This window comes from Streptomyces sp. URMC 127, from assembly GCF_051386535.1.
GTDB lineage: Bacteria > Actinomycetota > Actinomycetes > Streptomycetales > Streptomycetaceae > Streptomyces.
Genome location: NZ_JBPQTW010000021.1, coordinates 1 through 56,850, shown reverse-complemented (window position 1 = coordinate 56,850; position 56,850 = coordinate 1). Strand labels below are relative to the sequence as shown.

Annotated in this window: 49 protein-coding genes (1 of these 49 only partly in view); 24 read left to right on the top strand and 25 right to left on the bottom strand. The window is 75.0% G+C overall.

Annotation, left to right across the window (positions count from 1 at the left end):
* On the bottom strand, window positions 1–632 hold the 5' portion of the coding sequence (locus ACSNOH_RS07925) for a LysR family transcriptional regulator (protein WP_436720497.1). The gene continues 250 nt to the left of window position 1, outside the view; 632 of the gene's 882 nt are visible here — the first part of the coding sequence; the start codon lies at window positions 630–632; the stop codon falls past the left edge of the window.
* Between the two features lie 313 nt (window positions 633–945).
* Here ACSNOH_RS07925 and ACSNOH_RS07920 point away from each other — a divergent pair, with 313 nt between their 5' ends.
* Complete coding sequence (locus ACSNOH_RS07920) at window positions 946–1,497, top strand: hypothetical protein (protein WP_436720496.1); 552 nt, start codon at window positions 946–948, stop codon at window positions 1,495–1,497.
* A 76-nt stretch (window positions 1,498–1,573) separates the two neighbouring features.
* Here ACSNOH_RS07920 and ACSNOH_RS07915 read toward each other — a convergent pair whose 3' ends face one another.
* From ACSNOH_RS07915 to ACSNOH_RS07905, 3 genes are read right to left on the bottom strand one after another with little or no spacing between them, the layout of a single operon-like run.
* Window positions 1,574–2,317 carry a dienelactone hydrolase family protein gene (locus tag ACSNOH_RS07915; protein WP_436720495.1) on the bottom strand — a complete coding sequence of 248 codons (744 nt, stop codon included), beginning with the start codon at window positions 2,315–2,317 and terminating at the stop codon, window positions 1,574–1,576.
* A gap of 40 nt (window positions 2,318–2,357) precedes the next feature.
* The gene (locus ACSNOH_RS07910; RefSeq protein ID WP_436720494.1) at window positions 2,358–2,597 is read right to left on the bottom strand and encodes a DUF6372 family protein; all 240 of its coding nucleotides are present in this window, start codon (window positions 2,595–2,597) and stop codon (window positions 2,358–2,360) included.
* 14 nt (window positions 2,598–2,611) lie between these two features.
* The gene (locus tag ACSNOH_RS07905; protein WP_436720493.1) at window positions 2,612–3,730 is read right to left on the bottom strand and encodes a GNAT family N-acetyltransferase; all 1,119 of its coding nucleotides are present in this window, start codon (window positions 3,728–3,730) and stop codon (window positions 2,612–2,614) included.
* A 250-nt stretch (window positions 3,731–3,980) separates the two neighbouring features.
* On the opposite strand from ACSNOH_RS07905, the gene ACSNOH_RS07900 reads away from it, so the two are divergent.
* On the top strand, window positions 3,981–4,187 hold the full coding sequence (locus ACSNOH_RS07900; protein WP_436720492.1) for a cold-shock protein: 207 nt from the start codon (window positions 3,981–3,983) through the stop codon (window positions 4,185–4,187).
* 21 nt (window positions 4,188–4,208) lie between these two features.
* Here ACSNOH_RS07900 and ACSNOH_RS07895 read toward each other — a convergent pair whose 3' ends face one another.
* Genes ACSNOH_RS07895 through ACSNOH_RS07885 form a run of 3 tightly spaced genes read right to left on the bottom strand, consistent with a single transcriptional unit; the run spans window position 4,209 to window position 8,612 of the window.
* Window positions 4,209–5,420, bottom strand: a complete 1,212-nt coding sequence (locus tag ACSNOH_RS07895; protein WP_436720491.1) for a MalY/PatB family protein — start codon at window positions 5,418–5,420, stop codon at window positions 4,209–4,211.
* Window positions 5,421–5,478: 58 nt separating this feature from the next.
* Window positions 5,479–7,863: a glycoside hydrolase family 65 protein gene (locus ACSNOH_RS07890; RefSeq protein ID WP_436720490.1), complete on the bottom strand. Its 2,385-nt coding sequence runs from the start codon at window positions 7,861–7,863 to the stop codon at window positions 5,479–5,481.
* On the bottom strand, window positions 7,860–8,612 hold the full coding sequence (locus tag ACSNOH_RS07885; protein WP_436720488.1) for an HAD family hydrolase: 753 nt from the start codon (window positions 8,610–8,612) through the stop codon (window positions 7,860–7,862). Before ACSNOH_RS07885 ends, ACSNOH_RS07890 begins: the two co-directional genes overlap by 4 nt.
* 149 nt (window positions 8,613–8,761) lie before the next feature.
* Here ACSNOH_RS07885 and ACSNOH_RS07880 point away from each other — a divergent pair, with 149 nt between their 5' ends.
* Complete coding sequence (locus ACSNOH_RS07880; protein ID WP_436720487.1) at window positions 8,762–9,292, top strand: hypothetical protein; 531 nt, start codon at window positions 8,762–8,764, stop codon at window positions 9,290–9,292.
* 59 nt (window positions 9,293–9,351) lie between these two features.
* On the opposite strand, the gene ACSNOH_RS07875 is transcribed toward ACSNOH_RS07880, so the two are convergent.
* Together ACSNOH_RS07875 and ACSNOH_RS07870 are read right to left on the bottom strand one after the other, a co-directional pair.
* Window positions 9,352–9,858: a DUF6624 domain-containing protein gene (locus ACSNOH_RS07875; RefSeq protein ID WP_436720486.1), complete on the bottom strand. Its 507-nt coding sequence runs from the start codon at window positions 9,856–9,858 to the stop codon at window positions 9,352–9,354.
* A gap of 647 nt (window positions 9,859–10,505) precedes the next feature.
* The gene (locus ACSNOH_RS07870; protein ID WP_436720485.1) at window positions 10,506–10,976 is read right to left on the bottom strand and encodes an ArsI/CadI family heavy metal resistance metalloenzyme; all 471 of its coding nucleotides are present in this window, start codon (window positions 10,974–10,976) and stop codon (window positions 10,506–10,508) included.
* A gap of 79 nt (window positions 10,977–11,055) precedes the next feature.
* On the opposite strand from ACSNOH_RS07870, the gene ACSNOH_RS07865 reads away from it, so the two are divergent.
* From ACSNOH_RS07865 to ACSNOH_RS07840, 6 genes are all read left to right on the top strand, one after another.
* Window positions 11,056–11,451: an ArsR/SmtB family transcription factor gene (locus tag ACSNOH_RS07865; RefSeq protein WP_436720484.1), complete on the top strand. Its 396-nt coding sequence runs from the start codon at window positions 11,056–11,058 to the stop codon at window positions 11,449–11,451.
* On the top strand, window positions 11,448–12,551 hold the full coding sequence (gene arsB, locus ACSNOH_RS07860; RefSeq protein WP_436720483.1) for an ACR3 family arsenite efflux transporter: 1,104 nt from the start codon (window positions 11,448–11,450) through the stop codon (window positions 12,549–12,551). Before ACSNOH_RS07865 ends, arsB begins: the two co-directional genes overlap by 4 nt.
* Window positions 12,544–12,963, top strand: a complete 420-nt coding sequence (locus ACSNOH_RS07855) for an arsenate reductase ArsC (RefSeq protein WP_436720482.1) — start codon at window positions 12,544–12,546, stop codon at window positions 12,961–12,963. Before arsB ends, ACSNOH_RS07855 begins: the two co-directional genes overlap by 8 nt.
* Before the next feature lie 131 nt (window positions 12,964–13,094).
* A complete protein-coding gene (locus ACSNOH_RS07850; protein ID WP_436720481.1) occupies window positions 13,095–13,625 on the top strand; it encodes a 2Fe-2S iron-sulfur cluster-binding protein in 531 nt (176 codons plus the stop codon).
* A complete protein-coding gene (locus tag ACSNOH_RS07845; RefSeq protein ID WP_436720480.1) occupies window positions 13,622–14,614 on the top strand; it encodes an FAD binding domain-containing protein in 993 nt (330 codons plus the stop codon). Before ACSNOH_RS07850 ends, ACSNOH_RS07845 begins: the two co-directional genes overlap by 4 nt.
* Window positions 14,608–16,680 carry a xanthine dehydrogenase family protein molybdopterin-binding subunit gene (locus tag ACSNOH_RS07840; RefSeq protein ID WP_436720502.1) on the top strand — a complete coding sequence of 691 codons (2,073 nt, stop codon included), beginning with the start codon at window positions 14,608–14,610 and terminating at the stop codon, window positions 16,678–16,680. Before ACSNOH_RS07845 ends, ACSNOH_RS07840 begins: the two co-directional genes overlap by 7 nt.
* Window positions 16,681–16,760: 80 nt before the next feature.
* On the opposite strand, the gene ACSNOH_RS07835 is transcribed toward ACSNOH_RS07840, so the two are convergent.
* Window positions 16,761–17,687 (bottom strand): LysR family transcriptional regulator, encoded by a 927-nt coding sequence (locus ACSNOH_RS07835; protein WP_436720479.1) that lies wholly within the window; start codon window positions 17,685–17,687, stop codon window positions 16,761–16,763.
* A gap of 109 nt (window positions 17,688–17,796) precedes the next feature.
* Here ACSNOH_RS07835 and ACSNOH_RS07830 point away from each other — a divergent pair, with 109 nt between their 5' ends.
* Window positions 17,797–18,651: a PhzF family phenazine biosynthesis isomerase gene (locus tag ACSNOH_RS07830; RefSeq protein ID WP_436720478.1), complete on the top strand. Its 855-nt coding sequence runs from the start codon at window positions 17,797–17,799 to the stop codon at window positions 18,649–18,651.
* Between the two features lie 42 nt (window positions 18,652–18,693).
* Here the strand turns inward: ACSNOH_RS07830 and ACSNOH_RS07825 are convergent, their stop codons facing one another.
* The 4 genes from ACSNOH_RS07825 to ACSNOH_RS07810 form a co-directional block, all read right to left on the bottom strand.
* Entirely contained in the window at window positions 18,694–18,816 is a 123-nt protein-coding gene (locus ACSNOH_RS07825; protein ID WP_436720477.1) for a DUF6126 family protein, read from the bottom strand.
* Window positions 18,817–19,020: 204 nt separating this feature from the next.
* Complete coding sequence (locus tag ACSNOH_RS07820; RefSeq protein WP_436720476.1) at window positions 19,021–19,821, bottom strand: alpha/beta fold hydrolase; 801 nt, start codon at window positions 19,819–19,821, stop codon at window positions 19,021–19,023.
* A gap of 103 nt (window positions 19,822–19,924) precedes the next feature.
* A complete protein-coding gene (locus ACSNOH_RS07815) occupies window positions 19,925–20,758 on the bottom strand; it encodes an ABC transporter permease subunit (RefSeq protein ID WP_436720475.1) in 834 nt (277 codons plus the stop codon).
* Complete coding sequence (locus ACSNOH_RS07810) at window positions 20,755–21,747, bottom strand: ABC transporter ATP-binding protein (protein WP_436720474.1); 993 nt, start codon at window positions 21,745–21,747, stop codon at window positions 20,755–20,757. The genes ACSNOH_RS07815 and ACSNOH_RS07810 overlap by 4 nt, the downstream gene beginning before the upstream one ends.
* 163 nt (window positions 21,748–21,910) lie before the next feature.
* Between ACSNOH_RS07810 and ACSNOH_RS07805 the strand changes: the two genes are divergently transcribed.
* A complete protein-coding gene (locus tag ACSNOH_RS07805) occupies window positions 21,911–22,198 on the top strand; it encodes a DUF1876 domain-containing protein (RefSeq protein WP_436720473.1) in 288 nt (95 codons plus the stop codon).
* A 154-nt stretch (window positions 22,199–22,352) separates the two neighbouring features.
* Here ACSNOH_RS07805 and ACSNOH_RS07800 read toward each other — a convergent pair whose 3' ends face one another.
* Entirely contained in the window at window positions 22,353–23,399 is a 1,047-nt protein-coding gene (locus ACSNOH_RS07800) for a hypothetical protein (protein ID WP_436720472.1), read from the bottom strand.
* Window positions 23,400–23,505: 106 nt separating this feature from the next.
* Here ACSNOH_RS07800 and ACSNOH_RS07795 point away from each other — a divergent pair, with 106 nt between their 5' ends.
* The 6 genes from ACSNOH_RS07795 to ACSNOH_RS07770 all read left to right on the top strand — a co-directional run bounded on the left by ACSNOH_RS07795 (window position 23,506) and on the right by ACSNOH_RS07770 (window position 31,699).
* The gene (locus tag ACSNOH_RS07795; protein ID WP_436720471.1) at window positions 23,506–23,958 is read left to right on the top strand and encodes a MarR family winged helix-turn-helix transcriptional regulator; all 453 of its coding nucleotides are present in this window, start codon (window positions 23,506–23,508) and stop codon (window positions 23,956–23,958) included.
* Between the two features lie 165 nt (window positions 23,959–24,123).
* Entirely contained in the window at window positions 24,124–28,035 is a 3,912-nt protein-coding gene (locus tag ACSNOH_RS07790) for an nSTAND1 domain-containing NTPase (protein ID WP_436720470.1), read from the top strand.
* A 200-nt stretch (window positions 28,036–28,235) separates the two neighbouring features.
* Window positions 28,236–28,457 (top strand): hypothetical protein, encoded by a 222-nt coding sequence (locus tag ACSNOH_RS07785; protein ID WP_436720469.1) that lies wholly within the window; start codon window positions 28,236–28,238, stop codon window positions 28,455–28,457.
* Window positions 28,458–28,468: 11 nt separating this feature from the next.
* The gene (locus ACSNOH_RS07780) at window positions 28,469–29,146 is read left to right on the top strand and encodes an AIM24 family protein (protein ID WP_436720468.1); all 678 of its coding nucleotides are present in this window, start codon (window positions 28,469–28,471) and stop codon (window positions 29,144–29,146) included.
* A gap of 5 nt (window positions 29,147–29,151) precedes the next feature.
* A complete protein-coding gene (locus tag ACSNOH_RS07775; protein ID WP_436720467.1) occupies window positions 29,152–29,814 on the top strand; it encodes a lysophospholipid acyltransferase family protein in 663 nt (220 codons plus the stop codon).
* Window positions 29,815–30,391: 577 nt separating this feature from the next.
* The gene (locus ACSNOH_RS07770; protein WP_436720466.1) at window positions 30,392–31,699 is read left to right on the top strand and encodes a benzoate/H(+) symporter BenE family transporter; all 1,308 of its coding nucleotides are present in this window, start codon (window positions 30,392–30,394) and stop codon (window positions 31,697–31,699) included.
* A 2-nt stretch (window positions 31,700–31,701) separates the two neighbouring features.
* Here ACSNOH_RS07770 and ACSNOH_RS07765 read toward each other — a convergent pair whose 3' ends face one another.
* The 6 genes from ACSNOH_RS07765 to ACSNOH_RS07740 form a co-directional block, all read right to left on the bottom strand.
* Complete coding sequence (locus ACSNOH_RS07765) at window positions 31,702–32,199, bottom strand: nucleoside deaminase (protein WP_436720465.1); 498 nt, start codon at window positions 32,197–32,199, stop codon at window positions 31,702–31,704.
* A gap of 67 nt (window positions 32,200–32,266) precedes the next feature.
* Complete coding sequence (cynS, locus tag ACSNOH_RS07760; protein ID WP_436720464.1) at window positions 32,267–32,737, bottom strand: cyanase; 471 nt, start codon at window positions 32,735–32,737, stop codon at window positions 32,267–32,269.
* Between the two features lie 76 nt (window positions 32,738–32,813).
* Window positions 32,814–33,401 (bottom strand): carbonic anhydrase, encoded by a 588-nt coding sequence (locus ACSNOH_RS07755; RefSeq protein WP_436720463.1) that lies wholly within the window; start codon window positions 33,399–33,401, stop codon window positions 32,814–32,816.
* 145 nt (window positions 33,402–33,546) lie between these two features.
* Complete coding sequence (locus ACSNOH_RS07750; protein ID WP_436720462.1) at window positions 33,547–35,976, bottom strand: SpoIIE family protein phosphatase; 2,430 nt, start codon at window positions 35,974–35,976, stop codon at window positions 33,547–33,549.
* A 167-nt stretch (window positions 35,977–36,143) separates the two neighbouring features.
* Window positions 36,144–36,557: a thiol-disulfide oxidoreductase DCC family protein gene (locus tag ACSNOH_RS07745; RefSeq protein WP_436720461.1), complete on the bottom strand. Its 414-nt coding sequence runs from the start codon at window positions 36,555–36,557 to the stop codon at window positions 36,144–36,146.
* Between the two features lie 46 nt (window positions 36,558–36,603).
* Window positions 36,604–37,734: an FAD-dependent monooxygenase gene (locus ACSNOH_RS07740; RefSeq protein ID WP_436720460.1), complete on the bottom strand. Its 1,131-nt coding sequence runs from the start codon at window positions 37,732–37,734 to the stop codon at window positions 36,604–36,606.
* 187 nt (window positions 37,735–37,921) lie between these two features.
* On the opposite strand from ACSNOH_RS07740, the gene ACSNOH_RS07735 reads away from it, so the two are divergent.
* Window positions 37,922–38,944, top strand: a complete 1,023-nt coding sequence (locus tag ACSNOH_RS07735) for a TetR/AcrR family transcriptional regulator C-terminal domain-containing protein (RefSeq protein WP_436720459.1) — start codon at window positions 37,922–37,924, stop codon at window positions 38,942–38,944.
* A 117-nt stretch (window positions 38,945–39,061) separates the two neighbouring features.
* On the opposite strand, the gene ACSNOH_RS07730 is transcribed toward ACSNOH_RS07735, so the two are convergent.
* From ACSNOH_RS07730 to ACSNOH_RS07715, 4 genes are all read right to left on the bottom strand, one after another.
* Complete coding sequence (locus tag ACSNOH_RS07730; protein WP_436720458.1) at window positions 39,062–39,712, bottom strand: DUF4360 domain-containing protein; 651 nt, start codon at window positions 39,710–39,712, stop codon at window positions 39,062–39,064.
* A gap of 64 nt (window positions 39,713–39,776) precedes the next feature.
* On the bottom strand, window positions 39,777–40,424 hold the full coding sequence (locus ACSNOH_RS07725) for a DUF4360 domain-containing protein (protein WP_436720457.1): 648 nt from the start codon (window positions 40,422–40,424) through the stop codon (window positions 39,777–39,779).
* Window positions 40,425–40,608: 184 nt separating this feature from the next.
* A complete protein-coding gene (locus tag ACSNOH_RS07720) occupies window positions 40,609–41,397 on the bottom strand; it encodes a GNAT family N-acetyltransferase (RefSeq protein WP_436720456.1) in 789 nt (262 codons plus the stop codon).
* A gap of 66 nt (window positions 41,398–41,463) precedes the next feature.
* The gene (locus ACSNOH_RS07715) at window positions 41,464–42,159 is read right to left on the bottom strand and encodes a ribonuclease H family protein (protein WP_436720455.1); all 696 of its coding nucleotides are present in this window, start codon (window positions 42,157–42,159) and stop codon (window positions 41,464–41,466) included.
* A gap of 338 nt (window positions 42,160–42,497) precedes the next feature.
* Here ACSNOH_RS07715 and ACSNOH_RS07710 point away from each other — a divergent pair, with 338 nt between their 5' ends.
* The 6 genes from ACSNOH_RS07710 (at window position 42,498) to ACSNOH_RS07685 (ending at window position 56,476) form a co-directional block, all read left to right on the top strand.
* Entirely contained in the window at window positions 42,498–43,682 is a 1,185-nt protein-coding gene (locus ACSNOH_RS07710) for an MFS transporter (RefSeq protein WP_436720454.1), read from the top strand.
* A 269-nt stretch (window positions 43,683–43,951) separates the two neighbouring features.
* The gene (locus ACSNOH_RS07705) at window positions 43,952–45,256 is read left to right on the top strand and encodes a non-ribosomal peptide synthetase (protein ID WP_436720453.1); all 1,305 of its coding nucleotides are present in this window, start codon (window positions 43,952–43,954) and stop codon (window positions 45,254–45,256) included.
* 131 nt (window positions 45,257–45,387) lie between these two features.
* Complete coding sequence (locus ACSNOH_RS07700; protein WP_436720452.1) at window positions 45,388–48,567, top strand: non-ribosomal peptide synthetase; 3,180 nt, start codon at window positions 45,388–45,390, stop codon at window positions 48,565–48,567.
* Window positions 48,564–49,742, top strand: a complete 1,179-nt coding sequence (locus ACSNOH_RS07695; protein ID WP_436720451.1) for an acyl-CoA dehydrogenase family protein — start codon at window positions 48,564–48,566, stop codon at window positions 49,740–49,742. The genes ACSNOH_RS07700 and ACSNOH_RS07695 overlap by 4 nt, the downstream gene beginning before the upstream one ends.
* Before the next feature lie 57 nt (window positions 49,743–49,799).
* A complete protein-coding gene (locus tag ACSNOH_RS07690; RefSeq protein WP_436720450.1) occupies window positions 49,800–53,828 on the top strand; it encodes an amino acid adenylation domain-containing protein in 4,029 nt (1,342 codons plus the stop codon).
* Window positions 53,825–56,476 carry a condensation domain-containing protein gene (locus ACSNOH_RS07685; RefSeq protein WP_436720449.1) on the top strand — a complete coding sequence of 884 codons (2,652 nt, stop codon included), beginning with the start codon at window positions 53,825–53,827 and terminating at the stop codon, window positions 56,474–56,476. The genes ACSNOH_RS07690 and ACSNOH_RS07685 overlap by 4 nt, the downstream gene beginning before the upstream one ends.
* Window positions 56,477–56,850: the final 374 nt, after the last annotated feature.

Here is a 56,850-nt window from a genome sequence, read left to right as displayed (position 1 = left end):
TCGGCGAACGCGAGGTCCGCGGCCCGGCGGGCGCCCCAGTCCGGGTGGAGGTCCACGAACACCTCGCCGGCCAGCCGCGCCGCCGGCACCGGCCCGCCGATCCCCGCCAGCGGGTGGTCCGCCCGGCACAGCAGCATCAGCGGCTCCTCCGCGACCCGCCGCAGCCGCACCCCCTCGTGCAGCCCGTCGTGCACCACGAAGGCCACGTCCAGCTCGCCGCGCCGCACCTGCTCCAGCAGCCGGCCCGAACCCGCCTGCTCCATGTGCACCTCCACCTGCGGGTGGCGCGCGTGGAAGGAGGCCAGCAGCGCGGCGGCGTCGACCGTGCCCATGCACTGCTCGGTGCCCACCGACAGCGTGCCGCCCATCAGCCCCTGCACCGCCGCGACGGCCTCCCGGGCCGCCGCCGCGCACGCCAGCGTCCGCCGCGCCTCCACCAGCAGCGCCCGCCCCGCGTCCGTGAGCCCCACGCGCCGCGTGGTGCGCAGGAACAGCTCGGCGCCCAGCTCCCGCTCCAGCGCCCGCACCGAGGCCGACACCCCGGACTGGGCGACGCGCAGCCGCTCCGCCGCGTGCGTGAAGTGCTGCTCCTCGGCGACCGCCACGAAGTGCTCGAGGTGTCTGAGTTCCATGATTCAGCATCGTAGGTGCTGGATGGGACGTCCCTTCCGCCCCCGGGAACCGTCCGGCACCGCCGCCGCGTCTCTGCTGCCGTAAAGGGCCGTACCTCTGGCCGATACGGGGCCTTCCGGCACCGCGAGTCGGCCATCCGCGGCTCCTGTCACACCCGCCCCGAGGGCACTTCCCGGCCAACTACGTCACTGCCGGAACCTCTGCCTCCCGGCTCGCACCTGGCCCGGAGGGCGCGGCGGGGCGTCCGGCCGTGGCCAATCCTCTACCTGTGGTGCAGTCAGGACGCGAGGTGTCTGTCTACTCTCCCTCGCCATGCGCAGACACACGTTCGGACGCCTCGGGCTGTCCGCCACTCTCGCCTCTGTCGTCGCCCTCATGGGCATGGCTCCGTCGGCCTCCGCCGCGGACACCCCTCCGATGACGGTCACCGCCGACAAGGCGTCCGCCTCGCCGGGCGACACGGTCACCATCACGCTGAAGTTCACCAACGACCAGACCACGAACACCCAGTTCGTGTACCAGTCCATCCAGCCGACGTGGAACACCTCGCAGGACCCCGCGCTGAAGTACGCGTTCACCTCCTGCACGGGCGAGGTGACCCGCTGCGACGTCGCGGGCAAGCAGAGCGGCTCGATGAACTACAACGTGCCGGTGCTCCCGGGCGCCAGCCGCACCGTGACCCTGAAGTACAACATCGCCGCCGACTCGGCCTGCGGCCCGAGCCGGCGCATCGAGTTCTACACCTACCTGTACTACGAGTACCAGGGCGGCCAGGCCAAGAAGGACGGCGTCAACTCGGTGGGCACGGACATCGCCTGCAAGACGGCGGCGGCCCCCGGGGCGGCAGCCCGCGCCGGGCGCTAGCCACGCCGGACCACCGCAGCACCACACCGCAGGTCCGGCCCGGCCAGGAGCGCGCCCTGGCCGGGCCCGGTCCGCGTCAGTCCGCGGCCAGGTGCTTCCCGAAGAACGCCTCGATCCGCCGCCAGGCGTCCGCCGCGGCAGCCGGCTCCGGCCCGATGCCCATCACGGCGCGCATGACCGGTCGCATCACCGGCGGCACGTTGTCGGTCTCGTTGAAGAACGAGTGCCCGGCATCCGGGTACAGCTTGACGTCGTGCTCGACGCCGGCGCGCTCCAGGGCGGTCCTGATCGTGGCCGCGTAGCCGCGGAAGGCCCGGTCCCTGGCACCGTAGCTGGCGATCACGGGGCACGCGCCCTTCATCGCCGCCTCCGCGTCCGAAGGCGATGGCGCCCGGCCGTAGTTGACGGCCGCCGCGTCGTAGCGCCCTTGCCCGGCCAGCACGAGCGCGAAGCCGCCGCCCATGCAGAAGCCGATGACACCGACCTTGCCCGTGCAGCCCGGATCGGCCAGTAGCCACTGCCGGGCCGCCTCGATGTCGCCGTAGACCCGGCCGTAGCCGGAGTAGACCGCCCGCATGGTCGGCACGAGGCAGCGGTAGGGGGAGCGGCCGTGGTAGAGGTCGGGCATGAGGGAGAGGTAACCCGCCTCGGCCATCCGCTCGTTGAGCCTCCGGTTGACGGCATCCGCGCCCGACGCCTCGAAGAGGACGACCACCCCCGGCCGCGGCGCATCCCCCGCGGGCCGTGCGAGAAAGCCCCGGAGCCCCGGGAGGCCGCCGGTGCGGGCACTGAACTCCGAGAGATCCACTTGTTCGGTCATCCCTGAACGGTACGTCAACGAAGGCCCGGACGAAGGCGGTTCAGGGACGGTGGTGCCAGCGCCGCGACGCCGCGTCGTAACACGCCTCGCATACGGGGAAGGACACGCTGCCCAGCGCGGGCACCCGGAGGGTCAGGGCCAGCTCCGGATAGGCCTCGTCGGAGCAGATGTGCGGCATGCCGTGGTGCGCCAGAGCGCATACGCAGTGACACGGCTCGACCTGCTCCACCGAGCCCACGGGGGATGCGGGCGCCCGTTTCAGACTCCGGAGGAGCGGCATATACGCATTTTATCTCAGGCGGTCCATGACGGGCTTCTCCACGCAGACGGCGACTCCGGCACCGGCCCGCCCGGCTCCGGCGCCGCGTCCGGCAGGTCCCGCGCGCGGGCCGCGAGGCCCTCGCGCGCCAGGTCGCGCACGCGGCCCCCCGCGGTGACCGCCACCGTCCACAGCGGCTCCAGCCGCGCCCCCCGGCGGGACTTGGCCCGGGACGTGCCGATGCCCAGGTGCACGGCCCGGGCCCCCAGCTCGTGGGCCAGCCGCAGCGGCTCGTAGAACATCAGGCCGAAGTAGCAGCCGCGTGTGCCCGGCCGGCTCTCGTCCACGCCGATCAGCCGCACCCACAGCACGTCGCGGTAGTGGAAGACCAGGTGGCAGCCGACCGTGCGGCCCGCGAGCCGGGCCCGTACGACATACGCGCCGGGCAGCTCCGCGCAGCGGGCCAGATAGCGGGAGAAGCGACCGCCGGGCCGGTCGTAGACGGTGCCGTACATGCGCTCGTGCAGCACCAGCAGGTCGCTGATCTCGTCGTCGGGGCCGGTCAGCGGCCGGGTGGAGAAGGCGACGCCCGCCATGGTGTAGCGCCGCAGGTCGTCCTTGACCTGGTTGCGGTGGGTCTTCTCCAGGCCGGCGAGATAGCCGTCGAAGCCGGTGCCGGGCACGTCCAGCCAGGCGTCCCAGGCGATCAGGCCCGCCGGGTGGCCCGCGGTCTCGAAGGCGGCCGCGGGCCCGCTCGGCAGATACGGCAGGAGGGCGGCGTCGGGCGGCCGCTCCCGCTGCCCGGCGGCGAGCAGGCCCTCGGCGACCTCGGCGGCCGGCAGCCGCTCGGGGCCGTAGCGGAGTTCGTTGAGATAGCCCGTGCGGGGCCCGGCGACGACGCAGCGCTCGGCGGGCAGCCGCTCGTCGAGCAGGAACCCCGGGCGGTAGCGCCCGGCGTGCACGGCCGGCCCGTCGGTGACCGGGGCGAGGGCCGCCGCGCGCTCGCGCGCGCACATCAGCAGCCAGCGGTACCGGTGGCCGTGCTCCCGCAGCAGCTCCAGCCAGGAGTCGCTGCTGTACAGGCCGCGCGCCGGGGCCAGGGGATGGCGCGCCGTCGCCTCCGGCAGTGATGCGTACGCGTACGAGCCGATCACTTGGTCCTTTCCGCCGCCTCGCGGTCACGGACACCGTCGAATATAGCGGCGCCGCGCCGCCAAATGGGGGCAAACGAGGACGGGGGCCGGGAAGCGGCGGCTTTCCCTCCGAAGGGGTGAAGTGGGGAGGACGGAGGGCATCTCCGCCCGCACGGCGGGGAAAGGTGAAGGACCGGGCCGGCCCCAGCCGGCCACGGCCGGCGCGCCGAGCCCGTCGCGCCGCGCGAGCAGGACGAAGGACTGGAAGCACATGGCAACAGGCACGGTGAAGTGGTTCAACCCGGACAAGGGCTTCGGCTTCATCACGCAGGACGACGGCGGGCCGGACGTGTTCGTCCACTTCTCCGCGATCCAGGCGACGGGGTTCAAGGAACTGCACGAGGGGGACAAGGTCAGCTACGACGTCACGCAGGGGCCCAAGGGCCCCCAGGCGGAGAACGTCACCCCCAACCCGTGACCCGGCCCGCCCGCCACCGCCCTACGGCAGGGCCGCCGCCATCCTGCGCACCGCCTCGCTGAGCAGCTCCGGCGAGGTCGCGAAGTTCAGCCGCACGTGCCCCGCCCCGCCGGTGCGGAACGGCAGCCCGCCGGTCAGCGCGACCCGGCCGCGCTCCAGGAACGCCGCCGCCGGGTCGTCGCCCAGCCCGAGCGCCCGGCAGTCCAGCCACGCCAGGTACGTGCCCTGCGGCCGCAGGTACCGCACGCCGGGCAGGTGACGCTCCAGCAGCTCGCCCAGCAGCCGCCGGTTCTCGTCCAGCCCCGCCAGGACGGCGTCGAGCCACTCGCCGCCGTCCCGGAGCGCCGCCGTGTGCGCGAGCACCCCGAAGTGGCTGGGCCCGTGACCGGCGATCGGGGGCAGCCGTGCCAGGTCGTCCGCGGCGGCCGGGCCGGCGACGGCGACGGCCGCCTTGAGCCCGGCCAGGTTCCAGGCCTTCGACGCGGAGAAGAGCGCGAAGGCGTCCTCCGCGCCGGGCACCGACAGGTACGGCACGTACTCCGCGCCCGGCAGCACCAGCGGTGCGTGGATCTCGTCGGACACGACCCGTACGCCGTACGCCCCGGCCAGCTCCGCCACCGCCGCCAGCTCCGCCCGCGTGTGCACCGTGCCGGTCGGGTTGTGCGGGTTGCACAGCAGGTAGGCGGCCCGCCGCCCGCCCGAGACGGCCTGTGCGAACGCCGCCTCCAGGGCCGCCGTGCACAGCCGCCCGTCCGGGCCCAGCGGGGCCTCGACCACACGCCGGTCCGCGTGCTCGGCGAAGCCGAAGAACGGCGGGTAGACGGGAGGGCTGACGACGACCGCGTCGCCCACGCCGGTCACCAGCTTCACCATCTCGACCGAGCCGCGCATCACGTCCGCGACGGTCGCCGTGCGCGCGACCGCCACTCCGTCCCATCCCCAGCGCTTCCTGGCGAACGCGTCCAGCGCCTCGGCGTAGGCCGTGCCGGAGGCGTAGCCCGTGTCGCCCAGGGCGACCGCCTCGGTGAGCGCCCGCGTCACCGGCTCCGCCGGCATCACGTCCATCTCGGCCACCCACAGCGGAAGGACGTCCGGCGGGTAGGACCGCCACTTCGCGCTCGTGCGGCGGCGCAGGTCGTCGAGGGTGAGCCGGCGCAGGGGGTTCGTTCCGTCGCCGGACACATCGCCGGACGTATCGTCGGATCGATTGCCGGGCGCATTGTCGTATGACATGCAGATCATTGTGCGAAGGCGGGAGCGAGGCCGGTAGGGGTGTGCTCGTGCCGGGTGCTCACACCTCCGCCGCCCCGCCCTCTTGGCGCCCGGGCGTCCAGCCGCGGTGGGCGGGCTGCCGGCAGGCCGGCTGCGACGGCGCCGTCGTCTCGGGCACCTGCGGCACCTCCCGGCTCGCCACCGCGCCCCGCTTCAAGGTCACCGGCTTGCCGTAGTGCTCGATGTCCAGCGTCTCGCCGTCCACCAGCTCGTACGTGGCGGTCTGCCCGGTGATCTCCACCCGCAGCCGGCGCTGCAGCACCTGCACCGTGAACGCGAGCCGGCCCAGCTGCTCGGGGAGCCTCGGCGCGAAGCCGACCGACCCGTCGCAGTGCCGCAGCCCGCCGAAGCCCGCGACCAGGGCGATCCACGTGCCCGCGAGCGAGGCGATGTGCAGGCCGTCGCGCGTGTTGCTCTCCAGGTCGGACAGGTCCATCATCGCGGCCTCGCCGAGATAGTCGTACGCCAGCCGCAGCTGCCCCACCTCGGCGGCCATGACGGCCTGGACGCACGCCGACAGGGAGGAGTCGCGCACCGTCAGCGGGTCGTAGTAGGCGAAGTTGCGGGCCTTCTGCTCCGCGGTGAAGGCGTCCCCGCGCAGGTACATGGCCAGGACCAGGTCGGCCTGCTTGACCACCTGCTTGCGGTAGATGTCGAAGTACGGGAAGTGCAGCATCAGCGGGTACTGGTCGGGGCGGGTCGCCGCGAAGTCCCACACCTGGTGGCCGGTGAAGCCGTTGGACTGCTCGTGGACGCCGAGCGCCTCGTTGTACGGCAGGTTCATCCGGTCCGCCGCGTCCCGCCACGTGGCCGTCTCCTCGTCGTCCACGCCGAAGCCCGCCGCCAGGTCGGGGTGGCGCTCGGCCGCGTCCGCCGCGGCCCGCAGGTTCTGCTGGGCCATCAGGTTGGTGTAGACGTTGTCGTCGGCGATGGCGCTGTACTCGTCCGGACCCGTCACCCCGTCGATGTGGAACTTCCCCTGGTGGTCGTGGTGGCCCAGGGAGCGCCACAGCCGCGCCGTGTGGATCAGCAGCTCCAGACCGACCTCGCGCTCGAAGGTCACGTCGCCCGTGGCGTGCAGGTAGCGCACCACGGCGTCCGCGATGTCCGCGTTGACGTGGAACGCCGCCGTACCGGCCGGCCAGTACGCCGAGCACTCGTCGCCGTTGAGGGTCCGCCAGGGGAACGCCGCTCCCTTCAGCCCCAGTTGCTGGGCGCGGTTGAGGGCGGCGGGCAGCGTGGCGTGGCGCCAGCGCAGCGGCTGCGCGGCCGCCAGCGGCGCGGTGCAGGTGAGCACCGGCAGGACGAACGTCTCGGTGTCCCAGAAGCTGTGCCCGTCGTAGCCCGGGCCGGTCAGGCCCTTGGCGGCGATGGCCCGGCACTCGGCGCGCGCGCCCGCCTGCAGGACGTGGAAGAGCGCGAAGCGCACGGCCTGCTGGATCTCGGCGTCGCCGTCGACCTCGACGTCCGCGCGCTCCCAGAACTCCCGCAGGTACTGCTCCTGCTCGGCGCGCAGCCCCTGCCAGCCGGTGCTGGTCGCGCCCGCGAGCGCCGCGTCCACCTGGTCGTGCATCGCCGGCAGGGAACGGGTGCCCGACCAGCCGTAGGCGACGGTCTTCTCCAGCCGCAGCCGCTGCCCGGGGCGCAGCACCGAGGTGACCGTGTACCGGCTGAGGTCCTCGGTGCTCGTCGCGTACGTCCGCGTGCTCTCCGGGCCGTCGACGGCGTGGACGGCGGCGGTCGCGATCCGCAGTCCGCTGCGCTGGGTCCGGTGCACCAGCCGCAGCACGTCCCCGTCGGCCGAGTGCTCCTCCGCCACCAGCGGGGACTCCAGGACGGCCGCGATCCGGGGGTCTCCGTCGGTCTTGGGCAGCTGCTCGTTGGCCACCAGCTCCGACTGCAGGACGATGCGCGCGTCGCCGTCGACCGGCTCGACCTCGTAGGCGACGGCGGCGACGGCGCGCTGGGTGAAGGACACGAGCCGGGTCGAGCGCACCCGCACGGTGCGGCCGGAGGGGGAGGTCCACTCGACGGTGCGGTCCAGCAGGCCGGTGCGGAAGTCCAGCACCCGCTCGTGGTGGAGGAGCCGGCCGTAGCGCAGGTCGAAGGGCTCGTCGTCGACGAGCAGCCGGATCACCTTGCCGTTGGTGACGTCGATGACGGTCTGGCCGGACTCCGGATAGCCGTATCCGGCCTCGGCGTAGGGCAGCGGCCGCAGCTCGTACACGCCGTTCAGGTACGAGCCCGGCAGGCCGTGCGGCTCGCCCTCGTCCAGGTTGCCGCGCCAGCCGATGTGGCCGTTGGCGAGGGCGAAGACGGACTCGCTCTGGGGCAGCACCTCCAGGTTGAGCTCGGTCTCGCGCAGGCACCAGGGCTCGACGGCATAGGCCGGATGGGTGATCACGTGTGTTCGCCCGCCTCTCCCAGCAGTTGCTCCAGGTCCTGGACCACCACGTCCGCGCCGTGGCTGCGCAGGGCGTCGGCCTGGCCCACGCGGTCGACGCCGACGACGTAGCCGAAGGCTCCCGCCCGGCCCGCGTCCATGCCCGCCAGCGCGTCCTCGTAGACCGCCGCCTGCGCCGGCTCCACGCCCAGCTCGCGGGCCGCCTCCAGGAAGGTGTCCGGGTGGGGCTTGCCGGGCAGCTTGCGCTCGGCCGCGACCAGGCCGTCGATGCGCACCTCGAACAGGTCGGCGATGCCGGCCGCGACGAGCACGTCGCGGCAGTTGGCGCTGGAGGAGACGACGGCCCGGCGCAGGCCGGCGGCGCGGGCCGCGTGCACGTAGCGCACCGAGCCCTCGTACGCCTCCACGCCCATCTCCTTGATCTTCTCCAGGACGATCGCGTTCTTGCGTGTGCCGAGGCCCTGGACGGTGTCGCGCTCGGGCGGGTCGTCCGGGGCCCCCTCGGGCAGCCGGATACCCCGCGAGGCGAGGAACGAACGCACGCCGTCGGCCCGGGGCATGCCGTCCACGTACCGGTCGTAGTCCTCGATCGCGTCGAAGGGGCGGAAGCCCGCGCCGTCGCGTGCTCTGAGGAACGCGTCGAACATCTCCTTCCAGGCGGCCGCGTGCACCGTGGCCGTCCGGGTCAGGACGCCATCGAGATCGAACAGACATGCGCGGATGGTCCCGGGAAGGCCGAGGCTCGTCATGCGGCCATGATGCCCCGTCGGGAGGGCGTGCGCCCGGCGCATACACTCGCATGCGCCCGTCGCCCACCAGCCGCCCCGTCCACCCAACGGCCGCGCACGCCCGGGCAGGGGCGTGCGGAGCGCTCCGTTCAGACCCGTAAAGTGATCAAATGACCCATCCTGTTGATGCTGTCGATGCCGCCGCGGTCGCCCTGGGCGAGCGCGTCTGGATCCCCCACGACGACGAGCTGGCCCTCGGCCGGACGTTCCTCTCCCACCGCGACGCGCTGGAGCCGCGCCTGCTGCCGGACATGCCGCGCAGCACCGACCCGCAGGGGTGGATCACCCAGCACGTGCTGTGGCTGGAGGACGTGGCGGCCCTCGCCGGGAACCTCCGCGACCAGTGGTACGGACACCTGCCGGCCAGTCACATGACGGCCCTCGTCTCCGCCTACGCCGAGCACGCCCGCGCCGTGACCCCGCTCGCCGCCCACCTGCGCGAGGCGTGGGCGGCCGAGTCTCCCGCGCCCCGCACCCAGGAGCAGATGACGTGGTGGGAGGACTGGCACCTCCCACCGGCCCAGCGCCAGCAGCTCGACGCCCTCACCCACCGCCTGATCGTCATCGGCTCCGTGATCGTGGCGGCGGTCACGGGGGCGTGGCAGGGGGATGCGGAGGCGGAGACGGCGCAGGAGGTGTGAGGGGACGGCGGGCCGGGCGCGGGCGCGGCGGGCCAGCCCGCCGCCCCAGGGACTGATGGTCAGTTCATCGCAAACTTGGCGACGTACTCGTCAAAGGGCTCGATGCCGGCTTCCGCACGGAGTTCGTCCATGCGCTCGGGCTCTTCACAGGGCCACGGAACGGGCGCCCCGTCCTTCACGCCGGCGATCTGAGTGCCGTAGACCTGCTTGCGGCCCTCGTTGACCAGCGTGCGGTCGCGCAGGAAGGCCAGCTCGCGCGGGCTGGCAGAGCCCGCCGCGACCGCCTGCTCCATCAGCTGGAGGGCTCGCCGCTGGATGTCGAGCTGCCGGTCGGCGTGCTGGGCTATCAGCCACGCCGCGCGTGCGGCCTCATCGCCGACCATTTCCGCCGTCGGCCAGCCGTACTCGTCCATGATCTCGCCGAGCCGGTCGCCGTGCCGGGCGGTCAGCCGCCGCCACGCCAGCTGCTCGGCCGGGTCATCGCTGTTCGCGCGGACCGAGGACCGGTGATCTGCCGCGGCCATGCCGGTGAGTTCCATTGCCAGCGCGGCAATGTCGTGCGCCACTCTCGACTCCCTGGATACGTCGGTGGGTTGTGCTCGTCGACCGCAACCCTAAAGGCGTAAATCAGGCACAAAGATCATTCCGGAGAACGGTGACAGGCGCCTCTCCGAACCCGCATAATGGATCTATGCCCGCAGCCGGAGCCGGGTCGCTGTGACGGTCACGGCGCCGTGGACGACGTAGGCGCGCCGGCTGAATCTCGTCCGCAGACTCCCGGGAAGCCCGATGCGGCGACTCGACGGCCCACGCCGATCCGGTGCATCGCCGCGCTCCGCGGCACGCGGACTCTCCTTGTGCCGTGAAGGCTCAACTCCGCTTGAGGGGTGGCGACTCGAACGGGTGAACAGCTTCCGGGACCCGTCTCGGAGTCGCGGTCAGTAGGGCAGCATGCCGGCATGAACGCTGGTCGGAACGGCCCCCCTCTGGTCAGGTGCCCGCACTGCCGCAACCCCATGTGGTGGGACGTGACGTACCCGTACAAGCCCACGTGGTACTGCTCCCTGTGCAACTACCCACCCGACCGGCAGCGCAGCGCCCACGCCTCTCCGCCCCGGTGCCCGGAAGGATGCGCAAGTGCCGTGATCCAGACCGGTGACGACGGAACCAAGACGTTCGTCTGCCACCGCAAATAGGGGCCAGCCGGCTGCGGTCATCCCCCGCAGACGCATCCGGCCGGTTCGCCCGTGGCCGCAGGGGTGGTGGCGCAGCAAGCGCCGCCCCCTTCGGTGTCCGCGGGGGCCTCGGCGAAGGCGTCGGCGTCGGCCTTGACGACGTAGACCTCCCAGGGTTCGCGGCCGGGGCCGTGGACCCAGACCTTGTCCTGCACCGCGTAGCAGCAGGAGGTGTCGTTCTCCTCGAACGTCGCCAGGCCCGCGTCCTTCAGGCGCTCGGTCGCGGCGGTGACGTCGTCCGTGGCGCCGACCTCGACGCCGAGGTGGTCGAGCCGGGTCTCCTGGCCGGGCTCGCCCTCGATGAGGACGAGCTTGAGCGGGGGCTCGGTGATCGCGAAGTTGGCGTAGCCGGGGCGGCGCTTGGCGGGTTCGGTGCCGAAGAGCTTGGAGTAGAAGGTCACCGACGCGTCGAGGTCGGCGACGTTGAGGGCGAGCTGTACACGGGACATGACGATCTCCTCGATCCACTGTATCGATCGACTTCGATTCAAGGTTGCGCCTTGGATTGAAATTCGTCAACATAGAAGCATGTCGAATCAGGAATTGACGGTGCTCGGGCAGGACGGCCCCGCCGGCTGCTGCCCCGGCCTGCTCACCGCGCCCCTCGCCGAGGACCAGGCGGTGGAGCTGGCCAAGGTCTTCAAGGCCCTGGGGGATCCGGTGCGGCTCCGGCTGCTGTCGATGATCGCCTCCCGGGCCGGCGGCGAGGTGTGCGTCTGCGATCTGACGCCGGCGTTCGACCTGTCGCAGCCGACGATCTCCCACCACCTCAAGCTGCTGCGCGAGGCCGGGCTGATCGCGTCCGAGCGGCGGGGGACGTGGGTGTACTACCGCCTGCTTCCGGAGATGACCGACCGGCTCGCCGGAATCCTCACCCGCCCCGCCGGCGAGCCCCTGCCCGAGCCCGCCGAGGCCCGCTCGTGACCCGCACGGCCGCCGCCCCCGTAGCGGCCCGGCTGTCCTTCCTCGACCGCTATCTCGCGGTGTGGATCCTGCTGGCCATGGGTGCCGGCCTGGGGCTGGGCCGCCTGGTCCCCGGACTGGGCGGCGCGCTCGCGAAGGTCACCGTCACGGGCGTCTCCCTGCCGATCGCCCTCGGCCTGCTGGTGATGATGTACCCGGTCCTGGCCAAGGTCCGCTACGACCGCCTGGGCACCGTCACCCGTGACCGCCGCCTCCTGGTCCCGTCCCTGGTGCTGAACTGGGTGTTCGGCCCGGCCGTGATGTTCGCCCTGGCCTGGCTGTTCCTGCCGGACCTGCCGGAGTACCGCACGGGGCTGATCATCGTGGGCCTGGCCCGCTGCATCGCCATGGTCATCATCTGGAACGACCTGGCCTGCGGCGACCGCGAAGCCGCCGCGGTCCTCGTGGCGCTCAACAGCGTGTTCCAGGTGATCGCCTTCGCCGGGCTCGGCTGGTTCTACCTCTCCTTCCTGCCCGGCCGGCTCGGCCTCGAACAGACCGCGCTCGACGTGCCGGTCTGGGAGATCGCCCGCAGCGTGCTGGTCTTCCTGGGCATCCCGCTCGCCGCCGGCTACCTCACCCGCCGCCTGGGCGAGAAGGCGCGCGGCCGCACCTGGTACGAGACGAAGCTGATCCCCCGCATCGGCCCGTTCGCCCTGTACGGGCTGCTGTTCACCATCGTCGTGCTGTTCGCCCTCCAGGGCGACGCCATCACTTCCCGGCCCCTCGACGTCGTGCGGATCGCCGTTCCCCTGCTGGTCTACTTCGCCGTCATGTGGGCCGGTTCGATGGCGCTCGGCCGCGCCGCCGGCCTCGGCTACCCGCGGGCGACGACGCTGGCGTTCACCGCCGCGGGCAACAACTTCGAGCTGGCCATCGCGGTGGCCATCGCCACCTTCGGCGCCGCTTCCGGGCAGGCCCTCGCCGGGGTCGTCGGCCCCCTCATCGAGGTCCCGGTCCTCATCGGCCTCGTCCACGTGGCGCTCGCCGCGCGGCGCTGCTTCCCCTCACCGGCCGCCGACCGGCCGGCCACCACCCCCGAAGGGTCCGCCCGTGTCTGACAACAAGCCCTCCGTCCTCTTCGTGTGCGTCCACAACGCCGGGCGGTCCCAGATGGGCGCCGCCTTCCTCGCCCGCCTCGGCGGCGACCGCGTCGAAGTCCGCTCCGCCGGCTCCGCCCCCGCCGAGACCGTCAACCCCGCCGTCGTCGCGGCCATGCGCGAGCTCGGCATCGACCTGTCCGCGCAGACGCCGAAGCTGCTCACCACCGAGGCCGTACAAGCGTCCGACGTCGTCATCACCATGGGCTGCGGGGACGCCTGCCCGGTGTTCCCCGGCAAGCGCTACCTGGACTGGAAGCTGGAAGACCCCGCCGGGCAGGGCGTCGACGCGGTCCGCCCCATCCGTGACGAGATCGAACGGCGGGTGCGCGGCCTGCTGGCCGAGCTCGGTGTCCCGGCCGCTGACCAGTAGCTGACCCGTAACAGCCATGCAGCCGAGCCCGCCTCAACCGAACGGGCGCACAACGTCCCGAGCGCGTTTGCGGGCGGGCGCATCGGGGACCTCGTGACGGTACCGCTGCGCGACCGGGAAGGCGAGGCGCCGTGCAGACACCGCAGACCACCTCCGCCGTAACCCTGCGCGTCAACGGCGTCCGGCACCGGCTGGAGCTCGACCACCGGACGACCGTGCTCGACGCGCTGCGCGAGCACATGGGACTGACCGGGGCGAAGAAGGGGTGCGACCACGCGCAGTGCGGGGCGTGCACGGTGCTCGTGGACGGGCGGCGGGCGAACAGCTGTCTGCTGCTGGCCGTCGCGCACGACGGGGCGGAGGTCACCACCGTGGAGGGGCTGGCCGACGGCGACGACCTGCACCCGCTCCAGGAGGCGTTCCTCGCGCGCGACGGGTTCCAGTGCGGCTACTGCACGCCGGGGCAGCTCTGTTCCGCGGTCGGGATGATCGCCGAGGCGGGCGAGGGGCAGCCGTCCGTGGTGACGGAGCCCGCGAACGCGTCCCCCGGTGCGCCCGTCGCGCTCTCGCCGGAGGAGATCCGGGAGCGGATGAGCGGGAACCTGTGCCGGTGCGGGGCGTACGGCAACATCGTGGCCGCGATCGAGGACGTGGCGCGGTGAAGGCGTTCGCGTACACGCGCGCCGGAGACGTGGACGAGGCGATCGCGGCGGTCGCGGCCTCCCCCGGCGGCATGTTCCTGGGCGGCGGCACGAACCTGGTGGACCTGATGAAGCTGGGGGTCGCCGCCCCCGGCCTGCTGGTGGACATCGCCCGGCTGCCGCTCGCGGAGGTGCGGGAGACGCCGGACGGCGGCCTGCGCATCGGTGCGAACGTCCGCAACAGCGACCTCGCCGCCCACCCCCTGGTGCGCACGCGCTACCCGGCGCTGTCCCAGGCGGTGCTGGCGGGCGCCTCCGGGCAGATCCGCAACACGGCCACCACGGGCGGGAACCTGCTGCAGCGCACCCGCTGCCTGTACTTCCAGGACGTGTCCAAGCCGTGCAACAAGCGGGAGCCGGGCAGCGGCTGCCCGGCCCGCGAGGGCGTGCACCGCGACCTCGCCGTGCTCGGCCACTCGGCGGCGTGCGTCGCCACGCACCCCTCCGACATGGCCGTGGCCCTCGCGGCGCTGGACGCGGTCGTGCACCTGCGCGGCCCCGGCGGCGAACGCACCGTTCCGCTCTGCGGCTTCCACCGGCTGCCCGGCGACGAGCCGCACCGCGACACGGTCATCGAGCCCGCCGAGCTCGTCGTGGCCGTCGGCCTGCCGGCGCCGCCCGCGGGCCGGTCGGCGTACCGGAAGGTGCGTGACCGCGCCTCGTACGCCTTCGCGCTCGTCTCCGTCGCCGCGGCGCTCGACGTCCGCGGCGGAGCCGTGGAGGACGTCCGGCTGGCCTTCGGCGGCCTGGCCCACGCGCCGTGGCGGGCGCGGGCCGCGGAGGAGGCGCTGCGCGGCGCCCCGGCCACGGAGGAGTCGTTCGTGCGGGCCGCGCAGGCGGAGCTCGCGGCCGCCGAGCCGCTGCGCGACAACGGCTTCAAGGTGCCGCTGGCCCGCAACCTCGCGGTCCGGGTGCTCGCTGACCTGGCCGGGGAGGCGAGCGCATCGTGAGCGCCCCCGGCCCCGTCCGCCGCGAAGGCCGCGAGAAGGTCACCGGCGCCGCCCGCTACGCCGCCGAGCACACCCCGCCCGGCACGGCGTACGGGTGGCCGGTCCCCGCCACGGTCGCGCGCGGCCGGGTCGTGGCGGTCGACGCCGCCGCGGCGCTGGCCGAGCCGGGTGCGGTGGCCGTCCTGACGCACGAGAACGCGCCGCGCCTGAAGGAGACGGACGACCGCACGCTGCTGGTGCTGCAGAACGACCAGGTGCCGCACCGCGGCTGGTACGTGGCGCTCGCGGTCGCAGACACGCCGGAGGCCGCGCGGGCCATGGCGGACGCGGTACGGGTCTCGTACGCGCCCGAGGACCACGACGTCGTGCTCACGCCCGGCCACCCGGGCCTCTACGTCCCCGACGCGGCCAACGCCGGCGTCGCGGGCTGCCGGGAGCGGGGCGACTTCGACAGCGCGTACGCGAACGCGCCCGTCCGCGTCGACGCCACGTACACGACGCGCGCCCTGCACAACCATCCCATGGAGCCGCATGCCACCACGGCCCGCTGGGAGGACGGCCGGCTCATCGCGTACGACTCCTGCCAGGGCGCGAACGCCGTCCAGGAGACGCTGGCCGGGCTGTTCGGCGTGGCCAAGGAGCGGATCACGGTCGTCGCGGAGCACGTGGGCGGCGGCTTCGGCTGCAAGGGCACGCCCCGCCCGCAGGTCGTGCTGGCCGCGATGGCCGCCCGGCACACGGGCCGGCCCGTCAAGGTCGTGCTGCCGCGGGCCCAGCTCGCGGCGGTCGTCGGCCACCGGGCGCCGCTCGTGCAGCGGTTGCGTCTCGGGGCGGACGGGAAGGGTGTGATCAGCGCGCTCGCGCACGAGGTCACCACGCACACCTCCACCGTGCGCGAGTTCGTGGAGCAGGCGGCGGTGCCGTCGCGCGCGATGTACGTCTCCCCCAACAGCCGCACCACGCACCGGGTCGTCGCGCTCGACGTGCCGAGCCCGTCGTGGATGCGGGCGCCGGGCGAGGCTCCCGGGATGTACGCGCTGGAGTGCGCGATGGACGAGCTCGCGTACGCCTCCGGTGTGGACCCGGTCGAGCTGCGGGTGCGCAACGACACCGCGACCGAGCCGGACAGCGGGAAGCCGTACAGCAGCCGGCACCTGGTGGAGTGCCTGCGCGAGGGGGCGCGGCGCTTCGGCTGGGAGCGGCGCGATCCGCGGCCGCGCTCGCGCGCGGAGGGGCGGCTGCTCGTGGGCACGGGCGTGGCCTCCTCCTACTACCCCGTGTACGTGATGCCGTCCTCGGCGGAGGCGCGGGTCTCCGAGACGGGCCGGTACCGCGTCCGGATCAACGCCACCGACATCGGCACGGGCGCCCGCACGGTGCTGGCGCAGATCGCGGCCGAGGCGCTGGACGTGGCCCCGGAGCGGGTCGCGGTCGAGATCGGCAGCACCGCCCTGCCGGACGCACCGCTGGCCGGGGGCTCCTCCGGCACCGGCTCGTGGGGCTGGGCCGTGCACAAGGCGTGCACGGCGCTGACCCGCGCGGTCGACGAGCACGGCGGGACGGTCCCGCCCGGCGGCCTCGCCGTGACGGCCTCCACGGAGGACGACATCGAGGAGGACCCTCCGCACGCGAAGGCGGCGTTCGGCGCGCAGTTCGCCGAGGTGACGGTGGACCGGGACACGGGTGAGGTACGGGTCCGCCGCCAGCTGGGCGTCTTCGCCGCGGGCCGGATCCTCAACGCCCGCACGGCGCGCAGCCAGTTCACCGGCGGCATGACGATGGGCCTGGGCATGGCCCTGACGGAGGGCAGCACGATGGACGCCCGCTTCGGCGACTTCGCCGAACGCGACCTGGCCTCGTACCACGTGCCGTCCTGCGCGGACGTCCGCGGCATCGAGGCCCACTGGATCGACGAGCACGACGCGTACCTCAACCCCATGGGCAGCAAGGGCATCGGCGAGATCGGCATCGTGGGCGCGGCGGCGGCGATCGCGAACGCGGTCCACCACGCCACGGGCGTACGGGTCCGGGAGCTGCCGATCCTGCCGGAGAAGGTGCTGGGCTGAGCGAGCGGGGAGCCGCCTCCCGCCCGCCGGCCAGGGCTCGCCGGCTCCGGCGGCTACGACAGCTTCGGCGGCTAGGACAGCTACGGCAACTCCGGCGGCTTCCCCTGCGTACCGTCCGCGACAGCCCCGAAGTGCCGGGCGAGTTCCCCGGCCACCGCCTTTGCCGCCGGTGACAGCCAGCGCCTGCGGTGCCGGGCCAGGCGGACGGGCACGTCGGGGAACGGCGGGCCCGGCACGGCCGCCAGGCGGCCCGCTTCCAGGGCCTCCGCGACCGTCGCCCGGGGCAGCAGCGTCAGGCCGAGGCCTGCGGCGACGCACGAGCGGGCGGCCTCGATGCTGCCGAAGCGCGTCAGCCGCGCCCGCCCGTCCGGCACGGCCGGCAGGCTGCGGGCGAGCCGGTCGCTGTAGGAGCAGCCCTGCTCGTGCAGGAAGAACGTCTCTTCGGCCAGCTCCGCCCACGTGACGGGCTCGGTGCGGCCGGCGAGGCGGTGGCCGGGCGCGCAGAGCAGGACCAGCGGCTCGTGCGCCAGGAGTTCGGTGACCAGGTCGGGGAAGGGAGTCTCCTCCTCCAGGAGCAGGGCGAGGTCGAGGCGGCCCGTCCGCAGGCCCTCCACGGCGGCGAGGGTGCCCACGGGCTCCAGGCCGACCTCGACCGCGGGATGGGAGCGGCGCAGGGCGGCGACCACGCCCGGCAGGCGCGCGGAGCACAGCGTCTCGCCCGCGCCCACGACGACCCGTCCGGCGGGCGGCCCGCCGGAGGCGGCCGCGGCGCGGAGCCTCGCCTCGGCGTCGAGGACCTCCTCGGCCAGGGGGACGAGGCGCCGGCCCGCGTCGGTGAGGGCGGCGCCCCGGGGCAGCCGGTCGAGGAGCGGGGTGCCGAACTCCTTCTCCAGCGCCCGGATCTGCACGGTGACGGTCGACTGGGCGAGGTGCAGGGCGGCGGCCGCGGCCGTGAATTTGCCGGTGCGCGCGACGGTGAGGAAGGTCCGGAGGAGGCGGGTGTCCACGGCGGGAGCGTACGGGGCCCCGCACCGCCGCTGCCATCGGATTTCCCGATGGCAACCATCAAGATCAATCGTTGGTGCCGATACCGGTGGGTCGGCGAGAGTAGGGGGCATGACAACCGACGCGATCCTCCGTTACTCGGCCTTCACTTCCGACCCCTCCGGCGGCAATCCGGCCGGCGTCGTCCTCGACGCCGGCCACCTCGACGCGCAGCGGATGCTGGCGATCGCCGCCGAGGCCGGCTACTCCGAGACCGCCTTCGTCACCGCCCGGGACGAGACGGCACGGCGCTACGGGCTGCGTTACTTCAGCCCCCTGGCCGAGGTCGCGTTCTGCGGTCATGCCACCGTGGCGACGGCCGTGGCCCTCGCCGACCGCACGGGCACCGGCGAGCTGGTCTTCGACACGCCCGTCGGAGAGATCCGGGTGGCGACGGACACCGACGAGGCGGGGGTCGGCCGGGCCACGCTCACCAGCGCCCCCGCACACTCCCGCCCGGCCTCCGACGACGAGGTGGACGAGACCCTGGCCCTCCTCGGCTGGACGCGGGAGGACCTGGACCCGGCGCTCCCGCCGCACGTCGCCTTCGGCGGGAACGACCACCTCGTGCTCGCCGCGGGCTCCCGCGCCCGGCTGGCCGCGCTCGACTACGACTTCGACGGGCTCGCCGCCATGATGCGGGCCCGCGGGTGGACCACGGTGATGCTGGTGTGGAAGGAGAGCGAGCGGGTGTTCCACGCGCGCAACCCGTTCCCGGTCGGCGGGGTCGTGGAGGACCCGGCCACGGGGGCGGCGGCCGCGGCCTTCGGGGGCTACCTGCGGGCCGTCGGCGCGGTCCGCGAGCCGGTCACGGTACGGATCCGGCAGGGCGAGGACATGGGCCGGCCGAGCGAGCTGCTGATCGCCGTCGACCCGGCCGACGCGCGCACCCGGGTGACCGGGCGGGCGGTGCCGATCACGGCGTGAGCGGCCGGGCCGCGGGGCGCGCGATGACTGAGCAGTGTGCGCTCACTGGTCGGCGTGGCCGCCGAGGTAGAAGAGCAGCCAGATGAAGCCGGCGAACAGGTGCGTGATGAACACGTAGACCAGCACCCGGAAGACGATCTGCCGCTCCGCCCGCTTCTCACTCATGCGGCGATCCTACCCGCCGGGTGCGGCCACGGATTTACGAAGGGTGAGCGCCCTCGCTCTCGCCGAGAGCTGTTTCGTACGGCGCCGCGACCGCTGTCCACCGCCGGTATCCGCTGCGGCGCGGAACCGCCGCGGCGGACACCCGCGGCGTAGTGGCTGATCACCGCGGCGGGAGAGGAATCCGGGCCCCGCCGCCCCGCCGGCTCACCCGCGCACCCCCTCGGCCGCCTCCAGGATCAGGCGGGCGACCGTCTCCGGCTCGCGCAGGGTCGGCAGGTGATCGCTTCCCGGCAGCCTGACCAGGCGGCAGCCGGGGATGCGGGCCGCCATCTCCTCGTTGCACCGGACCACCTCGGGCCGGTCCTGCTCGCCGAGGGCCAGCAGGCACGGCACGCGGAGCTCGCCCAGCCGGTCGAAGGCGGGCGCGTCCGGCACCTGGTAGGGGTGGTTGCTGAACCACGCCGGGATCGCCGCCCGCAGGTGGGCCGCGGCCTCCGCGTCCTCCCCCGTGCCGGCCGCCCCAGCGGTCCGCAGCATGAAGGCCACCAGGCCGTCCATGTCCCCCGCCTCGGCCAGCCTCGCGATCTCCGCCATGAAGGCGGGCGGGGTGAGCTCCTCGTAGCCCGTCACGCCCGGGACCACCAGCGCGAGCGCCGCGACTCGCGCGGGGTCGGCGAGCGCGAGGTTCAGGGCCGTCGCTCCGCCCATGCTGGAGCCGGCGAGGACGGCCCGGCTCAGTCCGAAGTGGTCGAGGACCGCCACCAGGTCCTCCACCATGGAGTACTTCGCCGTGGGCGCCGGGGAGCGCCCGTACCCGCGCACGTCGAAGCGGATGACCCGGTGCCGTGCCAGGAGGGACGGAAGGACCGGGTCCCAGATCCTCGAGTCGCCGACGCCGGGGTGCAGCAGCACCAGCGGCACGCCGGCCGTCTCCCGGGCCTCCCCTTCCCCTCGTGCATCATCCGCCCAGACCTCACCGTCTTTGACCGCGACCATGTGTTCCATGGCGCCAAGTCTGCTGGCGGCACCGCCCGTTCCACCAGGCATGCGACAGGAGACGGGAAGCCCGTCACGGCGCGAGGTCACGACGCGAGGTCACGGGGCGAGGTCACGGGGCGAGGTCACGGCGGGCGAGCAGGGAGAAGGCCAGGGCGGTGCCCACCGCACTGGTCCCCACCAGGACCGCGAACTGCCCCCAGGGCACGGCGCCGTGGGCCAGCGCGTCGGCCGGCGTGTAGTAGTGGAAGGGGCTGGCGAAACGCAGGGGCGCGGCCTTCGACCAGGCGAGGGCGACGAAGTTCACCGCGAAGCCGACCGCGCCGAAGGCGATCACAGCCCCCACCACGTGCGCCCGGCTCCGGCCCGCGGCCGACACGGCAAGCGCGGGCCCGGTCAGGCACAGGGCGAAGCCGAAGCCCAGCAGGCCGGCCGCGAACACCCCACGGAGCGGAACGGCGTCGTGCAGGTCCGGCGACAGGGCCACGCCTACGGCCACGGCGAGCGTCGCGGCCGCGTTGAGCAGCAGGGAGACGAGGACGAGCGCACCGGTCCGCTCGGCCAGCAGCCGCGCCCGCGAGACGGGCCGGACCATGAGGAGCTCGACGGTGCCCGCCTCGACATCGGCGGCGACCGCGGCGGCGGCCAGCGAGCCGATGGCGGTGAGCTGCAGGGCGATCCAGAAGGGGTGGGTGAGCCCGGCGCCCAGCAGGCCGGGGTAGCTGGCGATCGACACGGCGCCGTTCGAGCCGCTGAAGGCCTTGAAGGCGCCCGGCGGGTTGCGGCCGCCCGCGCCGAAGATCTGTTCCGGCGGGACGGTGGTCGTGATCACGACGATGAGGGCCTCGAAGACGACCATGCCGGCGGTCAGGGCGGCGATCATCCTGCGGCGGCGGTGCAGGGCCAGCCTCAGGAGGGGGAAGCGGGCAGCGGGGCGTCCGGTCATGGCGGCGGCTCCTCCGTACCGTCCGGCCCCTCCGGCCCCTGTGGCTCCTCCGTACCGTCCGGCCCCCGTGCCGCCGTGCCGCGGTAGAGATCGAGGAACGCCTCGTCCAGGCCCGCCTCCTCGACCGTGACGTCGCGCACCGGCAGCGCCAGCAGCTCGCGGAGCGCGGCGACCGTCCGGTCCGGGGGGATCATGAGGACGGCCTGGTCGCCGTGCCAGTCCGGCGCCCAGCGGTCGGCGGCGCCGAGGGGCCGCCTGCCGAGGCCGTCGGCGAAGGTCAGCCGCACCTTGCGGGCGCGGGCCTCGCGCAGGGCGGCGACCGTCCCCGTCGTCACGAGCCGCCCGGCCCGTACGATCGCCACCCGCCGGCACGTCCGCTGTACCTCGGGCAGGACGTGGCTGGAGAGCAGGACGGTGCGGCCGGACCGGCCGAGCTCCGCCAGGAGGGTGTAGAAGGTCTCCTGGACGAGGGGGTCGAGCCCTTCGGTGGGCTCGTCGAGGACGACGAGTTCCGGCTCGTGCTGCAGGGCCTGGACGAGGCCGAGCTTCTGCTTCATGCCGCGCGAGTACGCGCGCACCGCGCGGTCGAGATCCGCCCCCGAGAGCTCCAGGCGGGCGCAGAGCTCCTCCTGGCGTGGTGCGGGGGCGCCCTGCAGCATCGCGAGCAGCCGCAGGGTCTCGCGGCCGGTCAGCTCGGGGTAGAGCCGCAGCTCCCCGGGGAGGTAGCCGAGGTGCGGGGCGAGGCCCAGGTGGTCGGCGACCGGGTCGCGGCCGAGGACGCGGACGCTGCCCGCCGTGGGCCGCAGCAGGCCGACGAGGCAGCGCAGGGTAGTGGTCTTGCCCGCGCCGTTGGGTCCCAGGAAGCCGAAGACCTCGCCCTCGGCGACGCTGACGTCGAGGTCTTCGACGCCGACCGTGCGGCCGTAGCGCTTGGTCAGCGAGACGATCTCGATGGCGGGGCCGGTGGCGCTGCGCGTCGGTGTCCCCACGGCCGCCTCCCGTGCGCGTCGTGCTCCACTCCGGGTCGTACTCCCCTCCAGCTTGGTCCCACCGGGGCCGGGACGCCAGGGCTCGCGGAAGCGTGCGCGCAGGGGCGAAGCTGGAGGGAAGGAGACGACCGGAAGGCAGGCAGCAGAGGCAGAGGAGCCGGCCATGCCGCACACAATGGAGTGGAACGTTCACCTCGACCTGGTCGAGGACGAGGGCACGACGAAGGCCCGGGCCACGCTCGACACCGGGACGGCGACCGTCACCGGACGCGGGGTGGCGATGCGCGCGCCGGGCGACCGGGACGTGCCGGAGATCGGCGACGAGTTCGCCGCCGGGCGGGCCCTGCGCGACCTCGGCGAGCAGTTGCTGCACACCGCGGAGCACGACGTCGCCGCGGTGGGGGCGGCGCCGGAGCCCCGGCGGTCGCCGATGTACGGGTGGCCGCTGTGAGGCACGGGTGCCACTGTGATGCGTGGAAGTGGCCGCTGTGAGGCATGGGTGGCCGCTGCGACCGCTGTGATGGACGAGTGGCTGCCGTGAGGCAGGCGGCCGGCCCGTCCGGAGGGCGGGCCGGGCCCGGTGCCCGGCCCGGGGCCGGGGCGTCTCAGACCCCGACCGCCTCCTCCATCTCCTCCTCGGCCGCGGGCCCGGCGTCGCGGTCGCCGTGCCGCGCGGCGGCCGCCCGGCGCTTGCGCGCTTCCGCGAACCAGGCGGCGGCGGTCACGGCCAGGCCCGCGACCAGCCACAGGGCCAGCGTGAGCACGTGCCCGCCCAGTCCGTTGCTGTCGAAGTAGACGAGGCTGCGGGTGCCCTCGACGAAGCCGGCGCCGTTCCAGAAGGAGTGCAGCCCGGCGAAGAAGCCGTTCTGCAGCTCGGGCCGGTAGACCCCGCCCGCGCTGGTGAAGTTGAGCATGACGAAGAGCACCATCATGCCCAGCGTCGTCCACCGCTTCAGGAAGGTGTGCAGCCCGACGCCGACGAGGAGGATGCCGGCCGAGTACGCCCAGGCCATGCCCCACAGGCCGGCGAGGCCGTGGTCGGCGAGGTGGAAGACGGGCCCGGCCAGGACCACGCCGAAGACGCTGACGACCAGCGAGGTCGCCACCGCCAGCGCGGCCCGCAGCCGCATCGGCAGGGCCGCGCCCGCGGCGCCGAGTACGGCGACGGAGGCGTACGAGCCGATGCTGAGCGCGACCAGCAGGAAGAAGATGCCCTGGCCGGTGGGGTCGCCGTCGGCGGGCCGCGCGACGTCGGTCACCTTCAGCGGGGCACCGGAGCGGGCCGCGACGGGCGTGAAGACCTTCTGCACGGCCACGGCGGTGGTGTCGGAGCCGGCGGAGGCGACCAGCAGTTCGGGGGCGCGCCGGTCCGGCACGTAGGCGCCGAACACGTCCTGGTGGCGGAGGGCGCGTACGGCGGCGTCCCGGTCGGCGACGGTGCGGACGGCGAGCTTGTCCCCCGCCTTGTCGGCTATGCCGCGCGCGAGGGCGTTCGCGCTCGGTCCGGAGCCCACGACGGCCACGGGGAGGTCGTGCGGCTCGGGCTGCGCGAAGGCGCCCAGGTAGGCGAGGCCCATGCCGACGCACATCAGCAGCGGGGTCAGCAGGTGGCTCAGTACGTGGCGCAGCGCGCCGCGGGTGTCGGGGGTCATCGCGTTCTCGGCTCCCGGAGGGGGTAGACGGATCGGGCAAACTAGTTGGCTTTTACAACTTTACCTTTAAGTTGTACTATACAACCAGACCCGAAAGGAAGTCACCGTGCCCGACCGTGACGCGTCCCTGGAGACCATCCAGCGCGAACTGACCGCCTTCGCCCGCCGCGCCCGGGCCGCCGCGGCCCGCCTGCACCCCGAGCTGTCCCTGGTCTCCTACACCCTCCTCGCCCACCTGGAGGAGCAGGGCGGGTGCCGCGCCACGGACCTGGCGGCGCACTACCTGCTGGACAAGTCCACGGTCAGCCGGCAGATCGCGGCCCTGGAGCGGCTCGGCCTCGTCGAGCGGCGGCCCGCGCCCGAGGACCAGCGCGCGCAGGTGCTGCACCTGACCGCCCGCGGCGCGGGGACGCTCGCCCAGGTCGCCGCCAACCGCCGCGCGGCCTTCCAGGAGCGCCTCGGCGACTGGGACGACGCCGACCTCGCCCGCTTCGCCGGCTACCTGCTGCGCTACAACGCCTCGGCGGGCCACCCGGCCGCCACCGCCCGCGGCGACTGACCGCCCGCGGAGCCAAAACCGGAGCACTCTCCCGGAAAACGGGGTATTCCGTCACCCGTTGGGCTGTTTTGCCGCCGACATGGGTGAGCCGCCCTCCCCCGACCCGTTATGCAGGCGTGGAGCGAACGACCTGCCGGCAGGTCCGGACGGAAGGGTGAGAGGACCGTGCACCCACGCGGAGACGACCGTGGCCGGGGCGGCCCCTCCCCTTCCCCGGCCCCCTCCCTCGCCGCGTCCCCCGGCGAGGAGCTGCGGCGGCTGCGGCAGCAGCGGGGCATGTCGCTGGCCGGGCTGTCCCGGCTCGTGCACTACACCAAGGGCTATCTGAGCCGGGTCGAGACCGGGGAGAAGCCGATGACGCCGGAGGTGGCCCGGCGGTGCGACGACGTCCTCGGGGCGGACGGCGCGCTGAGCCGGCTGGTGCCGGAGCCGGACGGCGGGCGCAGGGCCGGCCGCGGCGAGCTGCTGGAGGTGTGCCCGTACCGCGGCCTGGCGGCGTTCGACGCCGCCGACGCGGGCTGGTTCTTCGGCCGGGAGCGGGCGACGGCCGCGCTGGTCCGGCAGCTGACCGACCGCCTGGACGGCTCCGGGCCGGCCGCCGTGGTCGCGGCCTCGGGCACGGGCAAGACGTCGCTGCTGCGCGCGGGGCTGGTGCCCGAGCTGCGCCGCGGCGTGCTGCCGGTGCCCGGGGCGAGCCGCTGGCCCGTGGTGACGATGCACCCGGGCGAGCAGCCCGTCGGGGAGCTCGTGTCCCGGCTGGCCGACGCGACCGCCGCGGACCCGGACCACCTCCGCAGGGCGCTGCGCGGCGGCGGGGCGGGGGCGCTGGCCCGTGCCGTGCACGCCGCCCTCAACCGCCGGCCCCGGCAGGCGGCCCGGCTGCGGCAGGGCGGTGCGGGCCCGGACGGTGCGGCGGCACCGAAGCGGGCCGTGCTGGTCGTCGACCAGTTCGAGGAGGTCTTCACGCTGTGCCCGGACGCCCGGGAGCGCGCGGAGTTCGTCCGCGCGCTGCACGCGCTGGCGACGGGTCCGGAGCAGGCCGGGGGCCGGGGCGGCTGCGCGGCCCTGGTGGTGCTGGGCCTGCGGGCCGACTTCTACGGCAGGTGCCTGGCCTTCCCGGAGCTGGCGGCGGCGCTGCGGACGGGCCAGCTGCCCTTGGAGCCCATGCGGGCGCAGGAGTTGCGGGAGGCCGTGGTGCGGCCGGCGCGGGCGGTCGGCCTGGAGCTGGAGCCGGGCCTGGCCGAGCTGATCCTCCGGGACCTGGGGGCCGGCGACGAGGGCCTGGGCGGGGACGGCGCGACGAGCGGCGGGCACGAGCCCGGCGCGCTGCCCCTGCTGTCCCACGCCCTGCTGGCGACGTGGCAGCGGCGCCGCGGCAGGCTGCTGACCGTCGAGGGCTATCAGCAGGCCGGCGGGATCGCGGGCGCGGTGGCGGCGACGGCGGAGCGGGCGTACGGGCGGCTGTCCCCCGGCTGCCGGGAGGCCGCGCGGGCCGTGCTGCTGCAGCTCGTCCGGGTCGACCAGGACGGGCGGTCGGCGCGCCGGAGGGTGTCGCAGGAGCGGCTGTCGCAGGATCTGGGCCCGCAGGCCGGTGCGGCCCTGGAGGTGGTGGAGGCGTTCGCCCGGGCGCGGCTGCTGACCGTCGACGCCGAACGGGTGACGCTGGCGCACGAGGCGGTGCTGCGGGCGTGGCCGCGGTTGCACGGGTGGATCGAGGCCGACGCGGCGGCGCTGCACGGCCTGCAGCAGCTGAGCGCCGCGGCCGGGCAGTGGGAGGCGGAGGGGCACGACCCGGCGCTGCTGCCGCGGGGCAGCAGGCTGGCGGCAGCCCGCGAGGTGGCCGGGCACCCGCTGGCCGCGGTGGGCCGGACCGAGCGGGCGTTCCTGGACGCGGCGGTCGCGCTGGCCGCGGCCGAGCAGGAGACCGAGCGCCGCCGGGCCCGGCGGCTCTACCGGCTGCTGGCGTCCTTGGCGGTGCTGCTGGTGCTGGCGCTGGCGGGCGGGGCGGCCGCGGTGCACCAGAGCCTGCGGGCGGAGACCGAGCGGCACGTGGCGCACTCCCAGGAGCTGGCCTTCCGCGCGGTCGCGGGCGGCGCGCCACGGCCGGAGGTGGCCATGCTGCTGGCGACCGGCGCGTGGCGCGACGCCCACACCGCCGCCGCGGCCAGCGCGGTGCTGAGCACGCAGGCGCTGCCGTACGCCGGGCGGCTGACCGGCCACCGCGAGCGCGCCCTCGCCGTGGCCTGGCTGCCGGGCGGGCGGCGGCTGCTGTCGGCGGGCGAGGACGCGACCGTACGAGAGTGGGACGCCCGTACGCACCGGCAGGCGGCGGTGACGAAGGGCGGGTCCGCGGTGCGCGCCCTGGCCGCGGCCCGGGTGCGCGGCCCGGTCGCGTGGGGCGACGAGGCGGGCGCCGTGACGCTCCGGGACCCGGCCGGCGGCCGCTTCGCGCCGCTGCCGCTGCCCCGGGAGAGCAGGCACCGCGGGCCCGTCCGGGGCGTGGCCCTCTCGGACCGCGGGGAGGTGCTGGCCTCGGCCGGTGAGGACGGCACGGTGCGGGTGACGCGTCTGGGCGGCGGCGCGCCCCGTACGGAGGTGAGGGACGCCGGCCTGGGGTTGCTGTACGCCGTGGCCGTCAGCGGCGACGGCAGGCGGGTCGCGGCCGCGGGCCGGGACGGGCGGGTGTGGATGCTCGACGTACCGGGCGGGCGCGCGAGGGTCGTCGGCACCCGGGAGTTCGGCCGCGTCCGGGCCCTGGCCTTCTCGCCGGACGGGCGCCGCCTGGCCACCGGCGAGTGGCAGGACCGCATCGGGCTGTGGGACACCCGCACCGGACGGCGGGAAGCCTCCCTCGAAGGCCTCTCGGACTCCGTGTTCGGCGTGGCGTTCTCGCCGGACGGCGGGCAGCTGGCAGCGGCAAGCCAGGACGACACCGCCGGTATCTGGGACCTCGCCGAGCACCGGCGCATCGCCCGGCTCGTCAGCCACATCGGCCCTGTGTACGGCGTCGCCTACGCTCCCGACGGCCGCACGCTGGCGACGGCCGGCGAGGACGGCTCGGTGCGCCTGTGGACCCCGCAGGCCGCCGTCACCACCCCGCTGCCGGGCTCGGCCTGGCAGGACGGCGCCCTCAGCCCGGACCGCTCCCTGCTCGCCGTCGCGGGCCGGGACGGCACCGTGCGGCTGCTGCGCACCGCCGGCCGCGGCCTGCGCACCGTGACGGCGGGGCGGGAGCCGGTGCGCGCGGTGGCGTTCAGCCCGGACGGGGCCCTGTTCGCGGCGGGCGACGAGCACGGCACCGCCACCGTGTGGCGCACCGCCGACCCGCGGCGGCCGGTGCACCGCTGGCGGGCCCACGACCGGGCGGTCACCTCGGTCGCCTTCCGCCCCGGGGACGCCGGGGCGCTCGCGACCGGCGGCGAGGACCACAGCGCGAAGGTGTGGCGGCTCGCCGGGAGCGGCGCCCTGCCGGAGCAGTCGCTGCGCGGCCACGAGGACGCCGTCTACCGCGTGCTGTTCCTCGACCGGGGGACGCTCGCCACCGGCAGCCTCGACAACACCGCCCGCGTCTGGCGGCTGTCCGACGGCCGGGAGCTGCGCCGGCTGTCCGAGCACGAGGACACCGTCCTCGGCCTGGCCGCCGGCCCGCACGGGATGCTGGCCACGGCCGGCCGCGACCACACCGTCAAACTCTGGGGCCCGGCGGGCAGCAGGAGCCTGCGCACCCTCGCCGGGCACACCGGCCCCGTCACCTCGGTGGCCTTCAACCCGGCCGGCACGCGGCTGGTGAGCACCGGACGCGACAACACCGTACGGATCTGGGACCCGGCCACCGGCCGGCCGCTGCTGACGCTCACCGGCCACACCGGGCGCGTCCGCTCCGCGGCCTTCCTCGGCAACGGCGGGCCCGTGGTGTCCGTGGCGGAGGACGGCACCGTGCGCTGGTGGGACCTGAACGTCCCCGGCGTCCTCGCCCGCACGTGCAGGGCGCTGGGCAGCGCGACGGACCGGGCGCTGTGGGAGCGCCTCCTGCCGGACGTGCCGTACGCCCCCGGCTGCCCAGGCACTCGCCGCTGACGCTCCCTCAGCCGGCCCCTCCCTCAGGCGTCCCCCACTTGCGTATCGCTGCCGGTGGCGGGCGGTTGCCCGCCGCCTCGTCCGCCGGGGCAACAGGAAAACCCCTGTGCCCCGAGGCTGCCGCGCGCCGAGACTCGAACCATGAGAAACGGGACGAACCCACCTCACGCATCACTTTCCTTCGAGTCAGGGGAACCGCCATGGACAGACAGCCCGCCGCCCCCACCCGTCTCCGCCGCACCGGCGCGGCGCTCCTCACCGCCCTCACGCTCGCCGGCGGCGCCGTCGCCGCGACGTGCACGACGACCGTGACCGTCACGGCCACGACGACGGCCACCGGTGGTACGGACGGCGCCGCCGGGGTGTGCCCGCCCGCATCCGTCCCGGTTCGCGCCGTTGCCGCCCGGCCTGTCCATGAGTGATCATTCCGTTCATGCACAGCGACCTCTTCGCCCACCAGAACATGGCCAAGCCGGCCGCCGCCCCCGGCATGGCCGTCCACAACGCCAAGTCCATCGTCTACGCGGTCGACGGCGAGTGCTACGCGCGCCAGGGCTCGATGGTCGCCTACCGCGGCGACCTGCAGTTCGAGAAGCTCGGCCAGGGCGTCGGCAACTTCCTCAAGCGCGCCGTGACGGGCGAGGGCCTCGCGCTCATGGCCGTGCGGGGCCGCGGCGAGGTGTGGTTCGCACACGAGGCCGCCAACTGCTTCGTCGTCGACATAGCGCCCGGCGAGAGCCTCACCGTCAACGGCCGCAACGTGCTCTGCTTCGACCCGACCCTGTCGTACGAGATCCAGACCGTGAAGGGCGCGGGCATCACGGGCGGCGGGCTCTTCAACTCCGTCTTCAGCGGGCAGGGCAAGCTCGGGGTGATGTGCGAGGGCAACCCCATCGTCATCCCCGTCTCCGCCCAGGCGCCCGTGTACGTGGACACCGACGCCGTCGTCGGCTGGTCCGCCGTCCTGCGCACCTCGCTGCACCGCTCCCAGAGCCTCGGCTCGATGCTGCGCGGCGGCTCAGGCGAGGCCGTCCAGCTCAAGCTGGAGGGCGAGGGCTTCGTGATCGTACGGCCCAGCGAGGCCAAGCCCCAGAAGCAGCAGAACGGCTGAGGCGCGTGCTCGGCCGGCTGGCCTCCGCCGTGGTGCCCGCCCTCGGGCGGCTCACCGTCACCTCCGACACCGGCGCCGCCCTGGCGCCCGGCAGCATCATCGCGGCCAACCACACCTCACTGGCCGACCCCGCGGTCGTGCTCGCCGCGCTCCACCGGCTCGGCGCGGCCCCCGTCGCCCTGGCCGCGGCGGGCCTGTGGCGGATCCCGCTGCTCGGACGGATGCTCACCCGCGAGGGCTACGTGCCCGTCCACCGCAACGACCCGCGGGCGGCACAGGCTCTCGACGGCGCGGCGGCCGCGCTCGCGGAGGGCCGGCTCGTGCTCATCTACGGGGAGGGCGGCGTCCCCCGCCGCAGGGACGCGGGCGAGGCGGCGCCCCGCCCCTTCCGCGGCGGGCTCGCCCACCTCGCCCTCGCCACCGGCGCGCCCGTAGTGCCACTCGGCCAGGCGGGGGCCCGGCGCGTCACCTCCGGCAGCCGCCCCAGGCAGCTCGCCGGTCTGCTCACCGCGCCCGTCCGCCGGCCGGCCCTGCACGTGCACATCGGCGCGCCCGTGCGGCTGACCGGCGACCGGGCGTCGGCCACCGTGCGCGCCCACGCGGCGGTGACCAGCGCCTGGCGCACCGCCGCGGAGCACATCGGGGAGCCGGTCGGCCTGGCGGCCTGAGAACCGCGCCCCGCCCTGGGTACTAGCGTCTGGCCTGGGGGTCGTCACACCCCTGGCCCCCCTGGTCGGCGGCCCTCCTCTCCGGCCCTTCCGGAGCGATCTCCGAGGCCCAGCCCTCGGGAGGCTCCTGGTACGGGCTGCAGGTCCCGCACGAGGCACACGTCCACCTGCCGTGGACCCCGAGGACGACGGATCCGCAGCCGCTGCAGGTGTTGGTGGTGTAGTAGGGCTCGCCGGGTGCGGCGTGTGAGCGCCATGCCTGCTCTTCCATGTCACCCAGACTGCCATGAACACTGTGAGCACGAGGACTTCCCGTCGGGACCGTTGATGGTCGACGCGCCACATTCGGGACAGTTCATGACCCCCCTTCCTGCCTGCGGCGCCAGCCGAGCAGCAGTCAGAAGCCGGTCACCCGGCCGTAGTTGAGCCTTGGTTGCCTTCACCATCGGCCAATCGGAGCGAAGGCACCAGACACCGCGCTCGAAGTGTGATAAGCGCGATGCCGGCCGGTGGCGGCGGCCCCGGCGCGCCCACAACCCGGTTGACATCGACCGGCCCCTGTAGTGGATTCGCCTGCGTGCACTCCCCTCACAACACCAGCCCCACAGGGCTCACTCAGCGCATACGTTCCGCCGCGCCCGCGGACGCGGTCACGGCGGGCTTCCTCGCCGTCCTCATCGGCATCACGAGCTCCGTCGCCATCGTCGTGACCGCGGCGCAGGCGGCGGGAGCCACCGGCGCGCAGATCACCTCCTGGATGTTCGCCCTGGGCATCGGCATGGGGGTCACCTGCGCCGGGCTCTCGCTGCGCTACCGCGCGCCGGTGGTCACGGCGTGGTCCACGCCCGGCGCGGCGCTGCTGGCGACCGGCCTGCACGGGGTGCCGATGCCGCAGGCCGTGGGCGCGTTCCTGCTCTCGGCGGTCCTGGTGATCGTCAGCGGCGCGACCGGCTGGTTCGAGCGCGTCATGGACCGGATCCCGGTGCCGCTGGCATCGGCGCTCCTGGCCGGCGTCCTCGTGCAGTTCGGCACGGGCCTGTTCACGAAGATGCAGCAGGACTTCGCCGTGGTGTTCCCGATGTTCGCGGTGTACCTGGTCTGCAAGCGGTGGCTGCCGCGGTACGCGGTGATCGGCGCGCTGGCCGCCGGCGCCGCGGTGAGCGCGTTCCGGGGCGAGTGGCGGCTGCAGGGGCTGCACGTGGCGCTCGCCGAGCCCGTGTTCGTGCGTCCCGAGTTCTCCTGGCAGGTGCTCGTCGGCGTCGGGCTGCCGCTGTACGTGGTCACCATGGCCTCGCAGAACCTGCCGGGCGTGGCCGTGCTGCGCGGCGCCGGCTACCGCACGCCGGTCTCGCCGCTGCTGACCTGGACCGGGATCGTGAACGCGGTGCTGGCCCCGTTCGGCTGCTTCGGCCTGAACCTGGCCGCCATCACCGCCGCGATCTGCACGGGCCCGGACGCCCACCGCGATCCTCGCAGGCGCTATCTGGCCTCGGTGTGGGCCGGCGTGTTCTACGTGACGGTGGGCCTGTTCGGCGGCGTCGTGGGCTGGCTGCTGACCGCCATGCCCACCGCCCTGGTGATGGGCATCGCCGGGCTCGGCCTGCTGGGCACGATCGGCTCCTCCCTCACGGCCGCCCTGGCCGACGAGCGCATGCGGGAGGCCGCGGTCGTCACCTTCCTGGCCACGGCGTCGGGGATCACCCTGGCGGGCATCGGCTCGACGTTCTGGGGGCTGCTGGCGGGGGTGCTGGCCATGTTCGTCCTGGGCGGACGGCGCCGCGGGAGGCCCGCGGCGCCGGAGAAGCGCCCGGCCGGCGAGGAGCGGCAGACGGACGGGCAGCCGCGGTCCGCGCAGGAGCCCTTGCCCGAGGCCGCGCCCCGCTGAGGTCAGGCGGTGGGCGCTCCGGGGACGCGGCGCTCGCCGCCGTTGCGCTCCTGCCAGGCCCGGTAGACGGCGGTGGCGGCGTCGCGCGGCTCGTGGCGCATCGGCAGGCGGCGCTCGCTCCAGTCCTTGGCGAACTCCGCGTAGAAGGTGCCCAGTTCGAAGTACTTGCGGTCGTCCACGTAGTAGGGCTCGTAGTCGTCGCGCCCGGTGAGGAAGACGACCTCGTCGGGGCTGCAGTAGTAGAGCGAGCCAAGGCACATCGGGCAGGGGTGGGCGAGGACGTAGACGGTGGCGCCGGTGAGGTGCTCGGTGCCGAGCCGCGTGCAGGCCTCGCGGACGGCGAGGATCTCGGCGTGCGCGGTGGGGTCGGAGGTCTGGGCGACGAGGTTGGGGCTCTCGGCGACGATCTCGCCGTCCTTGACGATGACGGTCGCGAAGGGGCGGCCGCCCTCCTCGACGTTCTTGCGCGCGATGTCGATGGTGCGCTGGATGAAGTCCATGGGGGTGTGCTCCTCGGGTGGTGCGCGGGGCGGCGGGGCGGAAGTCCGGAGCGGGCCGGACGGCGCGTCAGAAGGGCTTGGTCGGGAGGTACTTGCCGTCGAAGGTGATCACGGCGCGCTCGCCGCCCTCGGGGTCGGCGACCTTCTTCACGTCCAGCTTGAAGTTGATCGCGCTGATGATGCCGTCGCCGAACTGCTCGTGGACCAGGGCCTTGAGGGTCGTGCCGTAGACCTGGAGCATCTCGTAGAAGCGGTAGATGGTCGGGTCGGTCGGGACGCCCCCGGGGATGGAGCCGCGGGTCGGTATGGTCTGCAGCAGCGTGGCGGCGTCGCCGTCGAGGCCCAGCAGCTCGGCGACGGCCTCGGCCGAGGCCTTGGGCAGCGGGTGCTGGCCGAGGACGGCGGCGGTGACGAAGGCGACCGACAGGCCCGCGGCGTCGGCGATCTGCTGCCAGGACAGGTCCTTGCGGACCTTGGCCTCGACGGCCTCGGCGGCCAGGGCCTGACGGGCGGTGGGGTCGAACTGGGCGTGGATCATGGTAGAGGTTCCTTCCGTGGGTGAGGCGTCGTGCATGACAGGGGTCGTGCCCGGCGGAGAGGCGTGGGCCGGGCGATCAGGCCACTGCGGTGAGGGGGCTCGCGACGTCGAGTTCCTCGACGGTGCCGCTGCCGATGTCGTAGCACCAGCCGTGCAGCGTGACGGTGCCCTGCGCGAGAGCACGGGCCACCGACGGGTGGGTGACCAGATTCGCCAGCTGGGCGCGGACGTTGCTCCGCACGAGGGCGTCCACCCCGGCGACCGTGGTGCGGGCCCGTGCGGCGTCCGCGTGGCGCAGCCAGTCGGCGGTCACCGGCAGGGTGTCCAGGTCGTGGCCTTCGGCCAGGGCCGTCATCGCGCCGCAGGCGGAGTGCCCGCAGACGACGATGTCGCTGACGCCCAGAGCGGCGACCGCGTACTCGATGCCGGCCGCGACGCCGTCCGTACCGGGCGCGTAGGCGGGTACGAGGTTGCCGGCCGTGCGGATGACGAACAGCTCGCCGGGCTCGCTCTGGGTGATGAGCTCGGGCACGACCCGGGCGTCGGAACAGCCGATGAACAGCGTCGTCGGGCGGTGGGTCGCGGCCAGGCGGGCAAAAAGCTCGGCCTTGGCGGGGTAGACGTCCCGCTGGAAACGCGCGACGCCCTCGGTGAGGTCTTGCATGGTCACTCCTTCGGTGGCTGCCGGCCCCGTGGGCTGACGCGTTCCACCATGCATGACCTGGGCCTATAGCGTCCAAGAGCTGGAATCCATTACTCCTATAGATCTCATCTATGGGAGTCGCCCGGGGCGGGCCCGGCCGGGGAGCTCACGGCAGCTGCTGCTCCGTCCAGACCGTCTTGCCCTCGCGCCCGTAGCGCGTCCCCCAGCGCTCGGTGAGCTGGGCGACGAGGAAGAGGCCGCGGCCGCCCTCGTCGGTCGACCGGGCCCGGCGCAGGTGGGGGGCGGTGCTGCTGGTGTCGGAGACCTCGCAGATGAGGCGGGGGCCGCGGATGAGCCGCAGGGTGACCGGCCCGCCGGCGTAGCGGTAGGCGTTGGTGACGAGCTCGCTGACGATGAGTTCGGTGGTGAAGACCAGGTCGTCGAGCCCCCACGCGGCGAGCTGGTCGGTCATCAGCGTGCGGGCCTGCCCGGCGGCGCGCGGGTCCGCCGGGAGCGTCCAGGTGGCCACGCAGTACTCCGGGAGCACGCGGGTGCGGGCGAGGAGGAGGGCGACGTCGTCCCCGGGCTGGGCGGGCAGGAGGGCGTCCACGACGGCCTTGGCCTTCTCGTCCAGGCGGTGGCCCGGGCGGGCGAGTTCGCGGGAGAGGCGGTCGAGCGCTTCGTCCACGTCGAGGGCGGGGGTCTGGATGAGCCCGTTGGTGAAGAGGGCCAGGAGGCTGCCCTCGGCCAGTTCGAGCTCGGTGGCCTCGAAGGGCAGGCCGCCGAGGCCGAGCGGGGGCCCGGCGGGAAGGTCGGGGAAGGTCACCTTCCCGTCGGGGGTCACCAGGGCGGGGGGCGGGTGGCCGGCGCGGGCCAGGGAGCAGCAGCGGGAGACCGGGTCGTAGACCGCGTAGAGGCAGCTCGCGCCGGTGACCTGGTCGAGGGGGAAGTCACGGCTGTTGTGCTCCTGTTCGGCGGCGAGGCCGTGGACGAGGTCATCGAGATGGGAGAGGACCTCGTCGGGGTCGAGGTCGAGTTCGGCGAGGGTGTGGACGGCGGTGCGCAGGCGGCCCATGGTGGCCGCCGCGTCGATGCCGTGCCCGATGACGTCGCCGACGACGAGGGCGACGCGCGCCCCGGACAGCGGGATGACGTCGAACCAGTCGCCGCCGACGCCTTCCACCGCGCCCGCGGGGATGTACTGGTGGGCGATCTCGGCGGCGGGCAGCTCGGGGAGCGCGCCGGGCAGCAGGCGGACCTGGAGGGTGAGGGCCGCCTGGTGCTGGCGGGTGTAGCGGCGGGCGTTGTCGATGCAGACGGCGGCACGGGCGGCGAACTCCCCGGCGAGGGTGAGGTCGTCCTCCTCGAACGGCTCGGGGCAGCGGGAGCGCCAGAGGCTGACGAGCCCGAGGACGAGGCCGCGGGCGGCCAGCGGCAGCATCATGACGGAGTGGGCGCCCAGGGCGCGGGCGTGGCCGGCGCGTTCCTGGGCGACGTCGTCGTGGTTCCCCGGCGTGCGGAGCTCCGGCGCGAGGAAGGCGCTCTGCTCGGCGAGGCACCGGCCCTGGGGGGTCTCGGGGCCGAAGCGGATGAGGCCGCCGAGCGGGTTGAGGGCCTCTTCGGCGCCCGGGATGTCGGTCCTGATGGCGGTCCGGCGGACGGGCCCGAAGCCGTCCTGCGAAGGCTCCTCGCCGCGGCTGACGGGTTCGAGGAGGTCGACGGTGACGCAGTCGGCGAGTTCGGGGACGAGGACGTCGGCGAGCTCGCGCGCGGTGGTGGTGACGTCCAGCGTGGTGCCGATGCGGGCGCCCGCCTCGTTGAGCAGGGCCAGCCGGCGCCGGGCCCGCTCGCGTTCGGTGACGTCTTCGACCAACTGGGTGACGCCGAGGATGTCCCCGGCGGAATCCTCCATACGGAACGCGGAGACCGAGACGTAGCGGATGCGGGAGGGGTCGCTGCGCAGCCGGCACGGCTGCTCGGTGAAGATCATGGGGCGTCCGGTGTCCAGGACGTGCTGCAGACCGCGCTCCACGGTCTCGGTGTCCGCCGCCACGATGAAGTCGCCCGTCCTGCGGCCCCGCGCCTGCTCGGCGGTGATGCCCCCGATCCGGGCGACGGCCCGGTTGATCCGCAGGATGCTGAGGTCGGGGGCGTGGACGGCCAGGCCGATGGGCGCGCGCCGGAACAGGCCGTCGAGGACCGACCGGTCCGTCTCCCACTGGGCCACGTCCTCGGCGGGCGCGCCGACCAGGAACCACTCGCAGTCGGGGCTGCCGCGGGTGACGCAGCGGGCCCGCACGCCCACGGGGACGTGCCGCCCGTCGCGGTGGCGGACGGGCACGACGCCGAACCAGCCGTCCGCCGCCAGGCAGGCGGCCACCGCGGCCAGGACCCGCTCGTGGTCCGCGGGGTCCACCAGGGTGCCGAGCGCGGGTCTGCCGATGATGTCGGCGGCGCGGTGGCCGAGGAGGGCTTCGGCCCGGTCGCCCCAGCCCACGACGGTTCCCCGGTGGTCCAGCACGGCCGAGACCGAGTTGCCGACCGAGAAGGGGTCCTCGGGGCTCTCGTGGAAGAGCGTGATGGGTTTGTCCGTCACCCAGGGCCTCCTTCCGCCGGGCGCGCCGCGGTCGGCGTCTCTCCGCGTCTCTCCTTCCACAGTGATGCGTGCCGGGCACCGGCGCTTGCCGGGCGCCGGGCCGGGAGGGTGCGCGCGGTGGTCCGCGCTCGCCCGGACGGAGTAGGGGCTGCGGCCGGAGAGCCGCCTCAGGGCGTGCCGGGCTGCCGCTGCCGGGAGCCGGGCCGGCGGTCCGCGGGCAGTGCGCAGGCGGCCGTCCCGCCGGGGAGCCGGTGCCGGTGGTCCGCGATCAGCCGGTACAGGCGGTGGCCGGCCCAGCGGGCCGGCGGCAGGGTGAGCACGGCGCCCGGGACGGCCCAGGCTCCGGGCGCGCTGAGCAGCAGCTTGGCGACGGCCTGGGCGCCGCCGTGAACGGCGCCGCCCGGGGCGATCCACAGCAGCTCGTGCTCGGCCCGCTCCCGGGTGACGCCCAGCTCCTCCAGGTCGGCGAACTGCCAGGCGACGACGGTGCAGCGCGGCCGGACGTACTTCTCCGCGAACCGCACCGAGGTGGTGCAGAAGCCGCAGTCACCGTCGTAGACGAGCACAGGCCGGGTTCCCATGGGGCCATCATGCCCGCGCCGGAAGGCAAGCGGGCGCCGGGGGTGCTCACCCGTCGAGCGCGATGCCGTTCTTCGCCTTCTCCAGCGACTCCTCCGAGTGGTCGCCGGCCGCGTGCTCGTGCGCGAGGGCCTGGTTGAGGGCGACGAACGGGCGCATGCGGGCCTCGTAGCGGGCGAACGCGGCGGCGTGCCCGCCGCCGTCCCGCTTGCCGAGCTCGGCGGCCAGCACGTAGGCGCCGACGAGCGCCAGGCTCGTGCCCTGCCCGGAGAGCGGCGAGGGGCAGTAGCCCGCGTCGCCGAGGAGCGCCACCCGGCCGCCGGTCCAGCGGTCCATGCGGATCTGGGCCATCTGGTCGAAGTAGAAGTCCGGGGCCTCGTGCATGGCCTGCAGCAGCCGGGGCGTCTCCCAGCCCACGTGTGCCAGCCGCTCGGCCATGAGGGCCTTCTGCTGGGCGGTGTCGCGGTAGTCGTAGGCGATGGCGCCGGCCGCGAAGCCGAGGGTGGCCCTGATCTCGGTGTTGTCGCGTACGGGGTAGACGCAGCAGCTCGCGGTGCGGGTGCCGGACGACTCGTCGTTGAGCCATATCTCCCAGTTGTCGAGGCCCAGGAAGTTGGGTGCGCTGAAGACCGTGAGGTAGGCGCCGAGGTGCTGGACGTAGTCCCGCTCCGGGCCGAAGGCCAGCGCCCGCACCTTCGAGTGCAGGCCGTCGGCGCCCACGACGAGGTCGAAGGCGCGCTCCGGGCTCCGCTCGAAGCTCACCCGGACGCCGTCGGCGCGGTCGTCGAGCGCGGTGACGGAGTCGGCGTAGAGGAACTCGGTTCCTGCGTCGAGCGCCTGACGGAGCAGCAGTTCGGTGAGGTCCTCGCGCAGCAGCTCGATGTCCGGGCTGTCGAGCCGGCCGCCGCTCAGGGTCATCTCGGTGGAGCGCCACGTCTCGTTGCCCTGGCCGTCGAGCATGGTCATGCCGCGCAGGCGGGTGCGGACGGCGCGGGCCTCCTCCAGGATCCCGGACCGGTCGAGGACGTCCAGGGCGACGCCGCGCACGTCGATCGCCTGGCCGCCCGGGCGGACGGCGGGGGCCCGCTCGACCACGGTCACGGCGAAGCCGTTGCGGCGGAGCCAGTAGGCGAGCGAGAGGCCGGCGATGCCGGCACCGGAGACGAGGACGGACTGCATGGGAATCACCTTCGCTGGAGCGGTTGTGGGTTCGTACGCTGTACGCATCTGAATGTACGGCGTACACGCACACCTGCCAAGTGGCCGCCAACCAGCTCTGAACTAGTACAGATACGGGCTCCACCAGCATCTTCCCGGCCCTTTCCCTGGTAGCCTGTGTACTAGTACAGACAGAGGAGGCCGTCCCGTGGCCGGAAAATTGGTCCCGCCGTACCTGCGCATCGCCGCCGAACTGCGCCGCCGCATCACCGACGGCGAGCTGGCGCCGGGTGACCGCGTGCCGTCCACCCGGCAGATCGCCCAGGAGTGGAACGTGGCGCTCGCCACCGCCACCAAGGTGCTGACGACCCTGCGCCAGGAGGGTCTCGTCCGGGCCCGGCCGCGCGCGGGCACCGTCGTCGCGGGCCCGGACCGGCAGCCGGCGGCGGAGCCGGGGGCCGCGGCCGCGCCTGCGCCCGCGGCAGGCCCCGGCGTCGGCATCGGTGCCGGTGCCGGTGCCGGGACGAGCGACCATGAGCTCACGCGTGACCGCATCGTCCGCGCCGCCATTGCCATTGCCGACGCCGAAGGGCTCGCCGCGCTCTCCATGCGCGGCGTCGCCGGCCGGCTCGGGGTCGCGGCCATGTCGCCCTACCGCTACGTCAACAGCAAGGACGACCTGGTGTGCCTCATGGCCGACGCCGTGCTGGCCGAACTCCCCTACCCCGCCGAGCCCCCCGCCGGCTGGCGGCAGCGCCTGGAAGCGGGCGCCCGCGGGCTGTGGGCCGTCCACCGCGCGCACCCCTGGCTCGCGCACACCGGTCCCCTCACCCGCCCGCTCGCCCTGCCGCACCTCTTCACGTATTCCGAGTGGATGGTCGCCGCCCTCGACGGGCACGGCCTCGCCCCGGTGGCGATGTTCAACCTGAACGTGCTGATCTACAGCTACGTGCAGGGCACCGCGGTCCACCTGGAGCGGGAGCGGCAGGCGGCGAGCGACACCGGCCTGACCGACGAGGAGTGGATGGACTCCCAGGCCGCGGCCTTCGACGCGCTCGCCGCGTCCGGCCGCTACCCCGTCTTCGCCGAGGTGCTGCGTTCCCTCGACGCCGGCGACGGCTACGACCTGCACCTCGACGAGGTCTTCGAACTCGGTCTCACGGCCATGCTGGACGGCCTGACCCCCCGGATCGAAAACCCGCCCCCGGCCGCGGCGGGGCGGCGCCCCTAGGGCGATCACGCCAGGCAGGCCGGCCGCGTGGCCGGAAACGGCCTGTGCGGCCGGACGCGGGCCGCGGTCCTCGCGTACGGACCGGGCCGGTCCGGCCGTCGGGCCGGTGAAGCGGCGTCAGGGACGGGGGCAGGGCTTCCAGGCGAAGTGGTAGAGCGTGTTGATGCTGCCGTCCGTCGAGTCCATCGCCAGGAGGCTGGTGGTCCGCGTGGGGTCCGAGGAGCCGGCGTCCACGCGCAGTTCCGTGTTGATGTTGAAGTAGCGGACCGCCCCGCAGGGGGCGTAGACCAGGGCGTCGATGCCGGTGCTGTCGGACGCCTGCCAGTTGTCGTGGAGCGCACCGGTGAAGGGGTGGTTCACGTACGTGGACTGCGACATGCCCTGGAAGTAGTAGGTGGCCCGCTGCAGGCCGGTGGCACCCTTCTCCAGGTGCGCGAAGCCGCGGTAGTCCGCCTTGGCGACGGCGTAGGTGAAGCCCTGCGGGACGTGGACGTTGAGACTGAGCTGGCAGTTCTTGCGGAAGTCGGTGGGCTTGGCGCCGACGCCCACCTGGGCCGTGTAGCTGCTGTAGGTGACGGTGAAGGCGGTGTTGTCCGGCGAGACGGTCACGTTGGCCGTCCCCGCCGGACAGCCCGAGCCGTTGACCCCGACGACGTCGATCACGATCCGGTCGGGAGGAGGTTCCCCGTACGGAGCGGCTGACGGCGGTGCCACCGGAGCGGCGAACATGGCCACGGCAGCACAGCCGATCGCCACCGGTCCCAACATGGAGGTACCTCCTGCTTCCTCTTCCACGGACGGACTCGTGCGCCCGAAGGCGGCCGGTCAGCGGTCAGGGGCACTCCTTCCAGGCGAAGTGGTAGACCGTGCTGACGCTGCCGTCCGTCGAGTCCATGGCCATGAAGCTGGTGGTCGTCGCCGGGTCCGAGGAGCCGGCGCCCACGCGGAGCTCGGTGTTGACGTTGAGGATCCGCGACACGCCGCAGGGGGCGTAGACGAGGTCGGCGGCTCCCGTCACGTCCGTCGTCTGCCAGTCGTCGCTGACCGGGCCCGTGAAGCGGTGGCTCACCGAGGTCGTCTGGGACATGCCCTGGAAGTAGTAGCTGGCCCGCTCCATGCCCGAGGCCCCGCTCTCCAGGTGCGCGAAGCCGCGGTAGTCCGCCTTGGCGACGGCGTAGGTGAAGCCCTGCGGGACGTGGATGTTCAGGCCGAGCTGGCAGTTCTTGCGGAAGTCGGTGGGCTTGGCGCCGACGCCCACCTGCGCGAGGTACCTGCTGTAGGTCACCGTGAAGGCCGTGTTGTCGTGGGCGACGGCCACGGCGGCCGTTCCCGCGGGGCAGCCCGATCCGTTGACGGCCACGACGTCGATGACGACCCTGTCCGGCGGAGGCACCCCCTGCGACGAGGCGGAGGACGGTGCGAAGGACGCGGCGGCCACCAGGGCCACGGCCGCGCCGGCGGTCAGCACCGGTCTGAACATGGGATTCCCCTTCCTTTGCCGTGCTTTCCGCACGCTCCCCGGCACGGGGAGGCGGTGCGCGCGGCCCATGGCACCACCGAGGAGAGGGCATGTACAGGTCAGGTTGAGCCACCCCGGCGGACCGGCCGGTCACCTCAGGGGCCCCGGCAGGCGCGTGCACACCACCTGCCGGACGCTCTACGGGTCAGGCGCGCTGCACGCGCGCGAAGACGTGCGTGCAGCCGATCTCCCGGAAGCCGCGGCGGGCGTACCACCGGCGCGGCCAGTCCGCCGCGTCGGCGATCAGGAAGCGCGTGCCGCAGCCCGCTCCGGCGGCCAGGCGCAGGGCGGTTGCGAGCACGGCGTCGGCGTGGCCGCGCCCGAGCCGGTCCGCGGCCGTCACGAGGTCCTCCACCTGCGCCAGTCCGGACGCCGCGTCCAGGTAGAGGTCGGCCCAGGACGCGATCGCGCCGTCCTCGCCGCGCGAGCCGACGAAGCGGACGTCGGGGGCGCCGCGCCGCCGGGCCGAGCGCCGCTCGACCAGCTGCCGCACGACCTCCTCGCCGGCGTCCGGCAGGAAGCCGCGCCAGCTCCGGGCGAGCGGTGCCCGGAGCGCCTCCAGGTCCACGGTCTCCGCCTCGCGCGCGGCGGGGCGCACCGGGCCGGAGTGCAGCATCACCAGGTGCGTGGAGTGCTCGTAACCTGCGCGGCGCAGCGGCTCTGCGCAGGCCGTCCCGGCCGCGTCGTCGAGCACCGTGATCATGCGGTACGGCAGGTCTCCCAGCGCCTCGTCCGCGAGGGCGGGCAGCGCGGCGGGGTCGACCGCCGCGCCGACGACGAGCTGGTTGTCCGCCCGGGAGTGGGCGAAGGCGTCGTCCCGGACCGCGAAGCCGCCGGGGACGGCGGCGGTGCGCTCCGCCTGGCGGCGGGCGAAGTCCCGCAGGAAGGCGAGGATCCGCCGGAGTGCTGCGCTGGTGTCGTCCGTGCCGGGCATGCGGCGACCCTAGGCAGCGGGACGCTCGGGACGCGAATGGTTTACGTGCCTGGTTTACACGCCTGGTTACGCGCCGGCGGCGCACGCCGGGTGGCCCCAGCCGCGTTCGCCCTTGGAGATCTTCTCGCCCGCGGCGTACGACTGGCCGCACGGGCACCGACCCGCGAACTTCGCCTTGATCGTCGCCGTGCCGGAGGAGCGCGCCCCGGAGGTGCGCGGCCGGCGGCTCTTGGGCGGGCCGGTGCGCCGGGCCGCCGAGGGCTCGCGCGGGACCGGCACGGGCAGGGCCGCGGCCCCGTGCGCGGTGCCGGCGGCCTGCTGCTGGGCGGCCGCGTCGCTGGCCGCCTGGTCGGCGATCGCGTTCAGGGGGTCGCCGTTCTCCTGGTGGGCCGGCACGTAGCGGAACTCGACGGCGCGGCCCGCGAGGAGGGCGTCGATGCGGATGACGAGCTCGCGGTTGGCCACGGGCGAGCCGGACGAGGTCTTCCACCCGTTGCGCTTCCAGCCGGGCAGCCACTTGGTGACGGCGTTCATCGCGTACTGCGAGTCCATCCGCACCTGCAGGGGAACGGCGGGGTCCGTGGCCTCCAGGAGCTGCTCCAGGGCGGTCAGCTCCGCGATGTTGTTGGTCGCCCGGCCCAGCGGGCCGGCCTCCCAGCGCTCGGGGGCGCCCGTCGCGTCGGCGACGACCCAGGCCCAGCCGGCGGGCCCCGGGTTGCCCTTCGATGCCCCGTCACAGGCGGCGATGATCTGTTCAGACATCCCTCGATGATGCCAGGGATCCGGAGGCGGCCGTTCTGCGGTGTGCGGGCACCGAATACCGGACATTCGCACAAGAGGCCCCGCGGATCGTACGCGCGGCGTGGCCGACCCGGCCGCCGCAGGTCACAGCGAGTGCCGTTCAGATGACAGGCGGCACCGGTTCACCCAGCGGTCCACGGGAGTTGTCCATATTGAGAATGCTAATGACCGAAAATGCCCGTCATTTTTGACTGAGCGCCACGTCATGCCCAAATGTCTGCCAAATGTTGTCAATGAAGCCTCACGGCGGTGGCGTCTTACGGAACGGGGACTTCCGTCTCCTTCTCGCCGGTGCCGCGGTGAGCCAGATCGGCGCTCAGGTGACCGTGGTGGCGCTGCCCCTGGTCGCCGTGGTCGCGCTCGACGCCTCTCCCCTGGAGGCGGGGCTGCTGACCGCCGCCGAGACCGCGGCGTTCCTGCTGGTCGGCCTGCCGGCCGGGGCGTGGCTGGACCGGCTGCGCCGGCTGCCCGTCCTCATCCGCGCCGACGTCGTCCGCGCGGCGGCGATGGCGACCCTGCCGCTCGCCGCCTGGGCCGGGGCGCTGACCATGGCGCAGCTGTACGTGGTCGCCCTGGTCACCGGCGTGGCCACCGTCTTCTTCGACATCGCGCACCAGAGCTACCTGCCGTCCCTGCTGCCCCGTGAGCAGCTGGTCGCGGGCAACGGCGCCCTGGAGACGGCCCGTTCGTCGGCCCAGGTGGCGGGCCCCGGGCTGGGCGGCGCCCTGGTCCAGCTCCTCGGAGCGCCCTTCGCCCTGCTCGCCGACGCACTGGGCTACCTGCTGTCCGCGGTCTTCCTGCGCGGCATACGGGCCCGCGAGCCGGAGCCCGTCCCCGCGCCGGGCGTGCCGCTGCGCGCCCAGGTCGCGGAGGGGCTCGCCTTCGTCTTCCGGCACCCCGTCCTGCGCATGATCGCCTGTGCCACGGCGCTCGCGAACTTCTTCACCGCGATGCTCGTGGCGGTCCAGACGGTGTTCCTGGTGCGCGTGCTGGAACTGCCGCCGGGCGTTATGGGTCTGATGATGTCCGCCTCGGCGGTCGGCGGCCTGGCCGGCGCCCTGTGCGCGGGGGCGCTCGCGCGCGCGGTCGGGCAGGCGAGAGTAATCTGGCTGTCGACCGTGGTCACCGGGCCGTTCGCCCTGCTGTGGCCGCTGGCCGGCCGGGGCGCGTCCGCCGCGCTGTTCGCCCTCGCGTCAGCGGCCGTGTTCTTCGGCGCCGTCGTCTACAACGTCGCGCAGGTCAGCTTCCGGCAACTGCTCTGCCCGGACGAGCTGCTGGGCCGCATGAACGCCACACTGCGCTTCATGGTGTGGGGCACGATGCCGCTCGGGGCGCTGGCGGGCGGAGCGGTCGCGCAGGCCGCGGGGGCGCGCACGGCAGTGTGGCTGTGCGCCGCCGGGATCCTGCTGGTGCCGGTGCCGCTGCTGGCCTCCCCCCTGCGGGGCCTGCGCGACCTGCCGGCCGCGCGGGCGGTCACCGGCTGACCCGGACGGGGCCGGGCCCTGGGCGGGCCTGCAGCGTACGACCGCGCCGGCGGGCGGGTCCGCCGCCCCGAATCGTAGCCGCCCCGAACCGAAACCGACCCCCGCCCGCTCTCGCGCCGCCCGGGACCTGCGAACCGTCCCGGCCCGGCGCACCGGCCCGCCGTTACCGCCACGCCCGCGGCAGGCGCCCGCAGATCGCCGGCCCGTCCCTGCCCACCGCCCCTCTCGTCCCACGAGTTGCCGCGCCCACCGGCGCGCAGGAGGTCACCGTGCAATCCGGCACCATCACCTCGTCCTACCTCGCCCGCTACCGGCGCCTCGCCGGCGGCGACGGCGGGCCCGGCGGCGCTCTGCCCGTCACGGGTGCGCAGCGGCGTTTCCTCCTCGCCCGGCGGCTCGATCCGGCGGGGCGGGCCGCTCTCGTGCCGCTGTTCTTCTCCTTCCCCGCGGGGGCGGTCGACCCGGAGCGGCTGCGGGCGGCCGCCGGTCATCTGGCCGCGCTGCACCCGGCGTTGCGGGCGCGGCAGCTGGTGGAGCGCGGGGTGCCGCTGCAGGTGCCCGGCGCGCCCGCCGGGCACGTCCGGCGCGTCCTGCCGCGCCCCGGGGAGTCCGCCCGCGAGGCGCTGCTGCGCGCCCTGGGTGCCTTGCCGGCCGCCGTGCCGCCGCTGCAGTTCCTCCTCGCGGCCGGCGGCAACGGTGGCGAGGAGGTCCTCGCGCTCGTCCTGGACCACGCGGCCTGCGACGAGCAGTCGCTGGGCCTGATCACGGCGGGCCTGACCGAGGCGTACCGCGACGGGCGGGGGCCGCTGGACGCGCCGGCGGACGCGGTGGCGGACGGCCTGGCCGCCTACCGGGACGCCGTGCACCTGCAGCTCGCCGCGGAGGAGAAGGCGTCGCACGCGGACGCCCTCGCGTACTGGGCCCGGCGCCTGGCAGGCATACGCGGCAACGCCGCCCGCCCAGCTGACGCCCCGTCAACAGCCGGTACGGGCAGCGCCCTGCGCCGGCTGCCCCTCGGCGGGGACGGCGGCGGGCGGGCCACGGCCTTCCCCGCCCTCCTCGGCGCCTGCGTCACCGCGGCCCGCACGCTCCACGGCCCGGGCTCCGTACCGGTCCTGGGCTATCCGTGGGGCGGCCGTCCCCCGGCCGCCGCCCCGGTCCTGGGCTGCTTCCTCAACACGGTCGCCCACCCGGCGGACGAGCGCGACCCCGCCGGGCGGGCCGCCGCGTGGTGGGACGACCTCGACCACGCCGACACCCCGTTCGACGAGGTCGTCCACGCGGCCCGGCGGGCCGGGGCGGCCTGGACGGGGCGGCTCGACGGCCTCCTCACCTTCGAGGACCTCGGCCGCCGCCCGCCGCTCGCCCTCGGCGGCGCCACGGGGCAGGAGATCCACCTCGACGGCCGCCCGCTCCAGGCCCCCTTCGCCGTCTCCGTCTCCTACGGCACCGACCTGCTCGTCCGCATGGCCTGGGACCGGTCGGCCGTAGCGGACGACCGCGCGGAGGCGGCCTTCGCCTCCCTGACCGAGGCACTGGACACACCGGCCGCCCAGCCCGCGCCCGCGGGCTGAGCTCGCCGCGCACCGGCCCCGTGCCGCGCCGCCCGACCGGCGCGCGGCCCCCGGGGCGCCGCTCCACCGGCCGCACCGGCCCACCGGCCCCGGCCCGTGACACAACCGAACCGGAACAGGAAAGGCTGATCATGTTCGGACTCTCCACATCCCAGGAGATCGTCTGGCTGCACGAGCAGATGCAGCCCGGCAGCCGCGCCTACAACTTCACCGCCACCGTGGACCTGCGGGGCGCCCTCGACGGCGACGCGCTCCGCGAGGGCCTGGCGGCCGCCCTCGACCGCCACCCCGGCCTGCGCCTCGAACTCGTCGACTCCCCCGGCGGCCTGCCCGGCCAGCGCGTGCGGGAGCACTGCGCGCCCCGGCTGCGCACCGCCGACCTCGGCGGCGAGGCGGACCCGGAGGCGGCCTTCGCCGGGCTGCTGCGCACCGAGGCCGAGACGCCGCTCGACGTGCACGAGGCGCCGCTGCTGCGCTGGTGCCTCGTGCGGCTGGGCCCGGACCACCACCGGCTCGTGCACGTCGAGCACCACCTCGTCCACGACGGGCACTCGTTCGCGATCCTGCTGAACGACGTGTTCACCGTCTACCGGGCGCGCGTGCTCGGCGAGCGGGCGGACCTGCCGCCCGCCCCCTCGTACACCGATCACATCGAAGCGGCCGGCAGCCCCGAGCGCGAGGCCCGGCGCGCGGCGGGCCTTGAGTACTGGCAACGCGAGCTGGCCGACGCGTCGTTCGGCCTGCCGCTGCCCGGCCTCGCCCGGCCCGGCGCCCGGCGCCGGCACGCGGGCGGGCAGCTGCGCCAGTCCGTGGACGCGGAGCTGGCCGAGCGCCTGCGCGCCCACAGCCGCGCCCAGGGCCACACCCCGTTCTCCACGCTCCTCGCGCTCTTCGCCGAGCTGCTGCGCCGCCACAGCGGCCGCGCCGACCTGGTCGTCGGCACGGCGGTCGGCAACCGCCCCGAGGGCTTCGAGCAGGCCGCCGGCATGTTCGTCAACACGATCCCGCTGCGGCTGCGCCTCGACCCGGCGGCCGGTGCGGACGAGGCGGTCGACGAGGTCACCGACAGCCTCATCCGGTCCCTGCCGCACCAGGACGTGCCGGTGCAGGTGCTCACCCGCGAGCTGGGCCTGCACACGTCCGGCGCGGACAACCCGCTGTTCAGCGTCATGTTCAGCGCCCACGACGCGGCGCTGCCGGAGATCGGCGTGCCGGGCCTGGAGGTGTCGCTGTTCGAGGGCTTCAACACCGGGACCACGCGCTTCGACCTGGACCTGGTGCTGCTCCCGGACGACCGGCGCACGGTCGGCCCGCGGAGCGGCCCGGCCGGCATGACGCTGGTGTGGGACTACGACCGGGACCTGTTCGACGAGGACGCCGCCCGGCTGCTCGCCGACCGCTTCCTCGGTCTCGTCCGGGCCTATCTGGAGGAGCCGCAGGCACCGCTCGCGGCACTCGGCGCGCAGCCGGAACGCCTGCCGGAGGGGTCTGCACCAACGCCGGCCGGGGAGCCGGTGGACCCCGGCGCCGTCCTCGACCCCGTCTCCCGGCACGACCCCGGCGCCCCCGCCCTCGTCAGCGGCGCCCGGAAGATCACCTACGGTGAACTCGGCCGCATGGCCGACGAGCTGGCCGGGCGGCTGCGCGCGGCGGGCGTCACCGCCGGGCAGCCGGTCGCGGCCGTCCTGCCGCGCGGCGTGGACACCGTCGTAACGCTGCTCGCGTGCCTGCGCACGGGCGCGGTGTACTGCCCGCTGTCGCCCAACGACCCGGCGAGCCGCCTGGAGACGCTGCTGCGCCGCCTGTCCCCGGCCCTCGTCCTGACGGACCGCGAGAGCGCCCTCGCCCTGCCCGCGGAGGGCCTGCCGGCCCCGGTCGCGCTGCCCGGCGGCGACGGGCCGTTCCCCGCCGCGGCGCCCGCGGCGCGCATCGACGACGGCGCGTACGTCATCCACACCTCCGGTTCGACGGGCCTGCCCAAGGCCGTGGCCGTGGGCCGCGCCGCGCTCGCCCACCACATGACGGTCGTGGCGGGGCGCTTCGGGCTGCGCCCGGACGACAGGGCGCTGCTCTTCGCCCAGCCCTCGTTCGACGTGGCGCTGGAGGAGGTGCTGCCGTCCCTGCTGGCCGGTGCGTGCCTGGTGGTGCCGCAGCGGGAGGTGCCGACAGCGGCCGAGCTGGTCGCCGTCCTGGCGGCCCGCCGCGTCACCGTCGCCAACCTGCCGACGAGCTACCTCCTGGCCGTACGGGAAGAGCTGTGCGAGGCGCTCCGCGAAGGCATGTGGAAGCCACGGCTGCTGGTCGCCGGCGGCGAGCGGCTGCCGTCCGCCGCCCTGCGGGACGTCCTCGCCGCCACGGACGCGACGGTCCTCAACGCGTACGGGGTGACGGAGGCGACCATCACCTCCACGGTCCACGAAGTGACCCGCGAGGGCGCCGGCGCCGCCGGGGAGGGCGAAGTCCCGCTGGGGACCGCCCTGCCGGGCGTCGGCGTCCACGTCCTGGACACCGGTCTGCGGCCGCTGCCGGTGGGCGCGGTCGGCGAACTCGCCGTCTCGGGCGCGGCGCTCGCCGACGGCTACCTCGGCGGCGGTGAGGCCGCCGAGGCGACGGCGGCCCGGTTCGTGACCGTGCCCGCGCTCGGCGGAGCCCGCGCCTACCTGACCGGCGACCTCGGATACCGCGACCGCGACGGCCTGCTGTGGTTCCTCGGACGCCGGGACAACCAGGTCAAGCTGCGCGGCTACCGCATCGAGCTGGAAGAGATCGAGGCCGTGGCCTCCGACGTGCTCGGCGGCCGCTCGTGCGCGGTCGTCCTCGCCCACGACGCCGGCGGAGCCCCCTGCCTGACCGGCTTCGCCGACGGCGGGGAGGAGATCGATCAGGCCCTGCTGCACAAGGCGCTGTCCGAGCGGCTGCCCGCCGCGCTCGTCCCCGCGCGCTGGCTCCGGCCCGCGGCGATGCCGGTGCTGCCCGGCGGCAAGCCGGACCGCGCCGCGCTGGCCCGCCTCGCCGCCGAAGCGACGGCCGCCGGCGGCCCGGAGCAGCGGGAGGACCACGAGCAGCACGGGGAGCACGGCAGCACCGACCCGCACGTCGCCCTGCTCGCGGAGGGCTGGCGGGAGGTGCTGGGACACGACCGGTTCTCGCCGTCGTCCCACTTCTTCCAGGTCGGCGGGCACTCCCTGCTGGCCGCCCACCTCGCCGCGTGGCTGGAGCCCCGGCTCGGCTCGCGCCCGCCCCTGCGCGTCCTCTTCCAGCACCCCGTCCTCGCCGACCAGGCCCGCGCCCTGACGGAGGCCGCACGATGAGCAACGCCGCCCCCTCGTCGGTCCTGGAGACCGAGCACCGCGACGTCGCCGCCGCCTTCACCGCGTTCGTCCGCCGGGAGCTGGAACCGCTGGCCGCCGAGCTCCCCGAGGACGGGGGCCTGCCGCCGGCCGAGCTCCGTACGTACGTACGCCGCCGCTCGGCGAAACTGGGCTTCTACGCCGGTGACCACCCCGAGGAACTCGGCGGCTCCGGCATGCCGTTCACCGCCGTGGTCATGCTGCACCACGCCGCCGGGCGCAGCGGCTGCCCGCTCGCCCCGTACGCGCTCGCCGGGTCCGACGGCCCGAGCCCGCTGCTGCGCCGGGGCACGCAAGCGCAGATCGAGCGGTACCTGAAGCCGCTCGTGCGGGGCGAGGCGACGCGCTGCCTCGCCCTGACCGAGCCGAACGCCGGGTCGGACGCGTTCCGCCTCAGCACGACCGCGCGGCAGGACGCGGACGGCGACTGGGTTCTGTCGGGGCGCAAGACGTTCGTCAGCAACGCCGGGCACGCCGACTTCGTCATCGTCGTGGCCCGGGCGGTGGACGGCGACGGCAAGGACCTCGGGCCGACCGCGTTCGTCACGGCCATGGACCGCCCGCGGCTGCGCGTCGGCCAGCGCTACGAGGGCATGTCCGGCGAGGAGTTGTACGAGCTCGTGCTCGACGAGGTGCGGCTGCCCGCCGACGCCGTCATCGGCGGCGGGGCGGGCGTGGGCGCCGCGCTCGGCGACGGCATGGACAGCCTCTCGCGGGGCCGGCTCGTGGTGGCGGCGATGTGCAACGGCATCGCCGAGTACGCGCTGGAGCTCGGGGCCGGGTACGCGCGCGAGCGGAAGGCGTTCGGGGAGCGCATCGGCGCGTACCAGCACGTGCAGGAGCATCTCGTGAGCAGCCGGGCGGAGGTGGAGGCGGCCAAGCTGCTGACGCTGGCGTGCGCGCGGCTGGTGGACGACGGCGTGGAGGCCCCGGAGAACGCGGCGCTCGCCAAACTGACGTCCTCCGAGACCGCGGTCCGCGTCGTCGACCGGGCGCTGCAGGTGCACGGGGCGACGGGGTGGGTGCGCGGCCACCCCCTGGAATTCCTCTACCGGCACGTCCGGATGATGACGATCATCGAGGGGACCTCCGAGATCCAGAAGGTGATCGTCGCCCGGGCGATGGGGCTGGGCTGACCGCGCCCGCGCCCTCTTTGCCATCCCTTCTCCTGCCGACGACGTCACGGAGGAACCATGACTTCTTCACACATGGCTGAACACCTGTCCATTGCACATGGCGGCACCGCCACCGCTGAGGGCTGGGACGACGTCCTGGCCCGGTACGCCCACCACGTCTCCGCCGCGCCGGACGCGCCCGCCGTCGAGGACGGCGACCTGACCTGGACCTACGCCGAACTCGACGCCCTCGCCGGGCGGACGGCCGACGCGCTGCGCGGCCGGGTGCGGCCCGGCGACCTCGTGGCCGTCTGCCTGGACCGCTCCGCCGCCCTGGCCGCCACGGCCGTCGCCGTGGCCCGGCTCGGCGCCGTCTACCTCCCGCTGGGGCCACGCCCCGGCGAGCGGCGGCTGGCCGCGGTCGCGGACGGGCTGCGCGTCGCCTGCCTGATCGGCGCGCCCGAGGCGCTGCCCGAGGGGTACGCGGGCGCCGAGCGGCTCTCCCTGCCGCTGCCCTCCGAGGGCGCCAACGCGCCCGGCGAGGCCGTCGCGGCGTTCCCCGCCGCCAGCCCGGGCGCGGAGCGCCCCGCCGCCCCGGACGGCACCTTCTACGCGGTGCTCACCTCCGGCTCGACCGGTGTTCCCAAGGCCGTGGCCGTGCCGGGCACCGCGCTCGCCGCCCGGCTGCGCTGGTACGCCGCGCGCACCGCCGCCCGGCCCGGCGACCGGCACAGCCTGCTCGTCGGTGTCTCCTTCGACCCGCACGTCCTGGAGCTGTGGGCCGCCCTGACCTCCGGCGGCGCCCTCGCCGTGCCCCCGGACGACGTCCGCTGGGACCCCGAGGTCCTCACCGCTTGGTGGCGGCGGGCGGGCGTGGCCGTGGCCATCCTGCCCACCCCGCTCGCCGAGATCGTCCTCGAACGCCCCTGGCCGGACCTCCCGGCGCTGCGCCACCTCAGCATCGGCGGCGACCGGCTGCGCCGCCGCCCCGGACCGGGTGTCACCGCGCGCGTGGACAACGCGTACGGGCCGGCCGAGGCCACCGTCGTGGCGACCGCCCACGACCTCGCCTCCGGCGGCGACGCCCCCGGCACTCCCCCGCCCATCGGCACACCCGTCGACGGCACCGTGGTGTGCGTCACCGGCCCCGACGGGCGCGTCGTGCCGCGCGGCGAGGCGGGCGAACTGCGGATCGGCGGCGCCGGGCTCGCGAGCGGGTACCTGGACGAGGCCCTCACCGCCCGCCGCTTCGTCGCCCCGCCGCCCGGGGTGACCGGAACCGGCCGCGTCTACCGCACCGGGGACCGGGTGCGGATGCGGCCGGACGGCGTCCTGGAGTTCCTCGGCCGCCTGGACGACCAGGTGAAGGTGCGTGGCGCCCGGATCGAACCGGCCGAGGCGGAGGCCGCGTTCGAGGACGACCCGCGGGTCCTGCGGGCCGTCGTCGCGGCGGAGACCGCCACCGGCGGCGACGTCCGGCTGATCGCGTTCGTCCGGCTCGCGCCGGAGGCGGGTGCCCTGCCTGCGGCCGAGTTGCTGGACGCGGTGCGCGGCCGGCTGCCCGAGCAGGCGGTGCCGTCGGCGCTGCGCTACGTGGAGGCGTTCCCGCTCGACGCCAACGGCAAGGTGGACCGGGCGGCGCTGCTGGCCGGTGCGAGCACCGCTCGCGCGGCGGCGGGCGACGACGCCGGTACGGACACGGAGCGGCTCGTGGTCGAGCTGTGCCGGGAGCTCCTCGGCCGGCCGGAGACGGGCCCCGGCGACAACTTCCTCGCCTCGGGCGGCGATTCCCTGACCGCGGCACGCCTGCTGACGGCCCTGGAGGAACGCTTCGGCGTCCGGCTCCGCGCCCCGCAGCTCCTGCGCCAGCGGGACCTGAGCGGCGTGGCGGCACTGGTGGACGCGCGCCGGGAGGTCACGCCGGGTGCGGCGGGGGCGGCCGATCGCCGCGGGACGGCCACCTCTGCCGCCGCCACGGCGGCCACCCGCGACGGCAAAGGCGCGCACCCCCGCCCGGCCGAGCCCCGCCAGGGCCTCGGCCCAGCAGGCACCACCGACCCGGAGGGGTCGACCGCCCTTCCCGCCGCCACGGCGGACACTCGTGACGGCAAGGGCCCGGACACCCGCCCGGTGGAGCCCGGCCAGGGCCTCGGCCCGGCCGAGCCGGTCCTCTTCTCCGCCGCCACGGCGGACGACCACCACGGCGAGGGTCCGGCGGAATGCCCGGCCGCCTCGGCCACCCCCGTCGGGCCGGACCCGACCGGCCCCGGCGGCGTTCTGGGGCGCGTTCTCGCGCATGCCGCGGCAGAGCCGTCCGCCCTCGCCGTGACGGACGGCGAACTCACCCTCACCTACGGGGAGCTGACCGCCGCCGCCCGCCGGCTCGCCGGGGCCCTGCGGGCCCGCGGGGTCGGGCGCGGCACCTCCGTCGGGCTGCTGCTGCCGCACTCGGTGGGCATCGTCGTGGCGAAGCTCGCCGTCTGGTGGGCGGGCGGCCACTACGTGCCGCTGGACGCGGCGTACCCGCGCGCCCGTACCGAGGCGATGCTCGCCGGCGCGGGCGTCTGCCTGGTCGTCGGCGAGAAGGACCTGCTCGAAGCGGCGGGCATACCGGCCGTCCGGACGCTCGCGCTGACCGCGGGCGGCCTGGCCGGGTGCTACGGGACCGACGCCGCCGACGACAACGACCTGCCCGAGCCTCCCGCCTACGACCCCGGCGCGACGGCGTACGTGATGTACACCTCGGGCTCGACCGGCCGCCCGAAGGGCGTGGCGATCACCCACCGCGGCGTGGCGGGGCTGACCTGCGACCCGGACTTCCTGACGGTCACCGGCCGGGACCGGGTGCTGTTCCACTCGGCGCTGACCTTCGACGGCTCGCCGTTCGAGCTGTGGGCGGCCCTCGCCAACGGCGCGGCCGCGGCCGTCCCGACGGCGGGACGGCAGTCGCTGGAGGGCCTGGCGCGGGACGCGGAGCGCCTGGGCGCCACGGTGGCGTTCCTGACGACGGCGCTCTTCCACCACCTCGCCGCGCGCCGCTCGCCGCTCTTCTCGGTCCTGCGCTCGGTGATCGTGGGCGGCGAGGCGCTGTCGGCGCGGCACGCGCGCGCCGTCCTGCGCGCGCACCCGTGGCTGGAGCTGGTCAACGGCTACGGTCCGACGGAGACCACGTCGTTCGCGACGGCACACCGCGTGCGGGACGCGGACTGCGACGCCCCGCCGCCGATCGGCCGCCCGGTGGCCGGGGCGACGGCGCACGTGATGGACGACCACGGCCGGGAGGCGGCCCCCGGCGAGCGCGGCGAGCTGTGGGTCGGCGGGCCCCGCCTCGCGGCGGGCTACCTGGGCCAGGAGGCCCTGACCGCGGAGCGCTTCGTGGAGCATCCGACGGCGGGGCGGCTCTACCGCACGGGCGACGTCGTGTCGGCGCGCCCGGACGGGACGCTGGAGTTCCACGGCCGCGTGGACGACCAGGTCAAGGTCCGCGGCTTCCGGATCGAGCCGGGCGAGATCGAGCACGCCCTGCGCGACCACCCGCGGGTGGCGGACGCGGCGGTGACCGTCGTACGGGCGGGCGAGGACGACGCGCGCCTGGTCGCGTTCGTCGTGCCCGACGGCGAGGGGCAGCCCGCCGTGGCGGCCCTGCGCGACCACCTGGCCGGGCGGCTGCCGGCGCACCTGCTGCCCAACGCGTGGTCCGTGGTGGACGCCCTGCCGCTGACGCGCACCGGCAAGGTGGACCGGCGGGCGCTCGCCGCGCGGCCGCTGCCCGGCCTGCCGCAGCCGGGGAACGCGTCCGGGCCCGTACGGCCGGAGCTGACGCCCCTGCAGCGGGCGGTGGCCGACGCCTGGGCGCGGGCACTGGAGTGCGAGGTCGACGACCCGGACGCGGACTTCCTGGCCCTGGGCGGGCATTCGCTGCTCGCGCTGGGCGTCGTGGACGACCTGCGCGAGGACCTCGGCGTGGAGCTGACGCTGGCCGCGTTCTTCGCGGCGCCCACGGTGGCCGGACAGGCGGCCCTGGTCGAGGAGGCCCTGACGGAGACGTACGGCAAGGAGCCGGACGGCACGGAACAGGACGGCGAGCGGACGGGGGCCGCGCTGTGAGCGGTACGGCTTCGGAGGCCGCCCGGCAGGAGGCCCTGCTGCAGCGCGCCCGCCGCCGCAGCGCGGACGCCCGGGCCCGCCGGCAGGAGGGTCCCGCGCCCGCGGGGGACGACGGCCCCGCGCCGCTGTCCCACGCGCAGCACCGGATGTGGCTGATGGAGCGCCTGGGCCGGGGCGGCGCGGTCTACAACGTGCCGTTCGCGACGCGGGTGCGCGGCTCCTTCGACGCGGAGGCCTTCGGCCGGGCCCTCACCGGCCTGGTGCGCCGCCACGAGGTGCTGCGGACGCGCTACGGCCGGCGCGGCGGCGAGCCGTGCCAGGAGGTGACGGAGGTGCGGCAGGTGCCTGTGCGCACCGTCGATGCCGCCGCCGGGGAGGCCGCGCGGCAGGTGCTGGCCGAGGAGGCGGCCCGCGGCTTCGACCTCGCGGCCGGCCCCGTGCTGCGGGCCCTGCACGTCCGGCACGCCGCGGACGACCACACCCTGCTCCTGACGTTCCATCACATCGCCGTGGACGGCGGCTCCCTGGACGTGATCGCCCGCGAGCTCGGCGAGCGCTACCGCGCCGAGGTCGCGGGACGCGACGCGGAGCCGGAGCGCGCCGCGCCGCGGTACGCGGACTTCGCCCGGCGGGAGCGGGCCGGTTCCCAGGCGCTGGACGAGGGCCTCGCGTACTGGACCGGGCGGCTCGCGGGCGCCCGCCCCGTACCCCTCCCTCAAGGCGGAGCGGAGCCCGGCGGCCGGGGCGAAGCGCGGACGCTGTCCGTGCCCCTGCCACCGGGAACGGCCGAGGGGCTGCGGGCGACGGGCCGCGCGCACCGGGCCACGCTGTTCACCGTGGTGCTGTCCGCGGCGTTCGCGGCGCTCCTGGAGGCGACCGGCGAGGAGGACCTCGTCATCGGCTGCGCCAGCAGCCACCGCGACACGGCGGGGGCGCGCGACCTGGTGGGCCTGTGCGTGAACACGCTCCCGGTGCGGCCGGTCCTGTCCGGGGCCGGGGACACGCACGCGCTGCTGGAGCGGGTGCGGGACGCGCTCCTGGAGGCGCAGCGCCACCGGCACGTCCCGTTCGACCTCATGGTCGAACGGCTCGGTGCCGCCGCCCGCGACGCCGGCGGCAACCCCTTGGTGGGCGTGACCGCGGACGTCCTGGCCCCGCCGCCCGTCCTGCGACTGGCCGGGGCGGAATGCGAGCCCGTGGACGTCCCCCTGGACGGGGTCAAGTTCGGCCTCGGCCTCTACCTGGACGAGGGGACGGCCGGCCGGGGGCAGGACGGTCCGCGCTGCCTGGTGCGCTACGACCGCGGCCGCCTCGGCGAGGAGCCGGCCCGCCGGCTGCTGGACGGCTTCGCGGAGGTGCTGGCGTCGCTGGCGGCGGGCGGGAACCGGCCGCTGGACACGGCGGGCAGGCGGCTCCAGGAGATGGATGGGGCCGCTGGGCTTCCCGCGCCGTCCGGGGCCCCCGCGGATGCGGAACTCCACGGCGCCGCCACCGCCGTCGCGGAGGTCTTCGCCGAGCTGCTGGGCGAACACCCAGGCCCCGAGGGGGACTTCTTCCTCCTCGGCGGGCACTCCCTGCTCGCGGTCCGGGTCGCCGAGCGCCTCCGGGAGCGCCTGCACGTGCCCCTGACGGGCCTCGACGTCCTGGAGCAGCGCACCCCGCGGGCGCTGGGGGCACTGCTGGACGAGCGGGCGCGGGCGCGCCGCCGCCCGCCGCCCCGCGCCGCCGCGGCGGCCGGGCGGCGCTCCGCCGCGGGCACGGTCCTCGTCACCGGCGGCACCGGCGGGGTCGGGGCGTTCGTGCTGCGGGAGCTGGCGGCCCGCGGCCGGCCGGTCCGGGCGCTCGTACGGCCCGAGTCGGCGCACCTGGTGGCGGCCGAAGGGGTGGAGGCCGCCGAGGGCGACCTGGCCGACGCGGACAGCCTGCGCGCGGCCGTCACAGACGACGTGACCGCGGTCATCCACGCGGCCTGCACGTTCACTTCCCCGGACGTGGACGTCGCGGCGATGCGGGCCCTGCTGGACGGCTGGCGGCGCGGCTCGTTCGTCTTCGTCAGCAGCGTGGACGCCTACGGGCGGCCTTCGGCGGCCGACGTCGCCGAGGACACCGCACCGCAGGAGCCGCTCACCCCGTACGGGCGGGCCAAGCTCGCCTGCGAGCGGATGCTGTGGGAGGCGGCGGGCACGGGCGGCCGGGGCGGGGCCGCCGTGGTGCGGGCCCCGATCGTGTGGGGCCCGCACCCCCGGCTGCGCGACCAGCTGCGCTGGGGGGCGACCGGTGCGCTCTTCCAGGCGGCCCGTGCCGGGGAGCCGGTCGTGCTGCCCGCGACGGGCGCCGTCCCCGCCTCCGGGGACCGGTGGTCCGGCGCCCCGTGGATCCACGCCGCGGCGCTCGCCCGGGCCCTGGTGACGTGCGCGGAACGGCCCCCGCAGGGCACGGTCAACGCCATCGGGGGGCACGTGGGCTGGGAGGAGTTCGCCACCGAGCTGATCCGGCTGCTGGGCAGCTCCAGCACCGTCGTCGCCGGCGGCCCGGCGCCCGGCCTGCTGCACCGTCACCGCTACCGCGCCGAGGCCCTGGCCGAGGAGCTGGTGCCGCGCCCCGGCGAGGACTGGCGCTCGGCGATCGCGGCGATGCTGGCGCTCTGACCACCCGTACGCTCTGGCCACCCGCACGCCCTGACCGCGCCGGAAAACCGTCGGGCCACCAGGACATCGCCCTGGTGGCCCGACGGTATTACGTGCACCCGCCGTGAAGAACGACGGAGCCCGGCGGACGTCACGGGCACAAAACGGACGATCGTCTGCCGAGGGGCCGAAAGTTGCCCATGGGGCTGCGCGGACCGTTGATGGGAGGGTGCCGCCCCCGCTTCCATGGCGCCTGCCCCGGCACGCCCGAGTGCCGGGCACGTGACGAGGGGGGACACCTTGCCCGGCTTACGCAGACCCGGAAGGCGCCCGGGAAGACCGAGAAGATCCGGAGCACAGAGCGGCATCACCGGTGCGGCGGCGCTGATCAGCGC

Coding starts and splice junctions, on each gene's coding strand:
- ACSNOH_RS07870 (WP_436720485.1), bottom strand. CDS start 10,976: ATGTCCCGTGTACAGCTCGCCCTCAACGTCGCCGACCTCGACGCGTCG.
- ACSNOH_RS07695 (WP_436720451.1), top strand. CDS start 48,564: ATGAGCAACGCCGCCCCCTCGTCGGTCCTGGAGACCGAGCACCGCGAC.
- ACSNOH_RS07755 (WP_436720463.1), bottom strand. CDS start 33,401: ATGCAAGACCTCACCGAGGGCGTCGCGCGTTTCCAGCGGGACGTCTAC.
- ACSNOH_RS07820 (WP_436720476.1), bottom strand. CDS start 19,821: ATGGAACACATGGTCGCGGTCAAAGACGGTGAGGTCTGGGCGGATGAT.
- ACSNOH_RS07725 (WP_436720457.1), bottom strand. CDS start 40,424: ATGTTCAGACCGGTGCTGACCGCCGGCGCGGCCGTGGCCCTGGTGGCC.
- ACSNOH_RS07765 (WP_436720465.1), bottom strand. CDS start 32,199: ATGGACTTCATCCAGCGCACCATCGACATCGCGCGCAAGAACGTCGAG.
- ACSNOH_RS07715 (WP_436720455.1), bottom strand. CDS start 42,159: ATGTCTGAACAGATCATCGCCGCCTGTGACGGGGCATCGAAGGGCAAC.
- ACSNOH_RS07720 (WP_436720456.1), bottom strand. CDS start 41,397: ATGCCCGGCACGGACGACACCAGCGCAGCACTCCGGCGGATCCTCGCC.
- ACSNOH_RS07730 (WP_436720458.1), bottom strand. CDS start 39,712: ATGTTGGGACCGGTGGCGATCGGCTGTGCTGCCGTGGCCATGTTCGCC.
- ACSNOH_RS07740 (WP_436720460.1), bottom strand. CDS start 37,734: ATGCAGTCCGTCCTCGTCTCCGGTGCCGGCATCGCCGGCCTCTCGCTC.
- cynS (WP_436720464.1), bottom strand. CDS start 32,737: ATGATCCACGCCCAGTTCGACCCCACCGCCCGTCAGGCCCTGGCCGCC.
- ACSNOH_RS07865 (WP_436720484.1), top strand. CDS start 11,056: ATGTCGAATCAGGAATTGACGGTGCTCGGGCAGGACGGCCCCGCCGGC.
- ACSNOH_RS07780 (WP_436720468.1), top strand. CDS start 28,469: ATGCACAGCGACCTCTTCGCCCACCAGAACATGGCCAAGCCGGCCGCC.
- ACSNOH_RS07900 (WP_436720492.1), top strand. CDS start 3,981: ATGGCAACAGGCACGGTGAAGTGGTTCAACCCGGACAAGGGCTTCGGC.
- ACSNOH_RS07690 (WP_436720450.1), top strand. CDS start 49,800: ATGACTTCTTCACACATGGCTGAACACCTGTCCATTGCACATGGCGGC.
- ACSNOH_RS07785 (WP_436720469.1), top strand. CDS start 28,236: ATGGACAGACAGCCCGCCGCCCCCACCCGTCTCCGCCGCACCGGCGCG.
- ACSNOH_RS07880 (WP_436720487.1), top strand. CDS start 8,762: ATGACCCATCCTGTTGATGCTGTCGATGCCGCCGCGGTCGCCCTGGGC.
- ACSNOH_RS07745 (WP_436720461.1), bottom strand. CDS start 36,557: ATGGGAACCCGGCCTGTGCTCGTCTACGACGGTGACTGCGGCTTCTGC.
- ACSNOH_RS07800 (WP_436720472.1), bottom strand. CDS start 23,399: ATGACCCCCGACACCCGCGGCGCGCTGCGCCACGTACTGAGCCACCTG.
- ACSNOH_RS07920 (WP_436720496.1), top strand. CDS start 946: ATGCGCAGACACACGTTCGGACGCCTCGGGCTGTCCGCCACTCTCGCC.
- ACSNOH_RS07885 (WP_436720488.1), bottom strand. CDS start 8,612: ATGACGAGCCTCGGCCTTCCCGGGACCATCCGCGCATGTCTGTTCGAT.
- ACSNOH_RS07915 (WP_436720495.1), bottom strand. CDS start 2,317: ATGACCGAACAAGTGGATCTCTCGGAGTTCAGTGCCCGCACCGGCGGC.
- ACSNOH_RS07805 (WP_436720473.1), top strand. CDS start 21,911: ATGCCGCACACAATGGAGTGGAACGTTCACCTCGACCTGGTCGAGGAC.
- ACSNOH_RS07700 (WP_436720452.1), top strand. CDS start 45,388: ATGTTCGGACTCTCCACATCCCAGGAGATCGTCTGGCTGCACGAGCAG.
- ACSNOH_RS07830 (WP_436720478.1), top strand. CDS start 17,797: ATGACAACCGACGCGATCCTCCGTTACTCGGCCTTCACTTCCGACCCC.
- ACSNOH_RS07815 (WP_436720475.1), bottom strand. CDS start 20,758: ATGACCGGACGCCCCGCTGCCCGCTTCCCCCTCCTGAGGCTGGCCCTG.
- ACSNOH_RS07895 (WP_436720491.1), bottom strand. CDS start 5,420: ATGTCATACGACAATGCGCCCGGCAATCGATCCGACGATACGTCCGGC.
- ACSNOH_RS07910 (WP_436720494.1), bottom strand. CDS start 2,597: ATGCCGCTCCTCCGGAGTCTGAAACGGGCGCCCGCATCCCCCGTGGGC.
- ACSNOH_RS07825 (WP_436720477.1), bottom strand. CDS start 18,816: ATGAGTGAGAAGCGGGCGGAGCGGCAGATCGTCTTCCGGGTGCTGGTC.